This window comes from Pseudomonas sp. OIL-1 (genome assembly GCF_010669185.1).
GTDB lineage: Bacteria > Pseudomonadota > Gammaproteobacteria > Pseudomonadales > Pseudomonadaceae > Halopseudomonas > Halopseudomonas profundi.
This window is the reverse complement of the sequence record NZ_CP048629.1, coordinates 2,408,603-2,466,273: the sequence shown is the minus strand read 5'-3', so window position 1 is coordinate 2,466,273 and position 57,671 is coordinate 2,408,603. Positions and strand designations below refer to the sequence as shown.

Sequence of the window (57,671 nt, the reverse complement as noted above, 5' to 3'; positions counted from 1 at the left end):
ACACATAGCCCTGTTCATCAGCCATCGGATGGTCAGGTTGATAGCGTGGCTGCAGCTCGGCATCGGATTCGACGACGCCACGCACTTCCACCCCGCTTCCCGCTTCGTGCTCGGGGGTAAACAGCGAGCCTCCGCCATTCTGCTGCTGACTGAATACCGTGGCGAATACCGGATTGCGCGCACGGTAGGTTTCGTCGACGCTGCTGGAAACCGTTTCGGCGTTGGCGATATTGCTGGCGACAGTATTGAGCCGCAGTGACTGGGCACTCATGCCGGAACCGGCAATATTGAAGACCTGGCTAAGGGACATGATCAATCTCCGCGCAGGGCTGTCATCAACCCTTTGAATTTGCTGTTGAGGAAGGTGAAGCTGGCCTGGAACTCGATAGCATTCTCGGCGTACTTGGCCTGCTCGACCTGGGTGTCGACCGTGTTGCCATCAATGGATGGCTGCGCCGCGGTGCGGTAACGCAGTCCTGCCGCCTGATCGATAAAGCCGTCCACTGCCATATGCTGGGAATGGGTCTGGCTCGCCTGAAAAGGTTTGCCTGCTCCGGTTTTCTCAGCCTCGAGAACGGCCGCAAAATCCAGATCCCGCGCCTGGTAACCGGGGGTATCGGCATTGGCAATGTTATTGGCAAGCACGGCGGCGCGATCAGCCCTGAAAGCCAGCGCCTTTTCGTGCAATCCAAGTGCTCGGTCGAAACTCAAGCTCATCCCAGCCTCCTCACTCTTTTTTCCGAACTCTTTACTTCTGAGCTCTTTATTTCTGAGCTCTTTATTTCTGAAGCCGGCAAATTGCCGCCGTTTTCGTAGTTGAGAGTGACGAAGCAAATCGCATGCCATAAGTGCAATGCATTAACTTTCAAAGAGATAGGGAACTGGAAGGCAGGAGGCGGCAACGGTTTACCGGCGCCACCACAAGCCAGGCGGCAAGTTTCTGCGCCAGTTAACCAGGCACAACTTTGCTCGATGGACTGACGCCGCGAACCAGAGTTGGCTTGAAACACTGCCGGCTGGGACAGCAGAAGACGCACACAAGAACCAAGCGCGACGCTGCCAACGCCGCGATATCTGTTACCTGGTCTTGTACACGATCCCGGGATTGCACTGCACCATCTGGTACAGCTCGGGCAGGCCGTTCAACGCTTCGGAGGCTCCCAGCATCAGATAGCCGCCGGGCTTCAGGGTGGCGTGGATGCGCCTGAGGATGTCTTTTTTGCGCTCGGCAGAAAAGTAGATGAGTACGTTCCGGCAAAACACAATGTCGAACTTACCCAGGGCCGCATAGCTTTCGAGAAGATTGAGCGCGCGAAACTCGACGCGGCTGCGGATGGGAGCCTTGACCCTCCACCTGCCCGGCAAGGGATTGTCGAAATACCGAACCAATCGATCCTGGGCCAGCCCTCTGCCAATTGACAGACTGTCATACTCGGCGCTTTTGGCTGCCGTCAAAATTCCGCCGGACAGATCAGTCGCAACGATGTTCGCACCTGAGCGCAGCTGGCCCGGATTGCTGCGTTCGAACTCGTCAATCGCCATGCTTAGCGAATAAGGCTCCTGCCCTGAAGAACAGGCAGCTGACCAGATACGCAAGCGCTGACCGGGATTGGACTTGATGAACTCAGGTATCAAACGATTCTTCAGCACTTCGAACGGATAGCTATCACGAAACCACAGGGTTTCGTTGGTCGTCATCGCATCGATGACCGATTCTTTCAAACCCCCGCGGGGCTGGCTCTGAATACGCTGAACCAGCTCCCCCAGATGCTTTATGCCTTGCTGCTCCATCAACCGATTGAGCCGGCTGGCCACCAGGTATTGTTTATTGTCACCCAGAACGATGCCACAGGACTTCTCGAGCAAATCACGAAACTGATGGAAATACTGCTGTTCAGACGTCAAACGATCCGCCCCATCCAGTAATAAGGCGCCCTGTCAGCCAGGTCCGCCGCGCGGCGCGTGCAGCCTGTCGATAACCCGACGGGCAAGCTCGTCCGGTTTGAATTTCGCGAGAAAGTCATCCGCTCCTACCTTTTTTACCATTGCCTGGTTGAATACGCCGGACAAGGATGTGTGCAAAATTATGTGCAAACGTTTGAGACGTGGGTCGTTCCGCACTTCAGCGGTGAGGGTATACCCGTCCATCTCCGGCATTTCAATATCCGATATCATCATCAGCAAGCTCTGCGATACGTCTTCGCCGGAATCAGCTAACGCTTTCAACCAATCCAGCGCCTGACGCCCGTCATTCAGAGCAACGATCTCCACACCTACTTCTTGCAGACAACGGGACACCTGCTTTCGTGCCACTGAGGAGTCATCAACAATCAACACCCTGCGTGAAACTGCGGCAGCCTGAGCCTGCTCATCAATAACGCCAGCGCTGACATTCTCCTGCAAAGGCACCACTTCGGCCAGGATCCGCTCTACATCAATTATCTCGACCAGGCGATCCTCGACCCTGGTTACTGCGGTCAGATAATGGTCACGGCCACTGCCCCGGGGCGGTGGATGGATCTCTGACCAGTTCAGATTGACGATGCGTTCGACGCCGCTGACCAGAAAGCCCTGCACGCGGTAATTGTATTCGGTGATGATGACGAAGGTATTCGCCAGATCAGCCAGACCCGGTCCGCCGATCGCCTTGCGCAGATCAATGATCGGCAAGGTTCCGCCGCGAATATGTGCAACGCCGCGCACCACCGGGTTCAGCCGTGGCAAGACGGTCAGCTTCGGGCACTGCAGTATTTCTTTGACCTTGAAAACGTTGATGCCGTAAAGCTGGTTGCCGGCCAGACGAAACAGCAGCAATTCAAGGCGATTCTCGCCAACCAGCTGGGTACGCTGGTTGACCGAGTCCATTACGCCAGCCATCGGTGACTCCTCACTTTATAGGGTACGGCTTGTCAGGTGCAGCTTTTGGAGCGCGGCACATTTCTTGCTGCAGGGGTGCAAAGCGACATAAACCCGGCGCCATCTCTTCTAAGGTTTCCTGTATGCGTTTCAGTACACACTGCGCCGCGCTGACCATGCTGTTCTCCGCGAGCCTGTCTGCCAGCCCGCTCATAGATCAGCTTATCGGCGCGACCACGGCTTTTCTTGAGCGCGAAATTCAAACGCAGCTGCAGCAGAGCACCCGCCAGGCTCGCTACAGTATTGAGGTCAACCGTCTGGATCCGCGCCTGCGTCTGGCGGTCTGCCCTGACGATGCATTGAAAGCCAGCCTGGAAAGCCCGGCTGTACCGGTGGGACGCGTCACTGTGCGCCTTTCCTGCGAGAGCGATGTACGCTGGCGATTGTTCGTTCCTGCGCAGGTCAGCCTGTTTGAGGATGTTCTGGTCGCGGTGCGTCCGTTAGGCCGCCAGGATGTTATCAGCGCGAGTGATGTCGCCCTGATGGAACGCGACACCGGACTGCTCAACGGCGCTTATCTGACCGACCCACAACAAGCCGTGGGGATGCGTCTGCGCAGGCCGATCGCCGCCGATACCGTTGTCAGCCCAGCGCAACTGGAGCAGGATGAAATTGTTAAACGTGGCGACAAGGTCGTGATCAGCGCCGCCAATACGCAGATATCGGTAAAAATGCCCGGAGAAGCGCTGGAGGGCGGAACGGTAGGCTCGCAGATTCGCGTCAGGAATACGCGCTCCGGCCGCACGGTCAGCGCGAGAGTGGTCGCCCCCGGCCAGGTGTCGGTGGCAATGTGATACCTCTGGCGAACTTGGCTATACTGCGCATTCGGAATGCTAAATGCGAACCAGTCCACATAGTTTTCGCACAATTCACTAAAGGTTTAGCTGCCTCGGCCGTTACAGCTATTAGCGAAGCATTCAGTCTGAGGATAAAGCGATGGTTATCAACTTCAACACTGCCAACGGAGCCAACAGTGCCGGGCGCACAGCCCAGGCCGACGCGGCTGCAGGCAAACGCGACGTGGCTGTGGAAAACAACGCAGCTGACAAGCCGGGCGTGGATAAATCCGCCTCGGGTGAGTCGTCAGTCAAGCTGAGCGATCAGGCCCAGCAAATGAAATCGATCGAAGCACGGCTAAAGGATTTGCCGGAAGTGGACAGCGAACGGGTAGCGCAGCTCAAGCAAGCGATAGCGGACGGCAGTTACAAGCCGGACAGCGGCCGCATTGCCGATAAATTGTTGGGACTCGAAGACTGACGCTTCGGGTCGGTGGAGACGTAGATGACGCTCAAGCAGCTATTTGATCAGGCCGTCAGTGACTGCGAACAGTTCGTCGAACTGCTCGACAGAGAACAGCAGGCGCTGATACAGAACGACATGGTTACGCTTGAGTCGCTGCTCACCAGCAAGGCTCCTCTGGTGTCTGCGCTGAACAGCCATGACCAGCAGATCAACGATCAGGCGCGTCAGCTGGGCAAAATACCCGAGCAAACCATGGAAGCTTTTCTGGAGCCGCTTGGTCAGATGGAGTTGATCGAAAGCTACCAGTCGCTCAGACAGCACCTGACCCGTTGCCGCGATGCCAATCTGCGCAACGCGCGGCTGGTACGCCACAGCCAGCATGCCAACAGCCATCTGCTTGATCTGTTGCGCAACCAGGGCGAATCAAGCCAGGCTGTTTACGACCGCCAGGGCCTCGCTACGCGCAGCCATTCGCAGCGGCCAATAATCAAGGCTTAGGGTCCCGCCACGGCGAGACCAGGTTAGCCAGCAACAAGGCGCATAAGGAGTGGGTAGCCCATAGCCAGCATGCTATACAATGCTTCCCTTGCCATGCCTATTGTCGAGATTCTCCAGTGTCCAGCTTATTAGTGCCAGAAACCGGCCCGCAGCCACCCAGGGAAGTCCGCTCGCCCGTCGAGATCAATGCACTGCTGAAGACTTTGCTGCAATCGCGCGATCAGCTGATCGTCAGCTTTCCCGAACGTAGCCAGAAATTCCAGAGTTTCATCGTTGCAGTCGACCCGGCAAACCATCAACTCTGGATAGATGAACTGGTCCCGAAGGAAGGCGATCGGTACATCACAGAAGGTGAGTCATTTCGGATTGATGCCTGGCATGAAGGCGTTCACCTGCGCTGGCATTGCTCCGCAGCGCAGCGAGTTATTCTGGAAGGGGCACCCGCTTACTGCGCCGCCCTCCCTGGACAGCTTATCTATCACCAGAAGCGTGGCGCATTCCGAGCCATGGTCCAACGGACATTGGAAACAGGTGTGACGCTGGAAAGCGATAAAATTCAACTGAGCGGCCACCTGTTCGATATCTCAGCTACCGGGTGCAAGGCGCTCCTTGCTTCAGACCAGACTCGGACGCTACACCCGGGCGCCGTCATCGAGGCCTGCCAGCTCTATCTGCCTGAGACCGGAACACTGGATATTGCGGTCGAAGTCCGCCACGTGTCGTATGACGAAAACCGGGATGAATCCTATGTCGGTCTCAGATTTCGACAGCCCGGCCCTCAGGCTCAGCGGCAGGTGGACCGCTTCGTCAACTACCTGCAGCGTGAAGCACGCCGCCTGGAAAAGCGCGACGACCTGTTCTGATGTAGCCGAAGGCATCCCACCTCGAGGGTGTGGCGCGCTTGTGCTATGGCACGATTTGCAGGGCCCCTGACCCTGTCGGCGAGCAGGCGCTCACCAACCCCAGGAGTGCGCCTGCGCTACAGTTGATATTTGCAGCGGCATCAGAACCCGTGAACACGCCCGAACGTGCCCGAAGCGCGTGCCAGTTCGGCGCCCCTTGGGGGTGTAGCGCGCCGGCGCTACGCCGATGTCTACGACAGTATCAAACCTCTTCGACACGCCCGAAAAGCATGCCCACCGCAGGACCAGCAGTGCGCCCGGATCAGATCACCCCGGTCGATGGTCTTCCTGGTCGGCATCAAGGTCCGCTGTGCTTGGATAGCTATCAGTCTCGTCCCGCATATGATCCTCGACAAACTGCTCATCAACACGCGGATCAAGCGCTGCGGAAAGTGGCGAGCTCGCCAGGTTACCCGCCGCAGGCATGTAATGACTCGGCTCGGCCTGCAGGTGCTCTCCCGTGACACGGCTCGGGCGTACGTTGATAACGAGAAACATGCTGGATATCGCCATGAACACATAGAGCATTCCCGGGCCGCCGACTTTCATCAGCGCCGAACTGAGCAAGGGGCCGGCGCTGGCGCCGAGCCCGAAGGTGATTAACAGCATCGCCGACAGCAACACCCGTTCTTCCGGCCCGACGTGGTCGTTGGCCAGCGCCACCGCAAGCGGGTACAGGGTGAACGCCAGCATGCCGAACAACCCCGTCAGTATCAGCAATGCATAGCCTGGGACCACTGCCAGCCCCATCACCAGGGTGACGCCAGTAAGGATAATGGCGTTGAGCTGAATCATCTGGCTGCGATCAAGGCGGTCAGACATCCAGCCAACCGGCCACTGCGCCAATAGCCCCGCGCCAATCGCCACAGCCATGAACACACCGACCTGAGACGTCTCCAGCCCAACGCCTGAGGCGTATACCGGCGCCATCCCGTAGAACGAGCCCAGTAACAAACCCGATACGGCAACAGTTGCCAGTGCCAACGGGATGCGACGTAAAAAGAAACCGATGCGCAACGGTGCGGGGTGCAGGGGGGCCGGGTGCAAGCTCTTGGTTACCGCGACTGGCACCAGGCATAGAGAGAAACACATGGCGACGAACAGGATATGGCGAATGTTCAGCTCCGGCATCAGGGTGAACACAAACTGACCGAGCATCAAACCCAGGAAGGTTACCACCATATAACCGGCGAACACCGTTCCGCGCTGGTGGGATTCAGCCTGCTCGTTGAGCCAGCTTTCCAGAACCATGTACTGACACATCATCGCCATGCCGACCAGGACCCGCAGGAACAACCACAACTGAACGCTTTCCGACAGCGCATGCCCCAGCACCGAGGCGGTCACTACGCCAGCGCTGGCCACGAACGCACGTATATGCCCTACCCTCGCAATCAAACGATGGCCCACCGAGGCGCCACCAACCAGGCCCACGTAGTAACAGGTCATCAACGCACCAATCCATATCTCGCTCACTCCGCGCGCAGACAGACTCAAGCCGATATACGTACTCAGCAGGCCGCTGCCCAGGAGCATCAACAAGGTAGCGAAATACAGGGAGGAGAAGGCAGTAAGGGCTTTGGGCATTAATACTCCAGGTACAATCTGATTAACAGGCAGGTGATTCAATTGCTATTGAGGATAGCCTCAATCGCCCGGGAGTTCCCGGACGCATGAGCTATGCCCAATAGCTTTAACAGGTTTGGTTGACGCTGAGGTTGCAGATGCCGAATCTGACGAGTCGCATTCGGGAGCTGACAGGTCGGAAAAACCGCGCAGCTTACTGACAGTACCGCAGTGAAGATAGTCCCCTTTGAGCCTGGGGTACAATTTTCTGACGAAGCCGGTGGCGCCCTGTCCGCCAGCAACCGAAGCCTGGCTGCGCGCATGCCATTTCAGCGGATAGCAATGCGATGAAGGTAGCAGCGACCGGTGCCCTGCCGGCCGCTAACTCTGCGCACAGAGTAATGAATAAGTCGCTTATTTCTTCAGGAACGCCAACACCCTGCGGGTGAACTCATCGCCCATCTGAACATTGGACAAATGCGCCGCGTTGAACTCAACCAGCTCGGCACCTTCGATCGAAGCCTGCATATAGCGTGCGTGCTCTGGGGTGGTGACCTCATCGCCCGTACCGGCAACAATCAGGGTAGGCACCTTGATTGATTCCAGCTGGCCGCGGAAATCGGCGTCCCTGACTGCCGCACAGTTGCCTGCGTAGCCTTCGGGCGACGTCGCAGCCAGCATCTGGGTAATACGCTCAACGGTCTGCGGATTGGACTCAACGTAATTGGGAGTGAACCACCGCGCAACAGAACCATCACGCAGCTCACGCATGGCCTGTTCCCTGCCCTTGAGCACCGTATCGATACGCCCGTTCCATAAGTCGTCATTGGCGATCTTGGCGGCGGTATTGCACAGGATCAGCTTGTCGAGGCGCTGACCGGCGTTGATGCCAAGCCATTGGCCGATCAGGCCGCCCATCGAGAGACCGCAGAACGAGGCGCGCTCGATTTCCAGTGTATCCAGCAGCGCCAGCACGTCCTGTCCAAGCTGCTCGATATTGTAAAAGCCTTCACTGACCACAGACTTGCCGTGGCCGCGGGTGTCGTAGCGCAGCACCTGCAGGTCCTTGGCGAAGGCGGGCATTTGCGTATCCCACATACCCAGGTCGGTTCCCAGGGAATTGCTCAGCACCAGAACCGGCGCACCGGCCGGACCTTCAAGCTGGTAATGCATGGTGCCGTTGGCAGTTTCTACAAAAGACATAGGAGACTCCCTCTACAAGGTGAAAGGATAGTATTCAGACTCTATCAAGCCGCCAGATACAGCAGCCCGAACGTAAAACGCCCCGGACGCTGAACAAGAGGGTCCGGGGCGATAGAGCTTTCGATTCAAATGAGATCAGATGCGTTCAAGCGCAAACGCGGCGCCCTGTCCGACACCCACACACATGGTCGCCAGACCGCGACGGCCGCCTGATTTTTCCAGCTGATGCACTGCCGTCAGCACCAGGCGCGCGCCACTCATGCCCAGAGGATGACCCAGGGCAATGGCGCCGCCATTGGGGTTAACCTGCGGCGCATCGTCAGCCAGGCTCAGATCGCGCAGGACTGCCAACCCCTGACTGGCAAAGGCTTCGTTCAACTCGACCACATCGAAATCGGTTATCTGAAGCTCCAGACGTTGCAGCAGCTTGCGCACGGCGGGTACCGGCCCGTAGCCCATCACACGCGGCGCTACGCCGGCACTGGCCATGCCCAGCACCCGTGCACGCGGCGTCAGGCCATGTTGCTTGACAGCTTCGGCGCTGGCCAAGATCAGCGCGGCCGCGCCGTCGTTCACGCCAGAGGCATTGCCAGCGGTAACCGTCTTGTTCGGACCATTGACCGGTTTGAGTTTGGCCAGCGCTTCGGCCGTAGTCTGCGGACGCAGATGCTCATCCTGCTCAACCACCGTGTCGCCCTTGCGGCCCTTGATGGTGACAGGCACGATTTCGTCGGCAAAAAATCCGGCTTCCTGCGCCGCACCCGCACGTTGCTGGCTACGCAGTGCGAAGGCGTCCTGGTCTTCGCGGGAAATCCCGTAATCCGCAGCGACGTTATCGGCGGTCTGCGGCATGGAATCCACACCGTACTGCTCTTTCATCAACGGGTTGATGAAGCGCCAGCCAATGGTGGTGTCCTCGAGTTTCTGGCCACGGCCAAAGGCCGTATCGGCCTTGCCCATGACATAGGGCGCGCGGGACATCGATTCGACGCCCCCTGCAAAAGCCAGCTCCATCTCACCACTGGCGATCGCGCGGAAGGCAGCGCCCACTGCATCCATCCCCGAAGCGCACAGGCGGTTCAGCGTGATACCGGGAACGCTCTCCGGCAGGCCAGCCAGCAACAGGGCCATGCGCGCGACGTTACGATTATCTTCGCCCGCCTGGTTGGCGCAGCCCATGAACACTTCATCCACCTGAGCAGGGTCCAGCGACAGATTGCGCTCAAGCAGCGCTTTTAACGGCGCAGCGGCCAGGTCATCTGCACGGACGGCAGACAGCCCGCCACCGAAGCGGCCGATGGGTGTGCGTATCGCGTCACAGATAAAAACGTCGCGGCTCATTCTTCACCTCCGGCCTGACCGTGGGCAGCAGCGGTGCGGGCTTCCAGAGCACGCAGCGCTTCCAGCTCTTCGGGCTTGGGCGCTTCAGTCTCGGCAACGTTATCGGCAAAACGAATCTTCCAGCCGGTGTTTTCGACGACTTGCTCGCGAGTAATACCGGGATGCAGCGAAGTGACTACGAATTCCCGGGTGCCCTCCTCGGGCTCCATGATGCACAGATCGGTGATGATCCCCATCGGGCCAGCGCCGGGCAGACCCAGCCGTTTGCGATGATCGCCACCTTCGCCGTGGCCAACCGAGGTGATGAAGGACAACTTGTCGACAAAGGTGCGATGCGACTGTTTGAGGATAATCAGCACTTCTTTAGCGCTGCCGGCAATTTCCGGAGCGCCACCCGCGCCCGGCAGGCGAACCTTGGGCTGGTTGTAGTCCCCGATCACCGTGGTGTTGATGTTGCCAAAGCGATCAACCTGCGCCGCACCGAGAAAGCCAACGTCGATACGCCCACCTTGCAGCCAGTAACGGAAAATTTCGCCGGTGGGCACGACGGTATCAGCCGTTTCTGCCAACTCGCCATCACCGATCGAGAGCGGCAATACGCTGGGCTTGCAGCCAATCGGGCCGGATTCGTAAATCAGCACTACGTCAGGGGAGGTGGTCAACCGCGCCAGGTTGGCGGCTTTGGATGGCAGGCCGATGCCGACAAAACACACGGCGCCATTCTTCAGGCGACGCGAGGCGGCCACGGTCATCATTTCATTGGTGTTGTAGGCAGTCATTATTTGCCCTCCTGCGGTGCGGCAAGCTTGGCCTGAAACTCGCCGAAATCAGCGGTGCCACGGATGTATTCATCAATCCAGGCGGAGAAGGTTTCACGGTCGCGGGCGATCGGATCCCAGCTCTGGTAGAAGCGGTTATCCCGCTCGGTATAACCCAGCGCATAGGATGGGTGCGCGCCGCCGGGTACGTGGCACACAGCGGTCAGCGCCCACTGCGGCAGTACGCAGGCGTTCATTGGTGCTTGCAGGTCGTCGACGATTTCCTCGACGGTGACGATGCAGCGCTTGGCTGCCAGCGCGGCTTCTTTCTGCACGCCAAGGATGCCCCAGAGCAATACGTTGCCCTTGCGGTCAGCCTTCTGCGCATGAATCACAGTGACGTCGGGGCGCACCGAAGGTACTGCAGCCAGCTCTTCGCCGGTGAACGGACAGGTCACGCTCTTGATCAGCGGATTGACCTTGGGCAAATCCGATCCCGCATAGGCGCGCAGAACGGCAAAGGGTAGATTCGAGGCGCCGGCAATGTAGGCGTTGGCCAGATCAGCATGGCTGTGCTCTTCAATTTCCAGCGGCTTGGGCCAGCCCTTCTCGACCGCGTCACGCAGACGATGCAGGGATCCGACGCCCGGGTTGCCGCCCCAGGAGAAAATCAGCTTCTTGGCACAGCCCGCGCCGATCAGCAGGTCGTACACCAGATCGGGCGTCATGCGGATCAGGGTCAGGTCCTGCTTGTTCTGACGGATGATCTCGTGCGACGCAGCGGTCGGAATGAGATGGGTAAAACCTTCGAGGGCGATGCTGTCGCCATCGTTGACGTAGCGGTCAATCGCTTCGGCAAGGGAAATGATCTTGGACATCGGTATAGCTCTCGACTGAATGAGGGGAGCCACCTACAGGGGTGGCGTGAGTTCTACCTTATGCTGATGCAGTCCTGCAAACAATCCGATTATCGGATTAACGTTCGATTATCGAACGCAACAGTTCCCGCGTTGAGAGGCAGCCAAACGGAGATGAGCCCCGACGCGGGAAGCTCGAGTATCACGGGCCGCGATCGGACTCGCCCCCCGGCAGCACCGATAGTGCTGCCCGAAGCAAAACGCAGCGCTGTGGAGGATCAAGTTTCACCTCGACCGGAAGCGTCGTTGAACAGTACGCTGGCCGGGATGGAACCCGGCCCTGCATAGATCAGCGAGCGGGTTCCTGCTCCGCAACGTGCTGGTCCGGTGCAGGCCGGCGCAGGCTCAGCAGCAGGTGAGCCGCTACGCCGAAAATCAGCCCCCAGAACGCGGCGGACAGGCCGAGGAATGACATGCCGGACGCCGTCACCAGAAAGGTGATGAGCGCTGCCTCCCGGTCACTCGGTACAGCCATGGCGCCGGTAAGTGCACCGGCGATGGCGGCAAACAGCGCGAGACCGGCAAGCGCGGCAATCAGCTCAGCTGGAAAAGCAGTGAACAGCGAGACCAGCGTGGCGCCAAACAGCCCGAGCACCAGATAGGTGAGCCCGCCGACCACACCCGCTACGTAACGCCGCTTCGGATCAGGGTGCGCTTCGGGCCCGGTGCAGATCGCGGCAGTAATCGCCGCCAGGGTCAGACCGTGGCAGCCAAACGGCGCCAGCAACAACGAGCCCACAGCACTACTACTGATGATCGGACTCGCGGGGGTCGCATATCCCGAAGCACGCATCACGGCGATACCAGGCACAAACTGCCCGGTCAACGCAACCATCACCAATGGCAGCGCAATGTTCAGTACAGCAGAAAGACTGAATTCAGGCGTAATCCAGACCGGTACCGCCAGTCCGATTACCAGTGCATCCTGGCGCAGATCACCGCTGACCAAGGCAATCAGACAACCGACCACCAGCACAGCCATGACCGCATAGCGTGGCATCAGGCGCTTGCCCATCAGATAGGTGACAAACATTGCCAGCACCAGAACCGGCCGCGACTCCAGCGATACGAATAGCCCTGTGCCAAAGCGAAACAGGATCCCCGCCAGCATTCCCGCAGCAATGGCTGCTGGCAGCTTGCTGATGATCCGGTCGAAGGCGCCGGTTACCCCGACAATGAAAATGATCACCGAAGCGACGATATAGGCGCCCACCGCTTCGTTGAGACTGACCTCAGGCAGCAGCGAAACCAGAAGCGCCGAGCCCGGCGCTGACCAGGCGATGATCACCGGTACCCTGTAACGCAGGCTCAAGCCAATACCGAGCACAGCACTGCCGATGGATATGGCCCAGACCCAGGATGACAGTACGGCATGGGACATTCCTGCGCTTTCCGCTGCCTGGAACACAATAACCAGGGGGCCTGCGTAGGAAATGATGGTGGCGATCAGGCCAGCCACCGCGGCTGACAGAGAAAAATCCTTAACCAGAGCTTTCATGGAATCTCGTCACAGGATCAGGGAGGGAGTAACGCTGGGGTCTGCTGCAGCTGCGTCGCAGGCAGCAGATCCTGACCAGGCTCCGGCCAGAACCTGCGAAGGGTATCGCAGGCTTGTCCGGAGAAAGACGCCAATCTTGTGAATCAGCGCCAGAACACCGAGCGGGCTGATGCCCGGCTCGAATCAGGCATCCTGCAAAGCGCGCGGGCGTGCACTGCGCTGTTCAGCATCGGCCGCTGGCGCGGACTGCAGCTGGAAGTCGAAATCGATGGTTGCAAAGCGACCTTCGACGCCCCGCTCGCTTGCCGCGGCAGCATCTTCAACGAACTGAATATCGGCGATCAGACCTTCACGGGTTGCGTAGGCAAAGTCGTCCCACAGATGTTCATCGCCGGCAAAGTTGAACTGGGTAGTCAGGTGACGATACCCGGGAGCCGAGATGAAGAAGTGCACGTGCGCCGGGCGTTGACCGTGACGACCCAGCTGATCGAGGACTTCCTGAGTCGGACCTTCAGGCGAGCAGCCATATCCGGATGGCACGATGGTGCGGGCGCGGTAGTAGCCTTCGGCATCGGTAATGATCCGGCGGCGCAGGTTGTATTCCGGCTGACTCTTGTCGAAGTAGGAATAGTTGCCCTGCTCGTTGGCATGCCACAGGTCCACGGTGGCGCCGGCAATGGGCTGGCCGTCAATGTCGATCACCCGACCGGAGAGAAACAGCGGCGTGCCCTGCTCTTCGCCTTCGAACATGACAGCTTCGCCCTGGCAGATCGGCGCGCCAGCAACATACAGCGGGCCCTCAATGGTGCGCGGCGTGCCGCCGGTCAGGCCGGCCTGCTCGTCCTTGGCATCCTCCAATAGATCGATGAAATGCTCCACACCCAGACCAGCGACCAGCAATCCGGCTTCGCCACTGGCGCCCAGGCGGTTGACATAATCGACAGCAGTCCAGAATTCGTCCTGGGTTACCTCCAGGTCTTCGATGATCCTGGCGGTGTCCTGCAGGATACGATGCACCAACGCCTTGACGCGCGGGTTGCCCTGCTCGTTACCGAAGCCGCTGGCTTCTTCGAGGAATTTCTGGATTTCAGTGTTCTGTGTGATTGTCACGGACATGGTATTACCTCTTTGTTTTAATGGAAATCAGCGGTCATCGTCACGGATAGATGAGGGGTGACGGCACAATCCGTCGACCTCGATATCCATGTAGGGGTAAAGCGGCAAGCTCATCAGCGTGTCGTGCAGCTCCTCTACACTGGCTACATCGAACACGCTGTAGTTGGCATAGAAACCGGCAATGCGCCACAGGTGACGCCACTTGCCTTCGCGCATCAGTCCTTGGGCCAGGGCCTTTTCGTCGGCCTTGAGCCTTGCGGCTTGCGCCGGGTCCATATCGACCGGAAGGTTGACAGTCATCTTTACGTGAAAAAGCATATTTTTTTCCTCAACAAATTCTTACTTACGGCGGAAGAACGCCAAACGCTCTTCGTCCAGGGTCAGGCCGAGGCCCGGATTACGCGGCACTTCAAGCTGGAACTCGCGGTACACCGGCGCCTCCACGACAATCTCCTCGGTCAGTAGCAGCGGACCGAACAGCTCGGTGTGCCAGGTCAGCTTGTTCAGCGTGACGAATGCATGCGCGGCAGCCATGGTGCCCACCGAGCCTTCCAGCATGGTTCCGCCATACAGCGAGATACCGGCAGCCTCGGCAATCTGTGCCGTGCGCAGCACCGCGCGCGGCCCGCCGTTCTTGGCGATCTTCAGAGCAAAAATACTGGCGGCGCCGTCGGCTGCCAGACTGAAGGCATCCTCAACACTCTCGATGGATTCATCAGCCATGATGGGCGCAGGGCTGCGCTGGTTCAGGCGGATCTGCCCACTGCGGTTGATTCGCGCAATCGGCTGCTCGATCAGATCGATACCGTTATCGCCCAGCACCTGGCAGGCGCGTATCGCCACCGACTCGTCCCAGTACTGGTTGACATCGACCCGCACGCTGGCGCGGTCGCCCAGCGCCTGCTTGATTGCAATCACGTGGCGCAGGTCCTGATTGACCTCGTTGGCACCAATCTTCAGCTTGAAGATGCGATGGCGGCGAATGTCGAGCATCTGCTCGGCTTCGGCGATGTCCTTGGCGGTATCACCACTGGCCAGTGTCCAGGCCACTTCCAGCCCCTCACGTACGCGGCCACCCAGCAGCTCACTGACCGGCAGCCCGAGCCGCTTGCCCTGGGCATCAAGCAAAGCGCTTTCGATACCGGACTTGGCGAAGGTGTTGCCGGTGATGGCCTTGTCCAGACGCAGCATGGCGGCGTTGATATTGGAGGCGTCCTGCCCAACCAGCAGCGGCGCGAAATGGCTGTCGATGTTCTGCTTGATGCTTTCCGGACTTTCATTGCCATAGGCCAAGCCGCCAATCGTGGTGGACTCACCCAGACCTTCAATGCCATCTGAACAGCGCAGGCGGACGATCACCAGCGTCTGGTTCTGCATGGTATGCATCGCCAGCTTGTGCGGGCGGATGGTCGGCAGATCGACGATAACCGTCTCGATACTCTCGATCAGTACTTGGTTCATAGCTTTCCGGTTCTCTTGCTTACTGTTGGTTTCAGGCAACTGCCACCGGCTCGGCACGCGCACCGCGCTCGCTGCTGATGGCGAATGCCATCATTGCGATAGCGGCGATCGCCCCCGGCAGGGCAAAGGCCATGAAGTTGTATTGCAACGGCAAAGCGATACCCATCAGTGCACCACCCAGCAGGGGTCCGACGATCGCGCCGTTGCGGCCGATTCCGGAGGCCCATCCAAGGCCTGTCGAACGGATATTCATGTCATAGAACTGTGCTGCGCAGGCATACAGCAGAATCTGCGAGCCAATGGTGGTCGCCCCGGCAATGGCGATCAGCCCATACAGCACCGGCATCGGGCTGTTGAATCCAAGTAGCGTCAGTGATGCCGCTGCCGCGACGAAGAAGCCAGCCAGCACGCGCGGCAGGTTGAGCCTGTCACCCATGATGCCGCCGCCGACCGCCCCGATGATCGCGCCGATATTCAGTACCAGCAGGAACGACAGACTGGACCCCAGGCTATAACCGGCGCTGGCCATCAACTTGGGCAACCACGAACTGAGCGCGTAAACCATCAACAGGCAGCAGAAGAACGCCACCCACAGGGCCAGGGTGCGCAGCATCCGGCCTTCGGTAAACAGCTGCACCACTGGAGCGCCTGCGGTCTTGATTTCCGAGCCCATCTGCAGTTCACCTACAGCCAGGTCATATTCGGGGTTCACCCGCTTGAGCACCGCCCGTGCTTCCTCATCGCGCCCGTTGCGCAGCATGAAACCGGCCGACTCGGGCAACATCAGCAGCACCAGCGGCAGCAACAACAACGGGATACCCGCCACGAAGAACACCGATGACCAGCCAAACTGTGGGATCAGTACCATGCCCAGCCCGGCCGATAACATGCCGCCCACCGAGTAGCCACTGAACATGATCGCCACCAGCGTGCTGCGGATCTTTTTTGGCGCATATTCATTCATCAGCGCGACGACGTTCGGCATCACCCCGCCAATCCCCAGCCCCGCGATAAAGCGCGCGATGCCGAATTCGGTCGGATTACGCGCGAAGCCGTTCAGCACCGTAAAGCCACTGAACAACACCACGCAGATTGCGATGGCCTTCTTGCGGCCGATGCGATCGGCCAGGGTGCCGAAAATCAACGCACCGAACATCATCCCAAACAACGCATAGCTACCAAGCGCGCCAGCCTGCAACGGGGTCAGGCCCCACTCTTCCATCAGTACTGGCAGCACGACGCCATAAATAACCAGGTCATACCCATCAAAAACAATGATCAGCGCGCACCAGAACAGCAGCATCCAATGGAAGCGATTGAAGCGCGCATTGTCGATCACATCGTGTACATCAATTTTCCGCATGGCTTTGTCTCTCTTGTTTTTATAGTTCGAGGTGACGCTTTTCTGCTATCTATCGCAGCCTGCATTCAGCCGAGATCGCCGCCCGCCACCGGCAGGGTTACACCGGTGATGTAGGTGGCATCATCGGAGGCCAGGAATAGAATCGCGCCAGCCTGCTCGTCGATGGTGCCGTAGCGTTTCATCAGGCTACTGTCGACGGTCTGGTCGACGATCTGCTGATACCAGATCTTTTCCTGCTCGCTCTGCTCGGCGGTGTTGCGCGGAATACGGCGCGGAGGCGCTTCGGTACCGCCCGGCGCGGTGGCGTTCACGCGCACACCGCGGTCAGCTGTTTCCAGCGCAAGGCAAGCGGTCAGCGCATTGACGCCACCCTTGGCCGCGCCATAGGGCACGCGGTTTACGCCACGGGTCGCCACGGACGAAACGTTGACGATGGCACCGCTACCCTGCTCCAGCATTTGCGGTAATGCGGCGTGGCAGCACCAGAGCGTGGGGAACAATGAACGCCGCACTTCGGCTTCGATTTCATGCTCCTGATAGTGCTCGAAGGGCTTGGCCCAGATGGTGCCGCCGACGTTATTGATCAGGATATCCAGACGACCGAAGCGCTCGACGGCAGCCTTCATCACCTGATTGCAGTCAGCAAACTGTTCGAGGTCGGCGGTCAGGGTCAGCACTTCGGCTCCCTGCGCGCCGAGCTCGATGGACAGCTCATGCACCAGCTCCGAACGGTCAACCAGCACCAGCTGGCCTCCTTCTGCAGCCATGCGCTCAGCGACGCGCCGGCCGATGCCCTGCGCCGCACCCGTGATGACTGCGACCTTGTTGCAAAAACGTTGTGTCATGTCAGAGGTCCTGTATGTGAAGGGGCTAGCGCCTGAACTGATCAGGCGCTGGCAGCAAACTTCTCGTAGAAGAAATTCACAGGCTCGAGGCCCTGCTCACGCAGGTGCTGGCTGACGGATTCGACCATTGCCGGCGGACCGCACAGGTAGACGTCCACTTCCCCATCGTTCAGGTGTTTCGGCTCGATATGCTGGGTGACGTAGCCCTTCAGCGGGTGCGCGGTATCCGGGCTGGATACACAGGTGCTGTAGGTAAAATTGGGGATGCGCTCGGCAAAGTCGTCGAGTTTCTCCATTTCCACCAGGTCATGATCCTGCGACACGCCGTAGATCAGATGCAGCGGATGCTCACTGCCCTGGGCAGCAATCTTGTCGAGCATCGCAGTGAAGGGCGCCAGACCGGTACCACCGGCCAGCAACAACAGCGGACGCTTGATGTCGCGCAGATAGAAGCTGCCCAGCGGTCCCGCCAGGCTCAGCGTATCGCCGGCCTTGGCCATGCCTGTGAGGAAGCTGCTCATCAACCCGCCCGGCACGTTGCGAATCAGAAAACTGACCTCGCCCTCGCGCGGCATGGAGCTGAAGGAATAGGCGCGAGTCTGATCGCTGCCCGGGACCTGCAGGTTCACGTACTGGCCCGGCAGGAACGCCAAACGATGCAGCGCTTCACCCTTGAGCGACAGCGCAATGGTGCTTTCGGACAGCTGGCGGATATCACTGATGGCTGCCTCGATGCTGACCTGGGTGGTCTTGCACACCTCGCTGGACGCCGGAACGCTGATGACGCAATCGCTCTCGGCGACCATCTGGCAGGTCAGTACGTAGCCCTGCTCGGCTTCGTCTTCGCTCAGCGCGTCCTCGATGTATTCCTCGCCGAGGTCGTAGCTGCCGGATTCAGCCTTGCACTTGCAGGCACCGCAGGCGCCATCGCGGCAGTCCAGCGGCACGTTGATACCTTGGCGATAGGCTGCGTCGGCAACGGTTTCGCCGGGGTTGGTATCGATGAAGCGGGTGACGCCGTCTTCAAAATTCAATGCGATCATGTGGGTCATGACAATGCCCTCAGAGATGGTAGACGTCGATCATCTGGCGGATGTAATCGTTCTTCAGCACTACTTTCTTGGCCTTGATCAGCGGCTGCTCACCACGCACATCAAGGGTGTAGAAGCTGGTCCCGTAGAAATGATCGACAGTCTTGTAACGGAAACTCAGGGTGTGCCAGTTGAAGCGCAGCTTGCACAGTCCATCAGCCTGCTCGAGCAGCTCGAGATTGTTGATGTTGTGTGAGGTGCGGGTGTCCGGCATCGTGGCGCTGGAGCGATCAGTACGGATACGGAACACGCGGTCTTCAAGTCCGCTGCGATTGCCGTACCAGATCAGCGAAATCTCGGTCTGCGGATTCTCGGTCAGACGGTCCTTATCGTCCCAGGCAGGCATCCAGAAGGTGGCGTCAGAGGCATAGAGCTCAAGCCAGTTATCCCAGTCCTTGTCATCCAGGTAGCGCGCTTCGCGGTACAGGAAGTCACGCGCTGTTTCGTAGGAAATTGTCATCACGCACCCTCCACGTGGATCAGTTGGTCCTGTTCTTTCTCGGCTGCCCGCTTCATCGACTCCTGCCAGAACTTGTGTTGCAGCACGAACAGGCCTTCGTCTTCACTGCGCGCGCCGCTCATGATGGGTTCCAGACCGATCTCAGCCGCGCCTTCGTCCGCGCCGTCGATCCAGTGCTTGGCGCCGCGGGACATGTCGTTCCATTCCGCCGCAGCGCCCTTGTAACCTTCCTGGCACGCGCGGAATTCTTCCAGATCGTCCGGTGTCGCCATGCCGCTGACGTTGAAGAAATCTTCGTACTGGCGGATACGGCGTGAGCGCGCTTCGGCGCTTTCGCCGCGGGGAGCGATGCAGTAGATGGTGACCTCGGTCTTGTCGACCGAAATCGGCCGGGCAACACGCAGTTGCGAACCGAACTGGTCCATCAGATACAGGTTGGGATACAGGCACAGGTTGCGGGAATTCTCGATCATCCAGTCAGTACGGGCCTGGCCGAACTCCTCGATCATTTCTTCCCGGCGGCTGTAGAGCGGACGGTCTTCAGGATTGTCCCAGCGCGTCCAGAGCAGCAGATGGCCGTTCTCGAAGGAATAGAAACCACCGCCCTTCTTGCCCCAGCCACCAGCACTCATGGCACGCACGTCGTCGCCCGCTTCGCGCAGCTTGCGCTGGTTCTGGGTGGCAGCGTAATTCCAGTGCACCGCGCTGACGTGGTAACCATCGGCACCGTTTTCCGCCTGCAACTTCCAGTTGCCTTCGTAGACATAGGTGGACGCACCGCGCAGCACTTCGAGGCCATCAGGCGACTGGTCGACGACCATATCGATGATTTTTTTCGATTCGCCGAGGAATTCGTCCAGCGATGCAACGTCTTCACGCAGGCTGCCAAACAGGAATCCGCGGTAGGATTCAAACCGCGCGACCTTCTTCAGATCATGCGAGCCTTCGCAGTTGAAGCTGTCCGGGTAGCCCGCTTCCTTGGGATCCTTGACCTTCAGCAGCTTGCCGGAGTTATTGAAGGTCCAGCCGTGGAAGGGACAGGTATAGGTCGACTTGTTGCCGCTCTTGTAGCGACACAGCATTGCGCCACGGTGACTGCAAGCGTTGATGAACGCATTCAGCTCGCCGTCCTTGTTCCGTGCGATGAAGATCGGCTGGCGGCCCATATAGGTCGTGTAGTAGTCATTCTTCTCCGGAATCTGGCTCTCATGCGCGAGATACAACCAGTTCCCCTCGAAGATGTGCTTCATCTCCAATTCAAACAGACGAGGATTGGTGAAGATTTCACGTTTGCAGCGAAAAGTGCCCTTTTCGTGATCGTCTTCCAGCAGGCTATCAAAGTATTCGGGTCGCAAGGTCATGGCCAAGGCTCCACATTATTGTTTCAACAAGATGAAGACTATGTGGCAACAGGGCCTGGCAATATCCGCTTTCTGCACTGAAGCTATCCGTTTTCTGCAGACTGCAGAAAGTGGATGAACGGGGCCGCTAGGGGAATGTCGGACACGAAAAAGCGTCTCTCTGTCGCATACATGGACAGAGAGAAACTTTATTAATATCAGTATGTTACGAAGCGATCAGACTCTTAACGGCGGCGCAGCGTCTCAGAGGGAAGCTCGCCAAAAGCGCCTTTGTAATTCTCGGAAAAACGGCCAAGGTGCATGAATCCGTAGTCCAGCGCGACTTCTGTGACGTTGCGCACCCTGGCCGCCGGATCGCACAGGCACTCCCTTACGCGCTCTAGCTTGCGGGCACGAATATAATTCTTCGGCGTTGTACCGGCGTTACGGTCAAACAGCGCATATAACGAACGCGGACTGATGCGCACCGCCTGTGCCAGCTGGTCGATACTGATGTCCTGCTTGAGGTTTTCGTCGATGTACTGGGCAACCCGCTCGAAGGACGGACAGCTTTCGCTCAGCTCTTCCCGGCTGACGTTGTTACTCAGCAACCCCAGCAGCTTCGACGCGACGATGCGCGTGTACTGCTCACGCACCATGGGCATGCTCTGATCGCCCTCGGCTTCGTGACAGATCATCGTCAGCAGATTGATGAAGCCGTCCAGCTGGTTCATGTCGTGCCGGGCAGCGAAACGTATCCCCTCTGCGGGTCGTCGCCAGTTGTTTTCGGTGCAGGCCTTGTCCAGAAACGCCGCAGGGACCTTGATGATGAACTTCTCGCAATCATCAGAATAGGTCAGGTCCACCGGGTCATCGGGGTTGATAAGCAGCAGCTCGCCCGGTCTGAAATGGTGTTGCTCGCTCTTGCCACGCCACAGACAATTACCCTGGAGCAAAATCTGCAGGTGAAACACGGTTTCCAGGGCAGGCGACGTAACGTGCACACCCGCCCCATACCGAATTCGACAGAGATCGAGATTGCCGAACTCACGGTGACTGAGTGCCGCGTTCGGTTGACCGCGCCTGGGCAACTGGATGCTATGCAGACCGACATGCTGGTTTACATAGTCTGAGACGCAATACGGGTCAGCGTTAGCAAACACACGACTCGTTTCACCAAGCAGGCGACTTTCCATAATAAGGTTGCTCTTGTATGTGAAGGCGCTCGACTCGATATCTGGCGAGTCGTCCATTGCTATCCATGGCAATCCAGGCGATCCATCGCATACAGCTCCGGCAGATAGGAAGCGCTGCCGAAGCCGGTTAAGGGCTATGGGAACAAGCTCAAGCGCTCAGCAAGCCCGAACCGATGCCAGATAGTGTGCCTTATACGCCTTACCGTGCATTCAACCAAAGTCGCATATGGCCGATAATCGAACACAATCATTCAATGCCGAACGAGAGACGCCCGTCGGGTTGATTCACATCAATGACACCGTCAGATCGGGCTGAATAGCTGACTGCTCAACTCCTGGCTCGCTGTCAGCATTACCGGAAGAATTCTCCTTTCCAGATCAGCCGCAGGCACTCTTCCGGCATGAGTACTGACGTTCATCGCTGCCAGTACATGACCTGCCGAATCGAAAACCGGCACGGCGATCGAGCGCAGCCCCTGCTCCAACTCCTGATCTACCATGCACCAGCCCTGGCGTCGCACCTGTTGCAGGCACTCCCACAACGCTTCTGGCGTGGCAAGGGTGCGACTGGTCTTGGGCTGCAGCTCGGCATTTGCCAGGTAATCAGTCAGTTCGACGTCATCCATTGCAGCCAGTAACACTCTCCCCATGGACGTACAGTAAGCGGGCAAACGGCTACCCACGCTGAGGTCCACCGAGATCAATCGCTGCGGAATGGCCGAGCGCGCTATATACAGCACCTGATCGCCCTCAAGCGTAGCCAGATTGCATGCCTCGTGAAGCTGCTCGCTGAGGTGGTCCAGATAGGGTTGCGCAGAAACGGCAAGCGGCGTGGACGACAGATAGGCATGACCCAGAGTCAGCACTTTCGGCAGCAGCGAATAGGTTCGCCCGTCGGTCGTGGCGTATCCCAGCTTCATCAATGTATACAGACAGCGACGCACCGCAGCCCTGGGTATCTCGGTGCGGTGGCTTATCTGCGCAATGGTCAGATGCCGCTTGCGTTCCTGGAAAGCATTGATTACAGCCAGCCCCCGCGCCATGGAGGTCATGAAATTCGGATCGCCACTCAGCGCAGCGATGCGTTTGGCAGGCGACACATAGGCCGGGGGCGCAAGGGGTGATCTGGGTGGGAGCGAGTCAGACATCATCAAACCTGGGTGTTTTGTTAGGTAGGCGATTATCGGACGACTGTGCGCTTATCGCAATTCCCGCAACACGATTCTGGTGGTTGCAAACGAATGGAAGGTTGGCAAGGCAGATGCGCAGCGTGAACAGTAATGTTCACAGAAATCAGCATCTTGTTATGGTGCGCGAGCCGGGATTCGAACCCGGGACCTACCGCTTAGGAGGCGGTCGCTCTATCCAGCTGAGCTACAAGCGCAGATTTAAGAGTGCAAAATCGACGGGCATATTAACTGATCAAGCGCAAGCTTGGCCACTTCCCAAAACAAGTTCAGTGCCAGTTTCATCCGCAACGTCTGTAACCCGTCACATCTTGAAGACATTTTTTTGTCGCAAAGGTGGGAAATTTAAAAAAACCCGGTATAAAGGAGCATTGCACCACAATCTGTTGTCTGCATCACATTGGGGGTTCCGCTCCTCCTGAAAAAAAGCCGGCGATCACCCTGACGGAGATTCACGCAGCTCCAGATGCCGCCATCGACCATATCTAGACAAAGCGATTATTCTTGCCTTATGAAAACTGCAATCCAACACTACACCAGCAGGACCGCAGACAAATTCGTCGTACGTTTGCCGCAAGGCATGCGGGACCGTATAGCTGAGGTCGCGAAGCAGCATCACCGCAGCATGAATTCAGAAATTATCGCGCGTCTCGAACACAGCTTGCTGGATCTGCCAACGCTTCCAGAACAGCCATCACGGCAAGCCCTGAACGATCAACAGCTCGAGTCGCTGAGCCATCCCGAACAGGAACTGCTGCTACGCTTCCGCGAAATGAGCCGTCGCCAGCAAAACGCCCTGCTTGCACTATTGGTAAGCGAAGCGTCCTGATCGTCAGGCAAAAAAAACCCGCTCAATGAGCGGGTTTTTTTATGGCTGGAGCAATCAGCCTACGAACGTAAGCAACACACCTGCTGCAACGGCCGAACCAATCACGCCCGCAACGTTCGGACCCATGGCATGCATGAGTAGAAAGTTGTGGGGATTGGATTCCAGCCCAACGCGGTTGGAAACCCGTGCGGCCATCGGCACAGCGGAAACGCCCGCCGACCCGATCAAAGGATTGATGGGCGTCTTGCTGACCGCGTTCATCAACTTGGCCATCAATACCCCAGTGGCAGTACCGACGCAGAAAGCGACCATACCCAGTACCAGGATGCCCAGGGTCGTCATTTGCAAGAAGGCTTCCGATGATAACTTCGAACCGACCGACAGACCGAGACCGATGGTCACGATGTTGATCAAGGCGTTGCGACTGGTATCAGCCAGGCGCTCAACGACACCGGATTCACGCATCAGGTTGCCCAGGCAGAACATACCCACCAGCGGCGCCGCATCTGGCAGCAATAAGCCGACCAGCATCACCAACGCCAGCGGAAAGATGATCTTCTCGGCCTTGCTGACAACGCGCAGCTGAGTCATGACGATGGACCGCTCCTTTTCCGTGGTCAGCGCGCGCATGATCGGCGGCTGCAACAGCGGCACCAGCGCCATGTAAGAGTACGCGGCAACGGCAATCGGTCCCAGCAGTTCAGGCGCCAACTTGGAGGTCACAAAGATCGAAGTCGGCCCATCGGCCCCGCCGATAATGGCAATGGACGCGGCCTGCTTCAGGGTAAACTCAAAGCCAGGAATGCCCCAGGCAGTCAAAGCCAGAGCGCCCAGCAGAGTACCGAAGATACCGAACTGAGCCGCAGCACCAAGCAACAGCGTACGCGGGTTGGCCAGCATAGGTCCGAAGTCAGTCATCGCCCCGACACCCATGAAAATGAGCAGCGGAAAAACACTGGTCGGAATACCCACTTCATAGATCAGCTTGAGGATACCCATACCCTCGGCCATGTTGGCGACCGGGATATTGGCCAGCATACCGCCGAAGCCGATCGGGATCAGCAGCAGCGGCTCGAAGCCTTTCTTAATCGCCAGGTAAATCAGACCGAAGCAAATGAAGATCATGAACAGCTGACCCGGCTGTATGTGATACAGGCCGGTGGAGTGCCAAAGAATCTGAAGCTTATCCATTCAAGGCTCTCCTTAACCGATCGTCAGCAAAGTGTCGCCGACGTTGACCGCGTCGCCCACTTTGACATTGACCGTACCGACAGTCCCCGATCTGCGTGCGCAGACTTCGGTTTCCATCTTCATGGCTTCGAGAATCATCACCACCTCACCGTCTTCTACCGCGTCGCCCGGGCTGACCAGTACCTTGAAGATATTGCCCGCCAACGGCGCGGGTTGCGGTTCGCCAGCGCCAGCTGCCGGAGCAGGTGCTGTGCCCGACGTTGCGGCTGCAGGTGCGTTGCCATCGACCGGCTTGATACCCGTGATATCGCCCCCATCAGCGACCTGAACGACGAACTCCTTACCGTTCACGGTAACCGTATAGACTTCCGGCTCGCCTGGCTTGGTGGTTTTGGCAACCATTTCCTGACCAGTCGGCACCGGCTCGAAAGCGTCCGGGTTACCACGGTTTTCCAGGAATTTCAGGCCAATCTGTGGGAACAATGCATAGGTCAATACATCGTCGATTTCGTTGTCGGCGAGCTTGATACCTTTCTCTTGAGCGATACCCCTGAGTTCGGCAGTCAGCTTATCCATTTCCGGCTCGAGCAGGTCTGCTGGGCGGCAAGTGATGGCTTCAGCACCGTCCAATACGCGCTGCTGCAGCTCAACATTGAAGGGCGCCGGTGCCGCGCCGTATTCGCCCTTGAGAATGCCCGAGGTTTCTTTGGTGATCGACTTGTAACGCTCACCGGTAAGGACGTTGATGACGGCCTGGGTGCCAACGATCTGCGAGGTAGGGGTCACCAGAGGGATGAAGCCAAGGTCTTCACGCACGCGGGGGATTTCTGCCAGTACTTCATCGAATTTGTCGCCGGCACCCTGCTCCTTCAACTGGCTTTCCATATTGGTGAGCATGCCGCCAGGAACCTGGGCAACCAGAATGCGCGAATCGACGCCTTTCAGGTTCCCCTCGAATTTGGCGTATTTTTTCCGTACTTCACGGAAATAGGCCGCAACTTCCTCAAGCAGCAGCAGATCCAGCCCTGTGTCGTGCTCGGTATTCTGGAAAATCGCCACCACGGATTCGGTCGGTGAGTGGCCATAGGTCATCGACATCGAAGAAATAGCAGTGTCGACATTATCAATACCCGCCTCGACTGCCTTGAGAATAGCGGCAGTGGACAGACCAGCGGTCGCATGGCATTGCATGTGCACCGGGATGCTCAGCGAAGCTTTCAGGCGTGAAACCAGATCGAAACCCACGTACGGGTTAAGGATACCGGCCATGTCCTTGATCGCGATGGAATCGGCGCCCATGTCTTCAATGGTTTTGGCCAGGTCGACCCACATTTCAACAGTATGTACCGGACTGGTGGTGTAGGAAATCGTGCCCTGGGCGTGCTTACCCTGTGCCTTGACGGCTTTAAGCGCCGTTTCGAGGTTACGCGGATCGTTCATCGCATCGAATACGCGGAACACGTCGACGCCATTAACGGCGGCACGCTCAACAAACCGCTCCACTACGTCATCTGCGTAATGACGATAACCAAGCAGATTCTGTCCACGCAGCAACATTTGCTGGCGTGTATTGGGCATTGCTTTTTTCAGTTCGCGGATGCGTTCCCACGGATCTTCACCCAGATACCGGATACAGGAGTCGAAAGTTGCTCCGCCCCAGGATTCAACTGACCAGAAGCCTACCTGGTCCAGCTTGCCGGCAATCGGCAGCATGTCCTCGAGGCGCATGCGCGTGGCCAGGATGGATTGGTGGGCGTCTCGCAAAATGACATCAGTAATGCCCAAGGGCTTCTTGGTATCGGTCATAGTTGTATGGCCTTTTTGATTTTTAGGATGAAGTTTTCGTCAAGGTATTCAGGAAGCGCGTGAACGATGCTGTCGTATGGCAGTACTGATCACGGCGATGAGTTCGGGATCGACTGCGTCTGGAGCAGGCTTTGGTCGAGACGGTGCCTTTGGCGCCGGAATGGCATCAGGGAAATATTTCCCCAGCAGCTTGGACATCAGCGTAACAATAACCACCAACGAAACGAGGAAGGCAAAGACCGCACCCATCCCCATGATCATCAGATCGACGCCTTCCATCAGCATTTCTGTTGAATTCATTCTTGTCTCCCGCCCTCGCACGCTCGCGAAGCGAGCTGTTGAAAATTCGGTTTTATTGTTCAGAAAAAGCGACACCGGTCATTCGTTTCGACCGGTTCTGCTCGCGCAAAACCGGTGTAATGTATCCTGATGTGACATTCTTGGCAATCCAGGCGACATCATAAGCCGCGCATAAGAGGCGGCCAGCTGGTGATTCGTAGACGGCTCGTCGCGAGCCGCAGGCCGCTTTTCCCCGCTGCTGTCCGGCGGGACGAGAGCAGGCGAAAGCGTCTAGACCAAGACTCTAGAGCAGAAAAATTGTAGCCAGCCCGAGGAAGATAAAGAACCCGCCACTGTCGGTTATTGCGGTAATCATCACACTCGCACCCAGTGCCGGGTCGCTTCCCATGCGCATTCTTGCCAACGGGATAACCACACCCATGATCGAAGCCAGCAGCATGTTCAAGGTCATGGCTGCGAGCAGCACGACAGCCAGCGCTACGCTTGCATAGAGCCAATAGGCAATAATGGACAGTACCACCCCCCAGAACACGCCATTGATCATTGCCACAGACGCCTCCTTACGGATCAGGCGCCGGCCATGGGCGACCTGAACCTGGCCGGTGGCAATGCCGCGCACGATCATGGTGATGGTCTGGTTTCCGGAATTACCGCCTATCCCGGCAACAATCGGCATCAAGGCCGCTAGCGCGACCAACTGCTCGATCGCATGCTCGAACAGGCCAATCACCCGGGAGGCTATCAGGGCAGTACACAGATTCACCGCCAACCAGGCCCAACGGTTGCGTACCGACTTCCACACGGAGGCGAAAATATCTTCCTCCTCGCGCAGACCAGCCGCATTGAGCGCCTCGGTTTCGCTCTCTTCACGGATATAGTCGACCATTACACCAATGGTCAGGCGACCCTGCAGCGCGCCCTGAGCATCCACCACCGGTGCTGAGACCAGGTCGTAACGCTCGAATGCCTGAGCAGCCTCGCCTGCATCATCCAACGGACCAAAAACGACCGGCTCGACGGCCATCGCGTCGCGCACCAGCTCATCGGGCGAGCCAACCAACAAGCGCTTGATCGGCAGCACACCTTTAAGCACGCCGTCCACGTCCACCACGAAGAGCTTGTCGGTATGGTCAGGTAGCACATCGAAACGGCGCAGATAACGGATCACCACTTCCAGCGACACATCATCCCTGATGGTGACCATGTCGAAGTCCATCAGCGCCCCGACCTGATCGGCATCATAGGATAATGCCGAGCGCAACCGCCCGCGCTGTTGTGCATCAAGCGTATCCATCAGCTCGCGCACTACGTCACGGGGAAGATCCGGCGCCAGGTCTGCGAGCTCGTCCGCATCCAGCGTGTTGGCCGCAGCAATGATTTCGTGATCATCCATGTCCGCGATGAGCGTCTCACGCACCGCATCGGACACTTCGAGGAGAATCTCACCGTCCCGCTCGGACCGCACCCGTCGCCAGACCGCCAAACGCTCTTCAAACGGGAGGGATTCCAGGATATAGGCGATATCGGCCGGGTGAAGCTCGTCCAGCAGAGCCTGTAAGTCGACGAGGGACTGGCGATAGGTCGCGCTATCCTCAACCTGCACGGAACCGCGATGATCGCCGATACCGAGCTGCTCAAGCAGTACCACGACCTGATCGAGTCGATCCTGAAGGCTGTCCGGCAAGTTGAGGCTGGGATCTGACATGGATACTTCCCGATAGTCTGGCGATGCGTCAGCAAGATGAGCCAAGCGAGGCGGCGTTTGGCAAACCTGATTTCAGCCTAGCAGGAGCCTGGCCGCTTGTGCGTCTGGCCAAGACTTGGCCAAGCAAATGAGGAGCAAAAAAAAACCCACCGGCATTAACCAGTTGGTTTTTCGTTTGGTGCACTCGGAAGGATTCGAACCTTCGACCGCTCGGTTCGTAGCCGAGTACTCTATCCAGCTGAGCTACGAGTGCATTGTGGGGCGTATTATAGGGCGTTAATTTCAACTGTCAAACATTTTTTTCTTTAAAATTCAGAAGCTAACGTCTGACCACCACTACAACCACAAAGTGGCGGAGAGGGCGGGATTCGAACCCGCGATACCCTTTTGAGATATACTCCCTTAGCAGGGGAGCGCCTTCAGCCACTCGGCCACCTCTCCGTAACGCGCTGAATATTACCGATGCGCTCCGCCCAATGCAATAAAAAACTTTAAGAAATTTAAACGCTTGGCTCTTCACCTTTCTCTTTTTGAATACGCTGATAAATTTCTTCACGATGAACCGCCACTTCTTTGGGCGCATTCACCCCGATGCGAACCTGGTTGCCCTTCACACCCAGCACGGTCACCGTTACTTCGTCACCTACCATCAGGGTTTCACCAACCCGACGAGTCAAAATTAGCATTCCTTTCTCCTTGATTTTGATCAGCACACAGCAGTCTGCAAAAACCGGCTAGTTGCCTGTCGGCCGCCTTGCTGGCATGGATGTTGACCACACGATGCATCAGGGGTTCGATACATATGCGGGTTAACTCATGCTGGGAAGCCAAGAGGGGCACGTCAGCCAAAGGGACGCGCCCTCGCAAGCGTCGCAGGGACGCTTGCGGTCAGTTTGATAAAAACAAAATCTCAGAGCCGATCAGCACCCGACGCTTCAGTATCCAGATCAAAGGCTGAGTGAAGCGAACGCACCGCCAGTTCGAGATATTTTTCGTCAATGACTACGGAAATCTTGATCTCGGAAGTCGATATCATCTGGATATTGATTCCCTCGCGCGACAGGGCCTCGAACATTCTGCTCGCTACCCCGGCGTGCGAGCGCATACCGACGCCAACAATCGACACTTTCGCGATTTTGCTGTCGCCAGCTACTTCGCGCGCGCCGATTTCGGTGGCGATCCTGCGCAAGATATCTTCGGTCTTGCGCAGATCGTTACGATTGATAGTGAATGTAAAATCAGTCGTATTATCCTTCGACACGTTCTGCACGATCATGTCGATCTCGATATTGGCCGCGCTTACCGGCCCGAGGATCTTGAATGCCACGCCGGGGGTGTCGGGCACGCCACGAATAGTCAGCTTGGCTTCGTCACGATTGAACGCGATGCCGGAAATGACAGGTTGTTCCATGGATGAGGCTTCCTCAAGGGTGATTAGCGTTCCGGGACCTTCTTTGAAACTGTGCAGCACCCGTAGCGGGACGCTGTATTTGCCGGCGAATTCCACCGCGCGAATCTGCAGCACCTTCGAGCCCAGGCTGGCCATTTCGAGCATTTCCTCGAAGGTGATCTTATCCAGCCGGCGAGCGCTTTCGACAACGCGCGGATCAGTGGTATAGACGCCGTCGACGTCAGTATAGATCTGGCATTCGTCTGCCTTGAGCGCCGCCGCCAGGGCGACCCCCGTGGTATCGGAACCGCCGCGGCCCAGCGTGGTGATGTTGCCCTGCTCGTCGACGCCCTGGAAACCCGCGACGATCACTACCCTGCCGGCATCCAGGTCAGCCCGCACCCTGGCTTCGTCGATGTGCTGAATACGCGCTTTATTGAAAGCGTTATCGGTCACGATGCGGACCTGGGATCCCGTGTAGGAAACCGCCGGCACATCAATCTCTTTCAATGCCATGGCTAACAGGCCGATAGTGACCTGCTCGCCAGTCGACAGGATGACATCCAGCTCCCGTGAGTCCGGATCGGCCTGGATCTGGCGCGCCAGATCAATCAGGCGGTTGGTCTCGCCGCTCATGGCCGATACCACTACCACGAGATCATCCCCACGCGCCCTGAAACCTTTGATCTTCTCGGCTACCTGGCAAATGCGCTCGACACTGCCAACCGAGGTACCGCCAAACTTCTGGACAATAAGCGCCATCGTGTTGCACCAATCCCCATAGCGAAATCGGATATCCCGATCATCCTCCAGACATCAACGATGCCTGGGCCCTTAATACTGTTACTGCGCCAGCAAGTCGTTCAGCGTTTCAGCCAGCGCCCCATCCAACGCAGCGACATCGGTACCACCACCCTGCGCCATGTCCGGACGTCCGCCGCCCTTGCCGCCTACCCGAGCCGCTGTGTTGCGGATCAGATCGCCAGCTTTGACACGACCAGTGAGGTCCTTGGTCACACCCGCGACCAGAACGACCTTGCCGTCCAGCTCTCCGCCCAGCAGTACAACTGCCGAACCGAGCTTATTCTTCAGCTGATCGATCAACGCCAGCAGCGCTTTTCCGTCCTGACCGTCGACTCGCTTGACCAGTACCCGCATGTCGCCGACCTGTTGAGCCTCAGCAGCCATATCGGCGCCCGCCGCGCTGGCAGCCTTGGCCTTGAGCTGCTCAAGGTCCTTCTCCAGCTGGCGGTTGCGCTCGATCAACCCGGTCAGCTTGTCGAGCAGGTTATCGCGGCTGCCTTTCACAAGCTGAGCGGCCTGCTGAAGCTGTTGTTCTGCTTCGGTCATAAGTGCCAAAGCCGCCTTGCCGGTCACTGCCTCGATCCGGCGAATACCCGCTGCGATACCACTTTCGTTGGTAATGCGCAGCAAGCCGATATCGCCAGTGCGATTCACGTGGGTACCGCCGCAGAGCTCCACCGAAAAGCCGTCGCCCATCGTCAGCACCCGGACTTCATCGCCGTACTTCTCGCCGAACAGCGCCATGGCGCCCTTGCGCTTGGCCGTCTCGACATCAGTCAGCTCGATCCTGACCTCTGTGTTCAGACGGATTTGCTCGTTGACGATGTCTTCCAGTTGCTGCAGCTGCTCAGGCGTGATTGCTTCGAAGTGACTGAAGTCGAAGCGCAGACGCTGGCTATCCACCAATGAGCCTTTCTGCTGCACATGCTCACCCAGGACCTGACGCAGTGCGGCGTGCAGCAAATGCGTGGCGGAGTGGTTGAGCTTGGTGGCCTGACGCACGCCCTCCTCGACGATCGCCTTGATTGACGCGCCGACATTCAGACTGCCGCTGGCCACAATACCGTGGTGCAAATGCGCGCTACCGGCCTTGGTGGTATCGCGGACATCGAATCGTACACCCGCGCTTTCCAGATAACCGGTATCGCCAATCTGTCCGCCGGACTCTGCATAGAAAGGGGTCTGATCGAGTACCACTACGCCCTTCTCACCCTCGGCCAGGCTGTCGACCGACTGGCCGTCACGGTACAACGCCAGAATCTTGCCGGCGCCGGTAGTCCCTTCGTAACCCTGGAAGCGGGTTTCGGCACTGACCTTCACCAGGTTGCTGTAATCCATACCGAATTGGCTGGCAGAGCGGGCACGTTGACGCTGTGCGTCCATGGCGGCTTCAAAACCGGCTTCATCCAGCGTCAAACCGCGCTCCCGCGCGATATCACCGGTCAGGTCCATGGGGAAGCCGTACGTGTCGTATAGCTTGAACACTACCTCGCCAGGAATTTCGTTGCCCTGGAGGCCGGCCAGATCCTGCTCGAGAATCCGCAAGCCCTGTTCCAGCGTCTTGGCAAATTGCTCTTCCTCAGCCTTCAGCACACGCTCGATATGCGCCTGCTGAGCCTTAAGCTCGGGAAAGGCTTCGCCCATCTCGGCAACCAGACCCGCAACGATCTTATAGAAGAAAGCGCCCGACGCCCCCAGCTTGTTCCCGTGGCGGCATGCGCGGCGGATGATCCGACGCAATACGTATCCGCGTCCTTCGTTCGAAGGCAGCACACCATCGGCAATGAGAAAGCTGCAGGAACGGATGTGATCGGCTACGACTTTCAGCGAGGCAGCATTATCCTGCTCACAGCCAATGGCAGCAGCCGCAGCGGTCAGCAGGTTCTGGAACAGATCAATATCGTAGTTGGTATGGACCTTCTGCATGACCGCGCTCACACGCTCAAGTCCCATACCGGTATCCACACTGGGGGCTGGCAGCGGATGCATCACGCCATCAACAGTCCGGTTGAACTGCATGAATACCAGGTTCCAGATTTCGATGTAGCGATCGCCGTCCTCTTCAGGGCTACCCGGCGGGCCGCCCCAGATATGCTCGCCGTGATCAAAGAATATTTCAGTGCAGGGACCGCACGGACCGGTATCGCCCATTGCCCAGAAGTTATCCGAAGCATAGGGAGCCCCCTTGTTGTCGCCGATACGCACCATACGCTCGACCGGCACGCCGATCTCCCTGGTCCAGATATCATAGGCTTCGTCATCATCAGCATAGACCGTGACCCAGAGCTTTTCAGACGGCAGATTCAGCCACTGCTCGGACGTCAGGAAATCCCAGGCGTAGACGATCGCATCGCGCTTGAAGTAATCGCCAAAGCTGAAATTGCCCAGCATTTCGAAGAAGGTGTGATGCCGCGCGGTATAGCCGACATTTTCCAGATCATTATGCTTGCCGCCAGCGCGTACGCATTTCTGGCTGCTGGTGGCGCGGGTATAGGCACGCTTGTCCAGCCCCAGGAAACAGTCCTTGAACTGGTTCATGCCGGCATTGGTGAACAGCAATGTCGGGTCGTCCGCTGGCACCAGCGAACTCGAGGCGACACGGGTGTGTCCCTGGCCTTCAAAGAAGCGAAGGAAGGCTTCACGAATTTGTGCGCTTTTCATAATCCCCTTACCGAAACAGGTCAGCCGGACAGTGAAGACCCTGAGGCCTTTTCACCAGGACAAAGCGCGCATTATATAGGTATCCGCGCCGGGCTTGCATTAGCGGCACACTTGATAATAGCTATGGCGCTGATAGCGCGTTACCCGGCCATGTGGCGACCAAGCCATCGCACAGCGCCCCGTCAGGGTGAGCGGGCGTACAGCGATACCGCCCGCACAGGCGTACCTGCGCGCACACCCAGGCGGGCAGCCGTTTCGGGCGCAACCACCAGGGTCCCTGCCGCCACGCGTGCGGGCGCACAGGTGATGCGGCAGTCCTCGCGCCCACGGTTATGGATAAGAAAAGGCTCGGCGCTCTCACCGGGAGTGCCGGTGGCGAGTACCAGAACCCGGCTCTCGTGGATAGCCCGAATCTGCTCGAGGGGCGATTCGAGTGTTGCACCGCCATCAAAGATATCGATATAGCCCTGATAGCTCATGCCCTCTTCCTGGGCCATTTCCAGATTCGATTCCGATTCGGGGTGCACCTTGCCCATTGCATTTCGGGCTTCCTCACTGAGAAAGCACGCGTACAGCGGAAACTTCGGCATCATCTCGGCGATAAATGCCTTGCTGCCGATGCCCGTAAGATAGTTTGCGCGGGAAAATTCCATCCGGAAGAAGTGCCGTCCGAGACTCTCCCAAAAAGGTGAACGGTCCTGCTCGTCGGAGATGCCGCGCATTTCAACGATCACCCGCGAGGAGAACGACTGCGGGAATTCAGCCATGAACATGAAACGCGCCTTGGACAGCAGCCTGCCGACCATACCCTCGCGGAACTGCGGCTCGAGGTACAGTGAGCACAGCGCTGTCGCCCCGGTCAGATCGTTGACCAGAAACAGCGTCGGGTGCTGGCGATAGACTTGCAGCTCGCGACTGGCCGTGACAGTGAGCCCGAGGCGATAGCTGTACCAGGGGTCGCGCAGACCCGCAGCGGCGAGCATGCCAGTGGTGCCAATGATATTGCCGCCCTCATCCTCAAGCACCAGCAGGTAGTCGGCGTCGGCCTTGTCGACTTCGCCACGGAAGCTCGCTTCAACATTGCGCAAACGCCGCTCAAGGTCCTCCTCGCTGGCGGGCAGTGTAGTCAGTACCGCGCCTGCAGTAACCGCCAACTGGGTCAAGCTCGCCAGATCATTGACGCTTGCAGCACGAACCAGCATATCAAGCCTCCCTGACCAGTCTGAGGGTATCGCCCGCTTCCACCTTGAGCAAGTCCGCTTGCTCGGGGGAAAGCACCAGGGGTTCATCGGCACCGCAGGCCAGGCGCAGCGCGCAGGCGCGATAGTCCGCCACCCTGGTATTGGCAGCCAACCACAAGCCGTCGGCTGGCTCAGGTACGCCAATCTCCACCTTTACCGTCTGACTTTCGCCGACCGTACGCAGCGTAGCCGTACGGGCCTGGACAACGGGTCCGCCATCGAAAATATCCACGTAGTTGTCCGTTTCGAAACCTTCACGCATCAGAATATCGAAAACCGCCTGAGCCGATGGATGTACCTGCCCGATCACCTCCTGGGCTTCGTCCGATAGCATTGGCACGTAGATGGGATAACCCGGCATCAGCTCTGCCAGAAAATTGCGGCCCCGGCTGCTGCCCATTTGCTCGGCTTCGCTGTAACTCACCGCGAAGAAATGCCGGCCTACCGCATCCCAGAAGGGCGCGTTGCCCTGCTCATCGCTGATCCCGACAATCTCGGCAGCAGTGGACTCTGCGAAGCGCTGCGGGTGATTTGCCATGAACAACAAACGCCCCAGGGCATTCAGCTCGCGGGCAGTGGATTGCGCCCTGGCCGCGGGTTCCAGATGAAAGCCCGTCAGCAAGCTATGCCCGGTCAGATCATGGCAGAGCGACAGAACGTGGATCCGGTTATGCAAGCCCAGCTCGCCCGACGCATGCACAAATGTTTCGTTACGGAAGGTATAGAACGGCTGGCTGAAGCCGGCCGCCGCGATAACGCTGCTGCACCCTGCCAGGCGGCCGGACGCCTTGTCTTCCAGCACAAACAGGTAACGCTCTTCACCACTGAAGACGACTTCCTCGGCCATCGAAGCCTCAGACGCCTCGATGATTTCCACCAGGCGTTGGCGCTCGGCCGGCAGCGCGGTAACGCCAACCGGACTGGCGCTGGCAAGCCGCTCTATTTCAGGCAGGTCAGCCATGGTGCATAAACGTTGAACGAGCATTGGCGGCGCCCCAGCTTAGCCAACCAGACCGGTTAACGCATTGCGCAACCGCTCCAGCGCTTCCTCTATATCCTGCTGCGGGATGATCAGGCTCGGCGCGATCCGCATCACGTCGGGGCCCGCCTGCAACACCAGCAGCCCCTCCCGCTGCGCTGCTTCCTGTATCTGCCTGGCCTGGCCTTTCCACGAAGGGGACAGCACAGCCCCGATCAACAACCCCGTGCCACGTACCGATTCGAATACATCCAGATCGGCAGCGATGGCCATCAACCCATCCACCAGCAACTTGTTGCGTTCAGCCACGCCATCCAGCACTTCACGGGTATTGACGATATCCAGCACCCGCTCGGCAACCGCACATCCCAGGGGGTTACCGCCGTAGGTACTGCCGTGCGTACCGACGCCGAAATGCCGGGCGACGCGGTCGGTGGTCAACATCGCAGCGATCGGGAACCCACCGCCCAGACTCTTGGCACTGGTGAGAATGTCCGGCTGCACAGCGCTGTGCATATAGGCAAACAATTTGCCGGTACGCCCCATGCCGGTCTGGACCTCGTCGAAGATCAACAGCGCGTCGTGCTCATCACATAACTGCCGCGCAGCCTTGAGATATTCCTCGCTAGCACCGATCACCCCACCCTCACCCTGGATGGGTTCGATGACGACCGCACAGGTACGCTCTGAGATCTGCGCACGCAGCGCATCGATGTCGTTGTAGGGGACGTGGCTGATTCCCTCGATGGCGGGACCAAAGCCCTCTGAATATTTCGGCTGACCACCAACACTGACGGTGAACAGGGTACGGCCATGAAAACTGTTGGTGCAGGCGATGATTTCGTGCTTCTGCGGGCCCGCAGTCTCATGCGCACGCCGCCGCGCCAGCTTGAACGCAGCCTCGTTGGCCTCGGCACCGGAGTTGGCGAAGAACACCTTTTCCGCAAACGTCGCTGCGATCAGCTTGGATGCAAGACGCAGCGCAGGCTCATTGGTCAGCACATTGGACACGTGCCACAGCTTGGCGGCCTGTTCGGTCAGCGCCTCAACCAGGCCAGGGTGCGCGTGGCCCAGCGCGTTGACAGCAATACCGCCCGCCAGGTCGACGTATTCTCGGCCCTGCTGATCCCAAACGCGGGAACCCGCCCCACGTACCGGGATCATGTCCACCGGAGAATAATTTGGCACCATGACCCGATCGAAATCGGACCGGCTGACCTGCGTCGACTCTGTCATTCCGTTCTCTCCTGCTGCCGTTAGGTACGGCGTGAACACGTAGGTGATGAATCCGCCACCACACCGGGCGGCGGTCAAGATTTACTTGGCAGCCGCGTCGGCCGCCTGCTGTGCCCGGCGCTGATTGCGGTCTTCCCGGGGCGTGACACCAAAACAATTACGGTAGGCGCTTGAGAAATGCGGACCGGAAGAGAAACCGCAGGACAAACCAACCTGGATAATCGACTTACTGGTCTGCAACAGCATCTGCCGCGCCCGGTTCAAGCGCAGCTCCAGATAATACTGGGACGGTACGCTATTGAGATATTGCTTGAAGATGCGCTCCAGCTGACGCCGCGATACGCAAACATGCCGGGCGATCTCGTCGGTCGTGAGCGGCTCCTCGATATTCGACTCCATCAGGATCACAGCCTGCGTCAGCTTCGGATGCGTGCTCCCTAACCGGTTACGGAGCGGCACGCGTTGGCGCTCACTGCCATCACGGATGCGCTCGACTACCAGATCCTCGGCAACCAGCGCGGCCAGCTCAGCGCCGTGGTCCTCGGCGACCAGTGTCAGGAACAGGTCAGCAGTAGCCTGCCCCCCGCTACTGGTGAGCCGGCCACTGTCCTGCTCGAACAGCTGAGTGGTCGCCTGTACCGCCGGGAACCGTTCGCGAAACTCATCGATAACCCGCCAATGCACAGCGCATCGGTGCTCGTCCATCAATCCGGCCAAAGCCAGCGGAAACACCCCGCCTTCTATCCCGCCAAGCACCACGCCTTCGCGAATCATCTCGCGCCAGCGCAAAATCATGGAGGGAGCCAGGGATTCCGGCGGAACAAACAGGTCGGCGACGATCCAGAAGCGATCAAACACCATATCTTCGGACCAGGGCGCCGCGGGCAGCTGCCAGCCTTCTTCGCTGACAATCGGCTCTTCATTCAGCGTCAGGCATTGCGCGGTATAGCACTCGAATCCGGCCATCCTGTTTGCGGACCGCAAAACCGAGAGACCAGCCATCATCGCCGCAGGGTGGCTACCCGGCCACATCAGAAAGGCGATTTTCCGCTGCTCAGATGACATCAGCCGACCTGCGCGCACTCGTCAACACGAATAAACTCCGCTCGAATCTCAAGCAACGCATTGTGCCACAAGCGCTTGAAACTGGCACAGCGCAGGCAACGAAAAAAGGCGTACCCCACCGAGTACGCCTTTGGCTGCCCCCCTGTGCGAAACGCTCAAGACGGGGTTGCTAACCGCTTTTCCATCAACCGGGTCATCTCAGCGTAAACAGCGTCCGGATTGGCTTGCTTCAGCGCCCAGGCCTGTCGGCCGCTCTCGTGCGGCAGGATCATGAACTGCCCCGCTTCGCTCTGGGTGTAGATGCTGTCCGCCACCTCTGCCGCTGAGATCGGCGAACTCTGCAACAGTTTGGCGATCTGCTCCCTGGATGCCTGGTCCGGGCCGCGGTAAGAGTCCAGCAGATTGGTCTGAAAAAAGGAGGGACACGCCACACTCACTTCAACACCCAAGGGCTTGAGCTCCGCCAGTAAGCTTTCCGATAGCGCTACCACGCCTGCTTTCGCCACGTTGTAGTTGCTCATCCCCGGCGACTGCATCAACGCAGCCATCGATGCGATATTGATAATGCGCCCGCTGCGTTGCCTGGTCAGCATCGGAACGAACGCCTTGCACCCCTTCACTACGCCCATCAGATTGATGCTTATCTGCCACTCCCAGTCCTCAAGCGTGAGTTCCCAGAACAATCCACCGGACGCCACGCCTGCATTATTGATGAGGACATCAATACCCTCCATACGCTCCTGACAGCTCTGCGCCAACGCCGCCAGCTGGCTGAAATCACGCACGTCACAACGCTGTGTGAACGCCCAGCCCCCTGCCTCACGTACCATTGCGAGTGTCTCAGCCAGGCCTTCGTCGTGAATATCTGCAAGCGCCAGCTGCGCCCCTTCCCGCGCGTAACGTAGCGCCAACTCGCGCCCCAGACCGCTACCCGCCCCTGTGATGACTATCCGTTGCCCCGAATTCTGCATAATCGCTCCCGGTTCCGTGCGGCGCTGCGCCAGAACGCTCCGTTGACCCGCTGTTGTTATGTCATGCCCGCTCAGTTTAGCGGCATGGGGAGCGGGAACTCCTGCAGAGCGACCCAAAATAAACGCGGCGAATAGGCGGCACGCCATCCAGGGTTAGCTTAGGGTTAGCTGGGTCGGTAATTTCGATGGAAGCGCTCTTCGCCCATCGCTTTGATCTGGCCGTCGATCAATGCCTCAAACGGAGTAAGTAACGCGCTGAAGTCAGTATCGGGCTCAATAATATTCAGCGCTGCCACGGCTGCCTCGACAGTGGATAATGCGCCCTCCATCGGCGCCTTGCGTACGCGATAGCGGCTATGCAGCCCGACCGGCAAGGCCACCCGCGGCAGATGCTGCAATACTGGATTGACGTGCAGAATCTTGCGCGCCTTGCGCCAGGTTCCATCCAGCAACACCAGCCGATGTGGCCGCGTGTCGGCTGATGCAGCCAGGAGCAACGCCGACTCGGCACCGGGGAATAACAATTCGGTGCGCCAGGCAGGATCCTGCAATTGCTGATACCAATCGCTTTGCCCGGATAGTTGCTCAGCGATCAACAGCCGCGCATTCTTCAAGCCACGCACCAGCAGCCGCGCTGTGTTGAGCGGGTGGCGCTGCTCGCTGGGATGCTGGATGACCAACAAATGGGTGTTCGAGTCCAGGTCCGGTATCAGACTGCACAAACAATGGCTGGCCGGCCGTTCACAGGCACGACACCAGGGTCTTCGATCGGATTCGCTGCGTGTCATTGGTGTAACTGGCGTCATGAGGATTGTTTAATGGTAACGCGCCTGACGCTATAGCAGATCCATTTGTGAACCGGGCGGCGCAAACAGACTGCAATCCAGATCCTTATTCAATTCAGGGCGATTCAGCCCCAGTCGCCTGATCGCCAGGGCGAATCGCTGCGACAGCAGCGTGGCGAACACGCCTTCACCCCTGAACCGCTTGCCAAAGCTTGCGTCATATAACTCGCCACCTCGGCACTGGCGGATCAGGCTGAGCACATGCTCCGCCCGTAACGGCATATGCGTTTCCAGCCATTCCTCAAACAGCGGACCGACCTCGCGGGGCAACCGCAACAATATATAGGCAGCACTGCTTGCTCCGGCATCGCTGGCTGCCTCAAGCAGCCGCTCGAGCTCGACATCATTAACCATCGGGATAATAGGCGCGCAGAGCACGCCCACCGGAATGCCCCGGGCCGATAAGGCGCGGATGACCTTGAGTCGGGCAGCCGGCGCGGCAGCACGGGGCTCAAGCGTGCACTTCAGTTCATTATCCAGTGTCGTCAGACTGACCATGACCCGCACCAGCCGATGGCGAGCCAACTCTTCGAGCAGATCGAGGTCGCGGAGAATCAGGGCTCCCTTGGTGACCAGCGTCACCGGATGCCGGAAACGCAATAGCACCTCCAGACACTCCCGGGTCAGCTGGTACTCCCGTTCGACCGGTTGGTAGGGATCGGTATTGGCGCCGATATTGATTGGCGCGCACTGGTAGCCCGCTTTACTCAGCTCCCGCTCGAGCAGCCTGGCTGCGTTGACCCGGGCGATCAGGCGGGTTTCGAAGTCCAGTCCTGGGGACATATCCCAATAGGCGTGGCTGGGCCGGGCATAGCAATACACACAGCCATGTTCACAACCGCGATATGGATTGATCGAGCGGTCGAACGGAAGATCCGGCGACTGATTCCGGGTGATGATGCTTTTCGATTGCTCGATACGCACTTCGGTCGCAGCGGTAAGCGGCGCATCGTCAGTCCAGCCGTCGTGCTCCGCCTCACTGACTGTACTGGCGAACCGATTGACGGGGTTGGATGCGGTGCCACGGCCGCGCAGAATTCGTACGGGAATAAGACTGGCTTCTTTACTGTTCATGCATACAGTATATCCGCCCGAAACGACCTCGGTGAACCACCGGTCAGGCAAAAAAAAGCGATCAGTCCGAAGAAAGATCGCTCAAAGGCCTTGCGAGCCATGCCCTTGCCGGGTCGAGCGTATCGACCCACATTCAGATATCGTCCGGTTACAGCGCTTCAGGGACGCTTGATCGCGCGCGCTGGCTTGCGGCTGTCACGCCAGATAAACAAACCCACTCCGCCCAGAAACACGACCATCAATCCAACAGTCAATATTCCAGCGATTACGGCTTCGTCGATAAACATGAGAGGTGCTCCTGAACCTGATCCAGACTCAAGAATACACAGGGGCAGCGGGTGAACTATTGACCCGGATCAAGATTGAGCGGTTTATTTGAGCGAGGTAGGCGAAGTGCCGGTCAACGAGTGGACATCAACGTTTGGGCTTTTTCTTGCGGGATTTTTTCGACTTCGATTTGCCAGGTCCGGAAGCCAATGGCAGCGCCTGCTCGAACCGGGCCCGCATGGTCTTGAGCCGCGCCTCATATAGGTCGTGCCGACGACGCTGGCGCGCCTCGACAAGATCTATCACAGGAGCTGATTCTGATTCGTCTGGCATAGGCGGAGAGTATCAGATTTCGATATCTATCAGCAGCCCCTTGGCGGGCAGCTCGGGGGACATTTCAGCTACGCCCTCCGCCGAGTATTCAGTCTGCGCGGCGAAGCTTGCGCGTTTACGGCCGCGGCGGCGATCAGGCACACGCTTTTTATTGCGCCGGCGGCGCTCCACCGGCTCGGCCAGTGTTTCATGCACCACTGGTGTTTTTTCAGTGGGCGTCACGCCGCGCTTCGGTCTGGTTACTTCTGGTTGTGCGCCAAGTGGCGGGAGCCCTGGGATAAGCATGCTGTGCCTCACGTGACCCTGGTTCAGGGTTAGCCATGTCCATATTGAAGCTATTGACCACCAAATACCGCAGCTGATTCCCTAACCTGAGAAATCGTTCACGCTCAAGTTATACGCCGCATCGCTTCTGTTCGCACGCATGCGCATTAAACATGCCTGCTGGAAAGAACCCTTGGCACCATCTGGCAGACCCGAAGGCAGCCATCCAAGCCGATACCGGGCGAAACCGACCCGGCGAAAGGCCTGCTCGCCCCGATTTCACCCTGGCTTGGCAAGCGGAGCCGTTTTTGCCGACTGCTTAAGGTTTGTGAGGGCTGCTGCATCAGTTAATATAGCGGCCTTTTCAGCACGGCAGGAGTAAGGCATGACGGTATTCACCCCAGGACAACGCTGGGTCAGCGATAGCGAATCAGAACTCGGCCTGGGTACGGTGCTGTCGCAGGACGACAGGCTGGTCATCATCCTGTTCCCTGCTAGCGGCGAAACGCGCCACTACGCTCTGCGCAACGCACCTCTCACCCGGGTGCGCTTCACTCCCGGCGACAACATCAGTCATCACGAGGGCTGGGTACTCACCGTTAGCGACGTGGCGGAAGAGAACGGGTTACTGCAGTATCGCGGCCTGCGAGAGGACGGCACCCCTGCCGAATTCTCCGAAACCATGCTGGATAACTTCATTCAGTTCCGTCTGGCCAGCGATCGTCTGTTTGCCAGCCAGATTGATCCGCTACCCTGGTTCGGCCTGCGCTATGAAAGTCTGCGCCATTATTGCCGCATCCAGCGCTCTCCCCTGCTCGGCCTGGGCGGTGTGAGGACGCAACCGATTCCCCATCAGCTACATATCGCCCGTGACGTGGCCGACCGCATCGCTCCCCGCGTACTGCTGGCTGACGAAGTAGGCCTGGGCAAGACCATCGAAGCGGGCCTGGTCATCCATCGGCAGATTCGTACTGGCCGGGTACGCCGCGTGCTGATTGTGGTGCCGGAGAACCTGCAACACCAGTGGCTGGTCGAGATGCGCCGCCGCTTCAATCTGCGCTTTGCGCTGTTCAATCAGGAACGCTGCGCCGGTGCGGAGGACAACCCCTTCGAAGAAGAACAACTGGCGCTGGTCTCCCTGGAAATACTGCTGGAAGACGAGAAGGTCCGCGACTATATGCTTGCCTCCGATTGGGACATGCTGGTGGTCGATGAAGCGCACCACCTTGTCTGGCAAGAAGGCGCTCCCAGCCCGGAGTACGCACTGGTTGAGCAGCTCGCAGCCCAGATACCCGCGGTACTCTTGCTGACAGCCACGCCGGAGCAACTCGGACAAGCCAGCCATTTCGCCCGCTTGCGTCTGCTTGATCCTGACCGCTTCCATGATCTGCAGGCCTTCCGCGAAGAAACAGCGCGCTATCAGCCGGTCGCCGAAGCGGTGCAACAACTGATGGAAGGTGGCGCGCTGGCCCAGGCTGACCGGCAGGCAATCAGCGATTGGCTGGGCGGTAGTGCAGAGCAGCTACTCGATGCACTCGAACAGCCCGGCGCACAAGCCGAGCAAGCGCGGTCCAGCCTGATTCGCCAGTTGCTGGACCGCCACGGGACCGGCCGCGTGTTGTATCGCAATACCCGCGCCGCGATTGCCGGCTTTCCCGAGCGCGAGTTGCATGCTCATCCCCTGCCCTGCCCCGAGATTTATGCGGACCTGGAAGGTCGCACTGCACTGTATCCCGAAGTGGGGCTGCAGGACGAATTCGAACCAGTCGAAACGGCCTGGTGGCAGGACGACCCGCGCGTCGACTGGCTGATCGACACCCTGAAGCTGCTCAAGCGCAGCAAGGTGCTGGTGATTTGCGCGCATGCCGAGACGGCGCTGGATCTGGATGACGCCCTGCGTGTCCGCAGCGGCATCCCGGCGACGGTATTCCATGAGGGCATGAGCATTGTCGAACGGGACCGCGCAGCAGCCTTCTTCGCCGATGAAGAATTTGGCGCCCAGGTGATGATCTGTTCCGAGATTGGTAGCGAGGGCCGCAATTTCCAGTTTGCCCATCACCTGGTGATGTTCGATCTGCCAACTCATCCCGATCTGCTTGAACAGCGCATCGGGCGCCTCGATCGTATCGGTCAACGCGAAGTCATCCAGCTGCACATTCCTTATCTGGAAGGCACGGCCCAGGAAGGACTGTTCCATTGGTATCACGATGCCCTCAATGCTTTTCAGGCTACCTCGCCGACGGGCAGTGCGATCCAGCATGAATTCGGCTCCCAGCTGCTGCACCTGCTGGATCATCCTGACGACGCCGCCTGGTCACGTCTGATCGAACAGGCACTGGCCCGTCGCACAGCATTGGAAGAAGAGATGCACAAGGGGCGCGATCGCCTGCTGGAGTTGCATTCACGCGGTCACGGCGACGCTGAAGAGATGCTCGAAGCCATTGAGCAGCAGGACAACGATTTCCAGCTGCCTATTTATATGGAGCGGTTGTTCGATGTATTCGGCGTCGACAGCGAGGATCATTCGGATAATGCGCTGGTCCTGCGCCCCGGCGAGCGCATGCTGGATGCCGGCTTCCCGCTGGGCGACGACGAAGGCGTCACCATCACCTATGATCGCGAAACCGCGCTGACCCGCGAGGACATGCAGTTCATCACCTGGGAGCATCCAATGCTCGAAGGCGGAATGGATCTGGTGTTGTCAGGCAGCATGGGCAACAGTTCAGTCGCGTTGCTGAAAAACAAGGCGCTGAAGCCAGGCACCATGCTGCTGGAATGTCTGTTTGTCAGCGAGGCTATTGCACCGCGCGCGCTGCAGATGCAACGGTACCTGCCGCCAACACCGATTCGCTGTTTGCTCGATATCAACGGCACCGATCTCGGCGCCAAGGTGGCCTTCGAGACGCTGGAGGCGCAGGTGGAAAATCTGCCCAAGCACCTAGCCAGCAAGATCGCCAAAAGCCAGCGCGACGTCGTCGAACGACTGCTGGACCGCGCCGAAGCACTGGCCGACGTACAGCATGCCGAACTGGTGGAACAGGCCAGCCAGCGTTTTGCTTCCGATCTGGATGAAGAGATCAATCGACTCAAGGCGCTACAGCAGGTCAATCCGTTGGTACGCGACAGCGAGATCGAAACCCTGGAGAAGCACAAATCCGAAGGTAGTATCTCGCTGCAACATGCCAAGGTACGCCTGGATGCCCTGCGCATGCTGGTGGCGGGGTAAACAGGAATATTGACGCTTGGTCGCTGCTACGAAGCGTCAATCATTCTGAATCGGGCAAAACCAAGCCAAGAAACCGTTGCAACTCGTCACGCTTGGCCAGCGCATCGCGCCGGCCGAGGGCGATCAGCTCGTTGCAATACTCCGCTTCGAATAGCAAATAGCTGACGACGCTGCCACCCGAGGCACGCGTGGCGCCGCTACCGCGCAGAAACATCCTCAAACCCGCGGGTAACGCCTTGCGGTGTCGACTTGCAATAATATCCAGCGGCTCGCTCGGAGAAATCGTCAACACGTCAACCGGGCGGAGTGCCTTGCCGGATAGTCCTGAGGCGTGGGGCATCAGCGCTGCCAAACGGTTCATGCGCTCGATCTGCTCCATATCTGCCTCGAGGTTGTCGACAAAGGTGCTATTGAGCAAATGCCCGCCAATCTGCGCCAGACTGGGCGGCGGCGGGTTTCGCCGACGTCCGGGCCTGCTGGTAACCGGCTCATTGACCGGATTGTCCGACACGCCGATGACCAATACCCGGTTCGCGCCAAGATGCAACGCCGGGCTGATCGGAGTCCGCTGACGCACTGCTCCGTCGCCGTACCAGTTGCGGTCTAACAGAACCGGCTCGAATAACAGCGGTATCGCCGCGGAAGCAACGAGATGATCAAGCTTCAATGGCGTCTGGATGCCGATACGACGGTGACGATTCCATGGCTCAATGCGTTGATGACCCTGATAGAAACAGACCGACTCGGCTGTCTGGTAATTGAATGCACTCACCGATACCGCGCGCAGCTGGCCCATCATCAAGGCTTCATCAATCTTGCCGAACTGCATGATACTCCCCAGCAGGTGGCGCAGGGGGCGGCTATCGAGCAGCGATGTCGGCTGCGCTCCGCCCAGCCCCAGCAGGTTGACCCGGGTCCAGCGCCAAGCCTGGGCAACCAGACCAGGCCAGTCGGTTCGGTAGACCTGGTTACAACGAAACCCGCCCCAGACTGCGCGCATACGCTCGACCCCGACATTGAAATCGGCAGCGTTCGACGCCAGCGCCACTGCATTGATCGCACCGGCCGAGGTACCGCAAATAATGGGGAATGGATTCTGCGAGTGATCCGGCAGCAACTCGGCAATGGCACTCAGCACACCGACCTGATAAGCCGCCCTCGCTCCGCCGCCTGAAAGGATCAGGGCGGTGCAATCGGTTGGCCTGGTCCATGGCTGAGCGGTCATCCCTTAGTCCGGGCAGCGTGGCGGCGTTTACGGCGCTGCCGTTTCGGATACGGCCGCTCCTCCCCTTCCGGACGCGTCTTGAAACGGCGATGGACCCACATATATTGCTCGGGCTGCTTGAGGATCGCCTGCTCCACCCACTGATTGATGCGTAAAGCATCGGCCTCTTCGTCGCCCACCGGAAAGCCTTCCAGCGGGGGGTGGATCGTCAGACGGTAACCCTGGGCGTCAGGTAAGCGGGTCTGGGTAAAAGGCACGACCTTCGCTTTACCCAAACGCGCAAAGGTGGCGGTCGCGGTAACGGTGGCGGCCGGCACGCCAAAAAAAGGCACAAACACGCTCGCCTTGCGGCCATAATCCTGGTCCGGTGCATACCAGATGGCGCGGCCTGATCGCATCGACTTGAGCATGCTGCGCACGTCTTCACGCTCCACAGCCAGCGCATCGGCATTATGTCGCTCACGCCCGCGGCGCTGAATGAAATCAAAGGTGGGATTGGCATGCTCACGGTACATCCCGTCAATCGTTGCCTGCTGACCGAGCAGCGCTGCACCGATTTCCAGCGTGGTGAAGTGCATCGACATAAGCAAGACACCCTTGCCCTCTGCGGCAGCATTCTGCAGATGTTCCAGCCCTTCGATGGTAGCGAGTTTCGCCAGCCTGCGCGGCGGCCACCACCAGGCCATGGCCATTTCAAACAGCGCTATGCCGTTTGAAGCAAAGTTTTCCCGCAGTACCTGTTCGCGTCGCTCGTTGGACCAGTCGGGGAAACACAGCTCAAGATTGGTCGCGGCAATCAGCCGGCGCTCGGGCATCAGGTGATACATGGCTCGACCTACCAGCCGCCCAACTGAGAGAATGGTCCGATAGGGAAGTTGAACCAGCAGCCATAACAGGCCCATGCCCATCCATAGCAACCAGTAACGGGGGTGCAGCATGGCGCTGCTGAAACCAGGACGTTGCATACACCAACCATAACGGTAAAAACCGCATTCTACCGAAGCCGGGCGCGGCTTGCGATCAACGCAGCCAATCTATATAAGTGTGCCCACTAAACTGTGCTCCTGGATCCTACATGACTGCTGAAACTCACTCCGACAAGCTCGATAATGATCTCGCGTTCAATCTGAAGGGCGGCATGCTGACCATGACCGTGATTGAACTCATACGGCAGGAGCCTGAACGTTTTGCCCGTCAACTGGCGGAAAAGGTCAGGCAGGCGCCGAATTTCTTCAAGGACACCCCTGTCGTCTTCAGTCTGGACAAGCTGGGCGACAAGCTGGACGCCACCACACTTGCCGAACTACTGCAGATCTGCCGCGACAGTGGTATGCAGCCCATGGCCCTGCGCGGAAACGAATCCTTCCGATCGCTGGCACAACATTGCGGGCTTGTACTGATGCTGCCGGGCCGCGTACGCGACAAGAGCGGTGAAGGTGAGCGGCGAGCGTCGCCACCACCGAAAAAACCAGAGCCGGCCAGACGCGAGGCACCCGCAGCAGCTGCCGCCGAGAGCATGCCCAGCAAGGTAATTACCCAACCGGTTCGCTCCGGCCAGCAGGTTTACGCGCGCGGTGGCGACTTGGTGGTGCTGGCTTCGGTAAGCCCCGGGTCGGAACTTCTTGCCGATGGCAACATCCATGTTTATGGCCCGTTACGTGGTCGTGCCTTGGCAGGTGTAAGGGGGAATACCGAGGCACGTATCTTCTGCCAGTCGCTGGAAGCGGAACTGGTGTCGATTGCTGGACAGTACAAGGTTGCGGAGGATCTGCGTCGCCATCTTTGGAAAGAGTCCACACAAATCAGCCTTGACGGGGATAGCTTGAAGATAGTCCCCCTTTAACCGATACTGTTCAACCATCCGAGGAAGCCCGATTTTCGTGGTCTATGGCCATTTCAGGCTCCTCAATAATTAGGTCTCGAATACGCCGGAATTCACTCCCGGAGTGTTCTTTTTTACTCATTCGCGCTCCGACGGGAAGGTCATCTTGGCAAAGATCATAGTCATCACATCAGGCAAAGGCGGCGTTGGCAAGACAACTACCAGCGCTGCCATCGGTACCGGGCTCGCTCTGCGTGGGTTCAAAACAGTGATCGTCGACTTTGACGTCGGCCTGCGAAATCTTGATCTGATCATGGGCTGCGAACGCCGTGTGGTTTACGACTTCGTGAACCTTATCAACGGTGATTCGAACCTCAATCAGACCCTGATCAAAGACAAGCGCTCTGACAACTTGTACATCCTTCCCGCCTCCCAGACCCGGGACAAGGATGCACTCACCCAGGAAGGCGTGGAAAAGGTACTGGAAGAGCTGAAGCAGACTTTTGACTACATCGTGTGCGACTCACCGGCCGGTATCGAGAAAGGCGCTCACCTGGCAATGTATTTTGCCGACGAAGCAGTCGTCGTGACCAACCCTGAAGTGTCTTCGGTTCGAGACTCCGACCGCATCCTGGGGTTGCTCTCAAGCAAGTCCCGTCGTGCGGAAAGCGGCGAACGTATCAAGGAGCACCTGCTGCTGACACGGTACAACCCCGCTCGGGCAGAGCTGGGCGAAATGCTCACCGTCAGCGATGTGGAGGATATCCTCTCAATTCCGCTACTGGGCGTCATTCCTGAATCGCAGGCCGTGCTCAAGGCTTCCAACCAGGGCGTACCTGTGATCATGGATGAAATCAGTGACGCGGGTCAGGCCTATGGCGACGCCGTAGATCGCCTGCTTGGTGAAACCAAACCGCACCGTTTCCTCGAAGCCCAGAAGAAATCACTGCTGCAGCGACTGTTCGGAGGTCGATAATGAGCCTGTTCGACTATTTCCGAGACCGGAAAAAGCCCGCCAAAACGGCATCGGTCGCGAAAGAGCGTCTACAGATCATCGTCGCCCATGAACGCGGCCAACGCTCCCAGCCCGATTACCTGCCGCAATTGCAGCAGGAAATCATCGATGTGATCAGCAAGTACGTCCAGATCGACCGGGACCAAGTGCATGTCGCGCTGGATAACCAGAACGATTGCTCCATCCTTGAACTGAACGTCACGCTGCCCGAACGTCCCTGACCTGATCGGCGCCCCTGTCCCGGGGGGCGCCATGGAACCCGAATGCCACTTACCGACATCGGCATCCTTCATGAGGATCCGACCTTTCTAATCGTCAACAAGCCCAGCCTGTTGCTTTCCGTCCCTGGCCGCGCGGAGGACAACAAGGATTGCCTGATCACCCGTCTCCAGGATAATGGCTACCCGGAAGCCCGCATCGTGCACCGTCTCGACTGGGAAACCTCGGGATTGCTGGTAATCGCCCGAAATCCGGACAGCCACCGCGAGCTGTCGCGGCAGTTTCATGACCGGGAAACCGAAAAGACTTACATCGCCCTGTGCTGGGAGCAACCTGAAACTGACTCGGGGCATATCGATCTGCCTCTGCGTTATGATCCCCCGAACAAACCGCGACATATCGTCGATCATGAACTGGGGAAATCAGCGCAGACTTTCTGGCGCGTGCTTGAACGCCTGGGCGATTATTGCCGTGTTGAGCTGACGCCCATTACGGGTCGGTCGCACCAATTGCGGGTGCACATGCTCGCCATCGGCCATCCCCTGCTTGGCGACAGGCTCTACGCCCAGGCCGACGCGCTTGCAGCCTGTCCACGGCTGGCACTGCATGCGGCCCGTTTGGGATTGAAACATCCAGAGAGCGGCGAGCGCATGGTGTTCGACAGCCCAGCACCCTTCTGACCGCCGCAGCCTAAGCAGCAGGATTCTTTACAGGAGTTTTTCATGCCTCAACCTTCAGTCAATCAAGCCCTTGCAGATTTTATTCAGGCTTCGCCAACTCCCTTCCATGCTACCGAGAACCTGACTCAGCGCTTGCTTGCGCACGGATACGAGCAGCTGGACGAACGCGATGAATGGGCCCTACAGCCCGCTGGCAAGTACCTGGTCACCCGCAACGGCTCTTCTCTGATTGCATTCCACATGGGCGCCAGCGGCGCAGTTGATGAAGGCATACGGATGGTCGGTGCCCATACCGACAGCCCTTGCCTGCGCGTCAAACCGCAACCTGAGTTGAACCAGCAAGGGCTCTGGCAACTGGCGATTGAAGTGTATGGAGGCGCCCTGTTGGCGCCCTGGTTTGACCGTGATCTATCCATTGCCGGAAGAGTTACCTTCCGCACCCGCGAAGGCAAACTCGACAGCCGTCTGATCAATTTTGAACGCCCTATAGCAGTGATACCAAGCCTGGCGATCCACCTCAATCGCGGCGTTAATGATGGCCTGGCCATCAATGCGCAGACCGATCTGCCGCCGATCCTTGCGATGGCGCTGGAGCCACAGCGCGACTTTCGTGCGCTGCTCGGTGCCCAGCTGGCTCAGGAGTACCCCGACTGCCAGGCGGATCAGGTACTTGATTACGAGCTGTGCTTCTTTGATACGCAAGCTCCCTCCACCATCGGCCTGGAAGACGACTTTTTCGCCTCGGCGCGTCTGGACAACCTGCTGTCCTGCCACGCTGGGCTGCAGGCGTTGCTGGCCAGCAGTGGCCAGCAGCCTTCGCTCCTGATATGTACCGACCATGAAGAAGTAGGCTCGACCTCGGCCTGCGGCGCTGACGGTCCCTTCCTGGAAGATGTGCTGAGCCGGGTAATACCCGATGCGAGCAAACGCATCCAGGTGATCCAGCGATCGGTTATGGTCTCGGCAGACAACGCCCACGCAGTGCATCCGAACTTCGCTGACCGTCACGATACCAACCATGGCCCCAGACTCAATGCCGGACCGGTAATCAAGATCAACAGCAACCAGCGCTACGCTACCAGCAGCGAGACCGCTGCGTTTTTCCGCAATCTGTGTAACGAGGCCGAGGTGCCGGTGCAGAGCTTTGTGGTGCGTAGCGATATGGGTTGCGGGAGCACTATCGGCCCGATTACCGCCAGCCGGCTCGGCGTACGGACGGTGGATGTGGGCGTCCCCACGTTCGCCATGCATTCCGTTCGCGAGCTGGCCGGCAGCCGGGATGCGGCTTATCTGACAACAGTGCTGACCCGCTTCTATGATAGCGAACAGCTGATCTAGAGCACCCAACGGGACCAAGGCCCGATCAAGGATCGGGCCGATTGCTTACTCGTTAACCAGAATGACCTTACCGATTACCTTATCGGATGCCAGTTCGGCGAAGGCCGCTTCCGCTTCCTCAAAGCTGAACGTTTTCGCCACCAAAGGCTTGAGCTCACCCTTGGCAAACAACGGCCACAGGCGCTGCTCCATACGATTCAACAGCCCGGCCTTGAAGTCAGCATCTCTGCTACGCAGGGTCGAGCCAATCAGCTTGATGCGCTTGGCCAGCACTTTCGCCAGATCCAGCGTTGCCTCGCGGCCGCCCATAAGTCCGATCAGCACCCAACGCCCATCCACTGCCAGCAGATCGAGATGATCCTTGGCGTAGTTTGCGCCAACCGGATCCAGTGCCACATTGAACGGCCCGTTCTCCTTGAGGCTGTTGATCCCGTTCTGACGCAACGCGCCACCGCTTGCACCGAGCTCCTGACACGCCTTCAGCTTTTCCTCGCTACCAAGCGTAACCCAGCAGGGATTACCCATGGCCTTGCACAACTGGATCGCTGCAGTGCCAACCCCACTGGCACCGGCGTGAATCAGAACCTTCTCGCCTGGCTGAGCGGCGCCCAGCTCGAAGACGTTTAACCAGGCAGTGCTGAATACCTCCGGTATCGCTGCAGCCTGAGCCCAATCGAACCCGTCAGGCACCGGCAACGCGTGCCGGCCATCAACAATCGCCTCATCAGCCATGCCGCCCCCGGCCAGCAGCGCACAGACCCGGTCGCCTGCTTTCCAGCGACTTTCGCCCTTTACTTCGACCACTTCGCCCGCGCATTCCAGCCCAAGAATGTCAGTCACACCCGGTGGCGGCGGGTACATCCCGGCCTTCTGCAACAAATCGGCACGATTCAGTCCGGCGGCCTTGACGCGGATCCGTATCTGACCATCCGACAGCTCTGCAACGGGCTGTTCACCCCAGGTTAGGGACTTCGCCCCGGCTTGCAATCCTCTCATAGTGACTCCATAGTGCATTTGTCAACCGTTGAAAAGGGAACCCATGATCCCTTATAAGACCTAACAGCATACTTCCTATCTATCTCTCCGGACACGATACCTACATGAGACTCCCTCCATCCCTGCGCAATACCTGCCTGGTTGCACTGCTGACCCTCGGCGGCGGTGTATACGCGGCCGAGAAACTCCCGGTTCTTGACGTGGAGAGCCTGCAATCCACACGCGAGCAACGCATCGCCAGCCTGAACACGGTCGAGCTGCTCCGTCGCCATCATTACAACAAGATCGAGATTGATGATGCACTGTCCAGCGAAATATTCGACACCTATCTGAAGCAGCTTGATCCGCAACGCAGCCTGTTTACTGCGAAGGATATTCAGGAGTTCGAAAAGCATCGACTGAATCTCGACGACCTCCTCCTCAGCGGTGATCTGAGCGTTGGCTTTGATATCCACCGTACGCAAATCCAGCGCGCCAACGAGCGCGTGATTTACGCTTTGAGCCTGCTACACCAAGGACTTGAAGACATGGATTTCGAGAGCGACCAGCAGATCCGTCTGGACCGCGAGGATGCCGATTGGGTCGCTGACCGGGATGCGCTCGAGGAGCTCTGGTACCGCCAGCTCAAGGATGAAGTTCTTCGACTGAAACTCGCAGGACGCGACACCGACGCTATCGCAGAGCTGCTCGAAAAGCGCTACAAGAGTCAGCAGACCCGGCTGTCTCAAACCCGTAGCGAAGATATCTTCCAGAATTACATCAACGCATTCGCCCAGGTGTTCGATCCGCACACGCAGTACATGTCGCCCGAGAATGCCGAAAACTTCGATATCAATATGAGTCTGTCACTGGAAGGGATCGGTGCTGTTCTGCAAAGTGATGACGAATTCACCAAGATCGTTCGGCTGGTGCCGGCCGGCCCTGCCGAGAAGAGCAAACAGCTTGCACCTGCCGACCGGATCGTCGGCGTCGCCCAAGAAAAAGGCGAAATGATCGATGTGGTGGGATGGCGTCTGGACGAGGTAGTCAAACTGATCCGTGGACCGAAAGGCTCCAGCATCACGCTTGAAGTGATACCGGCAAGTAATCCGACCACCGATCTCACCAGTCGCCAGGTCAAGCTAACCCGCGAAGCCGTGAAGCTGGAAGACCAGGCAGCCAATGCGGAGGTGCTGGACGTTCGTGAAGGCAGCAAGGACTACCGCATCGGTGTCATCGAAGTCCCCGGCTTCTATATCGATTTCAAAGCCTACCGCCGTGGCGATCCGGATTACCGCAGCACCACCCGGGACGTCCGCAGACTGCTGGGCGAGCTCGAGGAACAAAAGGTCGATGGCATCGTGCTGGATCTTCGCAACAATGGCGGTGGGTCCCTGCAGGAGGCCACCGAACTGACCGGGCTGTTTATTGATCAGGGACCGACCGTGCTGGTGCGCGATGCGCAGGGACAGGTACAGGTTCTGGATGACCCGGAAACCGGCTCGACCTATACCGGCCCACTAGCGGTGATGGTTAACCGGTTGTCTGCATCAGCTTCCGAAATTTTTGCAGGTGCCATGCAGGATTACGGTCGTGCCGTGGTGATCGGTGAACCGACCTTTGGCAAGGGCACGGTGCAATCCATTCAGCCGCTTAATCACGGCGAACTAAAGCTTACGCTCGCCAAGTTCTATCGTGTTTCGGGTCAGAGTACACAAAACCGCGGTGTCGTCCCTGATATCCAGTTTCCCTCGCTGATGGAAACCACGGAGATTGGCGAAAGCAACCTGCCCCGCGCACTGCCCTGGGATACCATCCCCCCGGCTCGCTACCGTATGGCTGGTCAACTTACGCCACTGCTTGAACCCTTGAACGAGCAACATCAGAAGCGTGCGGCAAAAGATCCCGATTTCGCCTACACCATGGCGCGTGTCGAGCTGAATCGCACGATGAAGGAACAGCAGTTCCTGCCCCTGAATGAAACCAAGCGACGCGAGCAGAAGGACAAGTTCGAGAAACAACTGCTTGAGCTGGAAAACAAACGGCGGGCGGCGCGTGGAGAAGAATTGATCACCTCTCTCGAAGAAGATGATCCGCTGCTTGAACAGGGTATTTCTGCGCTGACCGCAGAGCAGGACGAAGAAGACGATGAGACCGACCCTTTCCTCGCCGAAACAGGTCACATTCTGATCGACTTGCTACGTCTTCGCGAACAGGTCGCAGCCGCGAGCTGATATAACAACTGCAACACACGCAACCTGACCGCCAGCGACTCTCCAGGGTCGCTGGCGGTTTTGCATTAGCTGTCAGATACCTTGCAACCCTTCGTTGGGCTTATACGCCAGAGGCAGCTGCCGCAAGCTGTCAGGGTGGAGCAAGTATTAAAAAACAGGAATGTTTTCGCCAAGCCCCCATGGATGGGTTCACGGCGTATTGCGTAAGACTGGCAGGCGGTGGGCGAGGTGCACCGCCTCCAGGTCAAAACCCATTCCAATTTCTGTGGAAGTCCGCGGTCAGCTGCCGCGAGCCGGCAGGGCCGCGCCGACACGCTGCAAGTACGTCCCTGTAACCTCGTCGATAACATCCCTGTCATCGCACGGTCGGCTCAACCCTGTCGCCTCGCTCCGCATGAACATTGGATTTGCCTGAAAGGAAGACCCGAAAGCGAAAGCGGTTCTGATCTCCATCTCACACCGATGTACATTCAAGCCCGCCGGCTGTCAGGGTGGAGCAAGTGTTGAAAACAGGGATGTCACCAAGCCCCAGGGACGGGTTCACGGCGTCTTGCGTAAGCCTGGCAGGCGGTGGGCGATCTACTCCGACCATCTGAAACAGGACGCGACCTGACCGACTACTGATTAGATTGAATCCAGGTTTGACTGAGCTCGAGCCCCTGTGTCTTAGCGTTCAACCCGTCTCCGATTTCATATGAATACCTGGCGTTTCGGCCCACAGATATAGCTGATCCCTCCACCCCTCGATTCAGGGTTATGAGAAACGTGACGGGTTACCCACATATTCTGTGGATAAGTCTGTGAACAAGGTATGGGAAACTGTGGCAAACGCCCGTTTAAACTAGGCTCAGGTCGAAATGAGTGAATTTTGATCAAACAAAAAGCTTTATAAATCAGTAATTTACAGTTCGTCTGGAAACAGGAGATTGGGAGGGAAACGTGCTTGAGTGTTACGGAGGAATGTGCATAACGGTAACAACCCAAGCCCCGATACGTCTGCGCCGGGGCTTGGAAGTGTTACTTTGATATTACTCGGCGGGAGCCGTTTCGTTGGCTTGAGTTTCGCCGTCGGATTCCGCACCGGCTTCGTCAATGCCCAGCAGTTCCATCTCGAACACCAGAATCGAGTTCGGAGGAATGACCGGGCTCGGGCTACGCTCGCCATATGCCAGATCGCTCGGAATGGTCACACGCCATTTATCACCCACGCGCATCATCTGCAGCGCTTCCACCCAACCAGGAATCACACCGCTCACAGGCAGATCGACTGGTTCGCCACGGCTGATGGAGCTATCGAATACCGTGCCATCGAGTAATTTGCCTTCGTAGTGCACCGATACCGTATCGGTTGCGTCAGGCTGAGGGGCATCCTCCGGACCAGACTCGAGAACCTCGTATTGCAGGCCAGACTCGGTAGTAGTGACCTCGTCCTTTTCAGCGTTCTCGGCAAGATACTCTTCGTTGGCTTCGCGCGTTTCGGAAACCAGGGCGGTAGCCCGCTCTTCAGCGCGGCTCTGCAGCTCCGTGAAAGCGGCCCGAAGTTCTTCTTCGCCAACGCGAGGTGGTTGTTTGGAGAGAGCGTCCTGCATACCCAGGGCAAGCGCATTGGGATCAATGTCGTCGAGACCGTCCTGCAACAGGCTCTCGCCCATGTTCAGGCCGATACCATAGGACGCTTGCTGAATTGGGGTACTGATGTCGACTTCCGTTTCCTTGTCGCCGCCACAACCAACAAGAGTGAGAATACTCAGGGCAACACCTGCTGCCAGCAGATTACGCTTCATGCTTACCTCAATTGACAAGCCCCATAGGGCGGAAATAAAGCAGGAAGCTTAACAGGGGAATACAACCCAATCTACCAGCTGGCTGGCAAAGTTTGAGCAAAGAGGAAGGTAATATTGAACGGATATAACAAGGGGGAGGTAAAAAATGGCGCAGCGGACGGGACTCGAACCCGCGACCCCCGGCGTGACAGGCCGGTATTCTAACCAACTGAACTACCGCTGCGCGTAACCTCGAGTGGTGGGTGATGACGGGATCGAACCGCCGACCCTCTGCTTGTAAGGCAGATGCTCTCCCAGCTGAGCTAATCACCCGTTTGCTCTCGAAGTGGGGCGCATTCTAGGCAGGTTTTTATCTTCTGGCAACACCTTTTTCGAAAATAAATTCACTCTTTTTCAATATCTTACTCGCAGCCCCCCGAGAAGACTGGTCGCCAGCCGCGCTGTCAGGCAATATTGCCCGGCTTCGTGCCCCGGTGCGATGAACAATATGCCCCGTCGGCCAAACGTACAGGTAATCAAGGACTGCATAATGTGGTTTCGTAATCTTCTTCTCTACCGCCTCAGCCAGAATATTCCCTTTGGCGAAGCCGAATTACTGACGGCGCTTGAACAGCGCCCCGCTCGTCCCTGCGCCAGTCAGGAGACGCACACGCTAGGTTGGACCACTCCCTTCGGCAGACACTCCGAGAACCTTCTACAAGTCGCAGAGGGCTACTGGTTGATCGCCATGCGCAAGGAAGAGCGCATTTTGCCAGGCAGCGTCGTCAAGGATGCGCTGGCAGAGAAGGTTGAGGAGATCGAAGCACGAGACGCGCGCAAAATCTACAAGAAGGAGCGCGACACGCTGAAGGACGAGATTGTCATGTCGTTGCTTCCCCGCGCCTTCACCCGTACCCAGACTACGCTTGCCTGCATTGCGCCTGCCGAGGGCTGGATTGCAGTCGATAGTTCGAGTAGCAAGCGCGCCGAGGACCTGCTCAGTCTGCTGCGTGAGTGCACCGGAAGCCTTCCCGTACGACCCATGAACGTGAAGATGGCCCCTGCCGCGGCCATGACCGACTGGGTGAAGAACGGCGAAGCGCCTGAAGGGTTGGTAGTACTTGATGAATGCGAGCTGCGCGACACCGGCGAAGACGGTGGCGTGATTCGCTGCAAGCGCCAGGATCTGGCTAGCGACGAAATTCAACAGCACCTCACCGTTGGCAAGCAAGTCAGCCAGCTGACCATGGCCTGGCATGACAAGCTCGTCCTGACGCTTGATGACAAGCTGACGGTGAAACGCCTGCGTTTCG

The 57,671-nt window shown here is 58.3% G+C and carries 53 protein-coding genes and 5 tRNA genes (2 of these 58 running past the window's edge); 13 read left to right on the top strand and 45 right to left on the bottom strand.

The window, feature by feature from the left end; translation table 11 throughout:
- The 4 genes from flgC to G3M63_RS11505 all read right to left on the bottom strand — a co-directional run.
- Window positions 1-310: the 5' portion of a flagellar basal body rod protein FlgC gene (flgC, locus tag G3M63_RS11520; protein ID WP_150300392.1), read on the bottom strand. The gene continues 131 nt to the left of window position 1, outside the view; the window shows 310 of its 441 coding nt (coding positions 1-310); its start codon is at window positions 308-310; its stop codon lies off the left edge, out of view.
- Window positions 311-312: 2 nt separating this feature from the next.
- A complete protein-coding gene (flgB, locus tag G3M63_RS11515; RefSeq protein WP_163983199.1) occupies window positions 313-717 on the bottom strand; it encodes a flagellar basal body rod protein FlgB in 405 nt (134 codons plus the stop codon).
- Window positions 718-1,077: 360 nt separating this feature from the next.
- Window positions 1,078-1,905, bottom strand: coding sequence for a protein-glutamate O-methyltransferase CheR (locus G3M63_RS11510; RefSeq protein WP_163983197.1), 828 nt, complete (start codon window positions 1,903-1,905; stop codon window positions 1,078-1,080).
- Between the two features lie 33 nt (window positions 1,906-1,938).
- Entirely contained in the window at window positions 1,939-2,877 is a 939-nt protein-coding gene (locus tag G3M63_RS11505) for a chemotaxis protein CheV (protein ID WP_150300396.1), read from the bottom strand.
- A gap of 122 nt (window positions 2,878-2,999) precedes the next feature.
- Here G3M63_RS11505 and flgA point away from each other — a divergent pair, with 122 nt between their 5' ends.
- The 4 genes from flgA to G3M63_RS11485 all read left to right on the top strand — a co-directional run bounded on the left by flgA (window position 3,000) and on the right by G3M63_RS11485 (window position 5,519).
- Window positions 3,000-3,710, top strand: a complete 711-nt coding sequence (gene flgA, locus G3M63_RS11500) for a flagellar basal body P-ring formation chaperone FlgA (protein ID WP_163983195.1) — start codon at window positions 3,000-3,002, stop codon at window positions 3,708-3,710.
- Between the two features lie 142 nt (window positions 3,711-3,852).
- Window positions 3,853-4,173, top strand: a complete 321-nt coding sequence (flgM, locus tag G3M63_RS11495) for a flagellar biosynthesis anti-sigma factor FlgM (RefSeq protein ID WP_163983193.1) — start codon at window positions 3,853-3,855, stop codon at window positions 4,171-4,173.
- Between the two features lie 24 nt (window positions 4,174-4,197).
- Entirely contained in the window at window positions 4,198-4,656 is a 459-nt protein-coding gene (locus G3M63_RS11490; protein ID WP_163983191.1) for a flagella synthesis protein FlgN, read from the top strand.
- Window positions 4,657-4,772: 116 nt separating this feature from the next.
- Window positions 4,773-5,519, top strand: a complete 747-nt coding sequence (locus G3M63_RS11485) for a flagellar brake protein (RefSeq protein ID WP_163983189.1) — start codon at window positions 4,773-4,775, stop codon at window positions 5,517-5,519.
- A 306-nt stretch (window positions 5,520-5,825) separates the two neighbouring features.
- Here the strand turns inward: G3M63_RS11485 and G3M63_RS11480 are convergent, their stop codons facing one another.
- The 17 genes from G3M63_RS11480 to G3M63_RS11400 all read right to left on the bottom strand — a co-directional run bounded on the left by G3M63_RS11480 (window position 5,826) and on the right by G3M63_RS11400 (window position 23,097).
- Entirely contained in the window at window positions 5,826-7,145 is a 1,320-nt protein-coding gene (locus tag G3M63_RS11480) for an MFS transporter (RefSeq protein WP_150300401.1), read from the bottom strand.
- Between the two features lie 393 nt (window positions 7,146-7,538).
- Window positions 7,539-8,327: a 3-oxoadipate enol-lactonase gene (pcaD, locus tag G3M63_RS11475; RefSeq protein WP_163983187.1), complete on the bottom strand. Its 789-nt coding sequence runs from the start codon at window positions 8,325-8,327 to the stop codon at window positions 7,539-7,541.
- A gap of 135 nt (window positions 8,328-8,462) precedes the next feature.
- Window positions 8,463-9,668, bottom strand: a complete 1,206-nt coding sequence (gene pcaF, locus G3M63_RS11470) for a 3-oxoadipyl-CoA thiolase (protein WP_163983185.1) — start codon at window positions 9,666-9,668, stop codon at window positions 8,463-8,465.
- Window positions 9,665-10,447 (bottom strand): CoA-transferase subunit beta, encoded by a 783-nt coding sequence (locus G3M63_RS11465; RefSeq protein WP_163983183.1) that lies wholly within the window; start codon window positions 10,445-10,447, stop codon window positions 9,665-9,667. Before G3M63_RS11465 ends, pcaF begins: the two co-directional genes overlap by 4 nt.
- Window positions 10,447-11,304, bottom strand: a complete 858-nt coding sequence (locus tag G3M63_RS11460; protein ID WP_163983181.1) for a CoA transferase subunit A — start codon at window positions 11,302-11,304, stop codon at window positions 10,447-10,449. The genes G3M63_RS11465 and G3M63_RS11460 overlap by 1 nt, the downstream gene beginning before the upstream one ends.
- A gap of 328 nt (window positions 11,305-11,632) precedes the next feature.
- Window positions 11,633-12,841 (bottom strand): benzoate/H(+) symporter BenE family transporter, encoded by a 1,209-nt coding sequence (locus G3M63_RS11455; RefSeq protein WP_163983179.1) that lies wholly within the window; start codon window positions 12,839-12,841, stop codon window positions 11,633-11,635.
- A 183-nt stretch (window positions 12,842-13,024) separates the two neighbouring features.
- On the bottom strand, window positions 13,025-13,957 hold the full coding sequence (gene catA / locus G3M63_RS11450) for a catechol 1,2-dioxygenase (RefSeq protein WP_163983177.1): 933 nt from the start codon (window positions 13,955-13,957) through the stop codon (window positions 13,025-13,027).
- Between the two features lie 27 nt (window positions 13,958-13,984).
- Window positions 13,985-14,275, bottom strand: coding sequence for a muconolactone Delta-isomerase (gene catC / locus G3M63_RS11445; RefSeq protein WP_163983175.1), 291 nt, complete (start codon window positions 14,273-14,275; stop codon window positions 13,985-13,987).
- A 21-nt stretch (window positions 14,276-14,296) separates the two neighbouring features.
- Complete coding sequence (locus G3M63_RS11440) at window positions 14,297-15,418, bottom strand: muconate cycloisomerase family protein (protein ID WP_163983173.1); 1,122 nt, start codon at window positions 15,416-15,418, stop codon at window positions 14,297-14,299.
- A 31-nt stretch (window positions 15,419-15,449) separates the two neighbouring features.
- Entirely contained in the window at window positions 15,450-16,781 is a 1,332-nt protein-coding gene (locus G3M63_RS11435; RefSeq protein WP_163983171.1) for an aromatic acid/H+ symport family MFS transporter, read from the bottom strand.
- Between the two features lie 65 nt (window positions 16,782-16,846).
- A complete protein-coding gene (locus G3M63_RS11430; protein ID WP_163983169.1) occupies window positions 16,847-17,626 on the bottom strand; it encodes a 1,6-dihydroxycyclohexa-2,4-diene-1-carboxylate dehydrogenase in 780 nt (259 codons plus the stop codon).
- A 41-nt stretch (window positions 17,627-17,667) separates the two neighbouring features.
- Window positions 17,668-18,678 (bottom strand): benzoate 1,2-dioxygenase electron transfer component BenC, encoded by a 1,011-nt coding sequence (gene benC / locus G3M63_RS11425; RefSeq protein ID WP_163983167.1) that lies wholly within the window; start codon window positions 18,676-18,678, stop codon window positions 17,668-17,670.
- Window positions 18,679-18,688: 10 nt separating this feature from the next.
- Complete coding sequence (benB, locus tag G3M63_RS11420) at window positions 18,689-19,177, bottom strand: benzoate 1,2-dioxygenase small subunit (protein WP_163983165.1); 489 nt, start codon at window positions 19,175-19,177, stop codon at window positions 18,689-18,691.
- On the bottom strand, window positions 19,177-20,538 hold the full coding sequence (gene benA, locus G3M63_RS11415; protein ID WP_163983164.1) for a benzoate 1,2-dioxygenase large subunit: 1,362 nt from the start codon (window positions 20,536-20,538) through the stop codon (window positions 19,177-19,179). Before benA ends, benB begins: the two co-directional genes overlap by 1 nt.
- A 224-nt stretch (window positions 20,539-20,762) precedes the next feature.
- Window positions 20,763-21,713, bottom strand: a complete 951-nt coding sequence (locus G3M63_RS11410) for an AraC family transcriptional regulator (RefSeq protein ID WP_163984250.1) — start codon at window positions 21,711-21,713, stop codon at window positions 20,763-20,765.
- Between the two features lie 302 nt (window positions 21,714-22,015).
- The gene (locus G3M63_RS11405) at window positions 22,016-22,861 is read right to left on the bottom strand and encodes an IclR family transcriptional regulator (RefSeq protein WP_163983162.1); all 846 of its coding nucleotides are present in this window, start codon (window positions 22,859-22,861) and stop codon (window positions 22,016-22,018) included.
- A 159-nt stretch (window positions 22,862-23,020) separates the two neighbouring features.
- Window positions 23,021-23,097: transfer RNA gene (locus tag G3M63_RS11400), tRNA-Arg, on the bottom strand.
- Between the two features lie 314 nt (window positions 23,098-23,411).
- Between G3M63_RS11400 and G3M63_RS11395 the strand changes: the two genes are divergently transcribed.
- Window positions 23,412-23,729, top strand: a complete 318-nt coding sequence (locus tag G3M63_RS11395; protein WP_150300416.1) for an Arc family DNA-binding protein — start codon at window positions 23,412-23,414, stop codon at window positions 23,727-23,729.
- 54 nt (window positions 23,730-23,783) lie between these two features.
- Here G3M63_RS11395 and G3M63_RS11390 read toward each other — a convergent pair whose 3' ends face one another.
- The 18 genes from G3M63_RS11390 to G3M63_RS11310 all read right to left on the bottom strand — a co-directional run bounded on the left by G3M63_RS11390 (window position 23,784) and on the right by G3M63_RS11310 (window position 41,819).
- Window positions 23,784-24,920, bottom strand: coding sequence for a sodium ion-translocating decarboxylase subunit beta (locus tag G3M63_RS11390; RefSeq protein ID WP_150300417.1), 1,137 nt, complete (start codon window positions 24,918-24,920; stop codon window positions 23,784-23,786).
- Between the two features lie 12 nt (window positions 24,921-24,932).
- On the bottom strand, window positions 24,933-26,726 hold the full coding sequence (oadA, locus tag G3M63_RS11385) for a sodium-extruding oxaloacetate decarboxylase subunit alpha (protein ID WP_163983160.1): 1,794 nt from the start codon (window positions 26,724-26,726) through the stop codon (window positions 24,933-24,935).
- 48 nt (window positions 26,727-26,774) lie between these two features.
- Window positions 26,775-27,026: an OadG family protein gene (locus G3M63_RS11380; RefSeq protein WP_150300419.1), complete on the bottom strand. Its 252-nt coding sequence runs from the start codon at window positions 27,024-27,026 to the stop codon at window positions 26,775-26,777.
- A gap of 283 nt (window positions 27,027-27,309) precedes the next feature.
- The gene (mgtE, locus tag G3M63_RS11375; protein ID WP_163983158.1) at window positions 27,310-28,731 is read right to left on the bottom strand and encodes a magnesium transporter; all 1,422 of its coding nucleotides are present in this window, start codon (window positions 28,729-28,731) and stop codon (window positions 27,310-27,312) included.
- Window positions 28,732-28,907: 176 nt separating this feature from the next.
- Window positions 28,908-28,984, bottom strand: a tRNA-Arg gene (locus tag G3M63_RS11370).
- A 97-nt stretch (window positions 28,985-29,081) separates the two neighbouring features.
- Window positions 29,082-29,172 (bottom strand) — tRNA-Ser (locus G3M63_RS11365).
- Window positions 29,173-29,231: 59 nt separating this feature from the next.
- Complete coding sequence (gene csrA / locus G3M63_RS11360) at window positions 29,232-29,417, bottom strand: carbon storage regulator CsrA (RefSeq protein WP_150300421.1); 186 nt, start codon at window positions 29,415-29,417, stop codon at window positions 29,232-29,234.
- 224 nt (window positions 29,418-29,641) lie between these two features.
- Entirely contained in the window at window positions 29,642-30,883 is a 1,242-nt protein-coding gene (locus G3M63_RS11355; RefSeq protein ID WP_150300422.1) for an aspartate kinase, read from the bottom strand.
- An 81-nt stretch (window positions 30,884-30,964) separates the two neighbouring features.
- The gene (gene alaS / locus G3M63_RS11350; RefSeq protein ID WP_163983156.1) at window positions 30,965-33,586 is read right to left on the bottom strand and encodes an alanine--tRNA ligase; all 2,622 of its coding nucleotides are present in this window, start codon (window positions 33,584-33,586) and stop codon (window positions 30,965-30,967) included.
- Between the two features lie 182 nt (window positions 33,587-33,768).
- The gene (astA, locus tag G3M63_RS11345) at window positions 33,769-34,788 is read right to left on the bottom strand and encodes an arginine N-succinyltransferase (RefSeq protein ID WP_163983155.1); all 1,020 of its coding nucleotides are present in this window, start codon (window positions 34,786-34,788) and stop codon (window positions 33,769-33,771) included.
- Between the two features lies 1 nt (window position 34,789).
- On the bottom strand, window positions 34,790-35,812 hold the full coding sequence (locus G3M63_RS11340; protein ID WP_163983153.1) for an arginine N-succinyltransferase: 1,023 nt from the start codon (window positions 35,810-35,812) through the stop codon (window positions 34,790-34,792).
- Between the two features lie 15 nt (window positions 35,813-35,827).
- Entirely contained in the window at window positions 35,828-37,042 is a 1,215-nt protein-coding gene (locus G3M63_RS11335; RefSeq protein WP_163983151.1) for an aspartate aminotransferase family protein, read from the bottom strand.
- Window positions 37,043-37,123: 81 nt separating this feature from the next.
- Window positions 37,124-38,107, bottom strand: a complete 984-nt coding sequence (locus tag G3M63_RS11330) for a GlxA family transcriptional regulator (protein ID WP_163983149.1) — start codon at window positions 38,105-38,107, stop codon at window positions 37,124-37,126.
- A 155-nt stretch (window positions 38,108-38,262) separates the two neighbouring features.
- On the bottom strand, window positions 38,263-39,078 hold the full coding sequence (locus G3M63_RS11325) for an SDR family oxidoreductase (RefSeq protein ID WP_150300427.1): 816 nt from the start codon (window positions 39,076-39,078) through the stop codon (window positions 38,263-38,265).
- A gap of 164 nt (window positions 39,079-39,242) precedes the next feature.
- Window positions 39,243-39,866, bottom strand: coding sequence for a tRNA-uridine aminocarboxypropyltransferase (locus G3M63_RS11320; protein WP_150300428.1), 624 nt, complete (start codon window positions 39,864-39,866; stop codon window positions 39,243-39,245).
- A 48-nt stretch (window positions 39,867-39,914) separates the two neighbouring features.
- A complete protein-coding gene (locus tag G3M63_RS11315; RefSeq protein ID WP_150300429.1) occupies window positions 39,915-40,997 on the bottom strand; it encodes a PA0069 family radical SAM protein in 1,083 nt (360 codons plus the stop codon).
- Between the two features lie 158 nt (window positions 40,998-41,155).
- On the bottom strand, window positions 41,156-41,284 hold the full coding sequence (gene ccoM / locus G3M63_RS19550) for a cytochrome c oxidase subunit CcoM (RefSeq protein WP_256669792.1): 129 nt from the start codon (window positions 41,282-41,284) through the stop codon (window positions 41,156-41,158).
- Between the two features lie 325 nt (window positions 41,285-41,609).
- On the bottom strand, window positions 41,610-41,819 hold the full coding sequence (locus G3M63_RS11310) for a hypothetical protein (protein WP_150300431.1): 210 nt from the start codon (window positions 41,817-41,819) through the stop codon (window positions 41,610-41,612).
- A gap of 427 nt (window positions 41,820-42,246) precedes the next feature.
- Between G3M63_RS11310 and rapA the strand changes: the two genes are divergently transcribed.
- Window positions 42,247-45,087, top strand: coding sequence for an RNA polymerase-associated protein RapA (gene rapA, locus G3M63_RS11305; RefSeq protein WP_150300432.1), 2,841 nt, complete (start codon window positions 42,247-42,249; stop codon window positions 45,085-45,087).
- 40 nt (window positions 45,088-45,127) lie between these two features.
- Here the strand turns inward: rapA and G3M63_RS11300 are convergent, their stop codons facing one another.
- Together G3M63_RS11300 and G3M63_RS11295 are read right to left on the bottom strand one after the other, a co-directional pair.
- A complete protein-coding gene (locus tag G3M63_RS11300) occupies window positions 45,128-46,312 on the bottom strand; it encodes a patatin-like phospholipase family protein (protein WP_150300433.1) in 1,185 nt (394 codons plus the stop codon).
- Window positions 46,309-47,277 carry a lipid A biosynthesis lauroyl acyltransferase gene (locus G3M63_RS11295; RefSeq protein ID WP_150300434.1) on the bottom strand — a complete coding sequence of 323 codons (969 nt, stop codon included), beginning with the start codon at window positions 47,275-47,277 and terminating at the stop codon, window positions 46,309-46,311. The genes G3M63_RS11300 and G3M63_RS11295 overlap by 4 nt, the downstream gene beginning before the upstream one ends.
- Window positions 47,278-47,387: 110 nt before the next feature.
- Between G3M63_RS11295 and minC the strand changes: the two genes are divergently transcribed.
- From minC to G3M63_RS11270, 5 genes are all read left to right on the top strand, one after another.
- Complete coding sequence (minC, locus tag G3M63_RS11290) at window positions 47,388-48,155, top strand: septum site-determining protein MinC (RefSeq protein ID WP_150300435.1); 768 nt, start codon at window positions 47,388-47,390, stop codon at window positions 48,153-48,155.
- A 145-nt stretch (window positions 48,156-48,300) separates the two neighbouring features.
- Window positions 48,301-49,110: a septum site-determining protein MinD gene (gene minD, locus G3M63_RS11285; protein ID WP_150300436.1), complete on the top strand. Its 810-nt coding sequence runs from the start codon at window positions 48,301-48,303 to the stop codon at window positions 49,108-49,110.
- The gene (minE, locus tag G3M63_RS11280; protein WP_150300437.1) at window positions 49,110-49,370 is read left to right on the top strand and encodes a cell division topological specificity factor MinE; all 261 of its coding nucleotides are present in this window, start codon (window positions 49,110-49,112) and stop codon (window positions 49,368-49,370) included. The genes minD and minE overlap by 1 nt, the downstream gene beginning before the upstream one ends.
- Window positions 49,371-49,412: 42 nt before the next feature.
- Complete coding sequence (locus tag G3M63_RS11275) at window positions 49,413-50,048, top strand: RluA family pseudouridine synthase (protein ID WP_163983147.1); 636 nt, start codon at window positions 49,413-49,415, stop codon at window positions 50,046-50,048.
- Window positions 50,049-50,090: 42 nt separating this feature from the next.
- Window positions 50,091-51,386, top strand: a complete 1,296-nt coding sequence (locus G3M63_RS11270; protein WP_163983145.1) for a M18 family aminopeptidase — start codon at window positions 50,091-50,093, stop codon at window positions 51,384-51,386.
- Between the two features lie 45 nt (window positions 51,387-51,431).
- Here the strand turns inward: G3M63_RS11270 and G3M63_RS11265 are convergent, their stop codons facing one another.
- Window positions 51,432-52,382: an NAD(P)H-quinone oxidoreductase gene (locus tag G3M63_RS11265; RefSeq protein WP_163983143.1), complete on the bottom strand. Its 951-nt coding sequence runs from the start codon at window positions 52,380-52,382 to the stop codon at window positions 51,432-51,434.
- A gap of 104 nt (window positions 52,383-52,486) precedes the next feature.
- Between G3M63_RS11265 and G3M63_RS11260 the strand changes: the two genes are divergently transcribed.
- The gene (locus G3M63_RS11260) at window positions 52,487-54,595 is read left to right on the top strand and encodes a carboxy terminal-processing peptidase (RefSeq protein ID WP_163983141.1); all 2,109 of its coding nucleotides are present in this window, start codon (window positions 52,487-52,489) and stop codon (window positions 54,593-54,595) included.
- 1,028 nt (window positions 54,596-55,623) lie between these two features.
- Here G3M63_RS11260 and G3M63_RS11255 read toward each other — a convergent pair.
- From G3M63_RS11255 to G3M63_RS11245, 3 genes are all read right to left on the bottom strand, one after another.
- Entirely contained in the window at window positions 55,624-56,379 is a 756-nt protein-coding gene (locus G3M63_RS11255; protein WP_150300442.1) for an FKBP-type peptidyl-prolyl cis-trans isomerase, read from the bottom strand.
- A 146-nt stretch (window positions 56,380-56,525) separates the two neighbouring features.
- Window positions 56,526-56,602, bottom strand: a tRNA-Asp gene (locus G3M63_RS11250).
- 13 nt (window positions 56,603-56,615) lie between these two features.
- Window positions 56,616-56,691: transfer RNA gene (locus G3M63_RS11245), tRNA-Val, on the bottom strand.
- Window positions 56,692-56,908: 217 nt separating this feature from the next.
- Between G3M63_RS11245 and rdgC the strand changes: the two genes are divergently transcribed.
- Window positions 56,909-57,671, top strand: the 5' portion of a protein-coding gene (gene rdgC / locus G3M63_RS11240) for a recombination-associated protein RdgC (RefSeq protein WP_163983139.1). The gene runs 155 nt beyond the window's last position; the window shows 763 of its 918 coding nt (coding positions 1-763); it begins with the start codon at window positions 56,909-56,911; the stop codon falls past the right edge of the window.

Coding starts and splice junctions, on each gene's coding strand:
- G3M63_RS11355 (WP_150300422.1), bottom strand. CDS start 30,883: ATGGCGCTTATTGTCCAGAAGTTTGGCGGTACCTCGGTTGGCAGTGTC.
- G3M63_RS11505 (WP_150300396.1), bottom strand. CDS start 2,877: ATGGCTGGCGTAATGGACTCGGTCAACCAGCGTACCCAGCTGGTTGGC.
- csrA (WP_150300421.1), bottom strand. CDS start 29,417: ATGCTAATTTTGACTCGTCGGGTTGGTGAAACCCTGATGGTAGGTGAC.
- mgtE (WP_163983158.1), bottom strand. CDS start 28,731: ATGTCAGATCCCAGCCTCAACTTGCCGGACAGCCTTCAGGATCGACTC.
- alaS (WP_163983156.1), bottom strand. CDS start 33,586: ATGAAAAGCGCACAAATTCGTGAAGCCTTCCTTCGCTTCTTTGAAGGC.
- catA (WP_163983177.1), bottom strand. CDS start 13,957: ATGTCCGTGACAATCACACAGAACACTGAAATCCAGAAATTCCTCGAA.
- G3M63_RS11405 (WP_163983162.1), bottom strand. CDS start 22,861: ATGTCTGACTCGCTCCCACCCAGATCACCCCTTGCGCCCCCGGCCTAT.
- benB (WP_163983165.1), bottom strand. CDS start 19,177: ATGACAATTTCCTACGAAACAGCGCGTGACTTCCTGTACCGCGAAGCG.
- G3M63_RS11395 (WP_150300416.1), top strand. CDS start 23,412: ATGAAAACTGCAATCCAACACTACACCAGCAGGACCGCAGACAAATTC.
- G3M63_RS11330 (WP_163983149.1), bottom strand. CDS start 38,107: ATGTCATCTGAGCAGCGGAAAATCGCCTTTCTGATGTGGCCGGGTAGC.
- G3M63_RS11455 (WP_163983179.1), bottom strand. CDS start 12,841: ATGAAAGCTCTGGTTAAGGATTTTTCTCTGTCAGCCGCGGTGGCTGGC.
- G3M63_RS11320 (WP_150300428.1), bottom strand. CDS start 39,866: ATGACACGCAGCGAATCCGATCGAAGACCCTGGTGTCGTGCCTGTGAA.
- G3M63_RS11460 (WP_163983181.1), bottom strand. CDS start 11,304: ATGTCCAAGATCATTTCCCTTGCCGAAGCGATTGACCGCTACGTCAAC.
- G3M63_RS11390 (WP_150300417.1), bottom strand. CDS start 24,920: ATGGATAAGCTTCAGATTCTTTGGCACTCCACCGGCCTGTATCACATA.
- G3M63_RS11335 (WP_163983151.1), bottom strand. CDS start 37,042: ATGACAGAGTCGACGCAGGTCAGCCGGTCCGATTTCGATCGGGTCATG.
- astA (WP_163983155.1), bottom strand. CDS start 34,788: ATGCTGGTTCGTGCTGCAAGCGTCAATGATCTGGCGAGCTTGACCCAG.
- G3M63_RS11270 (WP_163983145.1), top strand. CDS start 50,091: ATGCCTCAACCTTCAGTCAATCAAGCCCTTGCAGATTTTATTCAGGCT.
- minC (WP_150300435.1), top strand. CDS start 47,388: ATGACTGCTGAAACTCACTCCGACAAGCTCGATAATGATCTCGCGTTC.
- G3M63_RS11315 (WP_150300429.1), bottom strand. CDS start 40,997: ATGAACAGTAAAGAAGCCAGTCTTATTCCCGTACGAATTCTGCGCGGC.
- G3M63_RS11255 (WP_150300442.1), bottom strand. CDS start 56,379: ATGAAGCGTAATCTGCTGGCAGCAGGTGTTGCCCTGAGTATTCTCACT.
- catC (WP_163983175.1), bottom strand. CDS start 14,275: ATGCTTTTTCACGTAAAGATGACTGTCAACCTTCCGGTCGATATGGAC.
- G3M63_RS11380 (WP_150300419.1), bottom strand. CDS start 27,026: ATGAATTCAACAGAAATGCTGATGGAAGGCGTCGATCTGATGATCATG.
- G3M63_RS11260 (WP_163983141.1), top strand. CDS start 52,487: ATGAGACTCCCTCCATCCCTGCGCAATACCTGCCTGGTTGCACTGCTG.
- flgB (WP_163983199.1), bottom strand. CDS start 717: ATGAGCTTGAGTTTCGACCGAGCACTTGGATTGCACGAAAAGGCGCTG.
- G3M63_RS11340 (WP_163983153.1), bottom strand. CDS start 35,812: ATGCTCGTTCAACGTTTATGCACCATGGCTGACCTGCCTGAAATAGAG.
- G3M63_RS11440 (WP_163983173.1), bottom strand. CDS start 15,418: ATGAACCAAGTACTGATCGAGAGTATCGAGACGGTTATCGTCGATCTG.
- G3M63_RS11490 (WP_163983191.1), top strand. CDS start 4,198: ATGACGCTCAAGCAGCTATTTGATCAGGCCGTCAGTGACTGCGAACAG.
- flgM (WP_163983193.1), top strand. CDS start 3,853: ATGGTTATCAACTTCAACACTGCCAACGGAGCCAACAGTGCCGGGCGC.
- oadA (WP_163983160.1), bottom strand. CDS start 26,726: ATGACCGATACCAAGAAGCCCTTGGGCATTACTGATGTCATTTTGCGA.
- G3M63_RS11265 (WP_163983143.1), bottom strand. CDS start 52,382: ATGAGAGGATTGCAAGCCGGGGCGAAGTCCCTAACCTGGGGTGAACAG.
- pcaD (WP_163983187.1), bottom strand. CDS start 8,327: ATGTCTTTTGTAGAAACTGCCAACGGCACCATGCATTACCAGCTTGAA.
- G3M63_RS11295 (WP_150300434.1), bottom strand. CDS start 47,277: ATGCAACGTCCTGGTTTCAGCAGCGCCATGCTGCACCCCCGTTACTGG.
- flgA (WP_163983195.1), top strand. CDS start 3,000: ATGCGTTTCAGTACACACTGCGCCGCGCTGACCATGCTGTTCTCCGCG.
- rapA (WP_150300432.1), top strand. CDS start 42,247: ATGACGGTATTCACCCCAGGACAACGCTGGGTCAGCGATAGCGAATCA.
- G3M63_RS11325 (WP_150300427.1), bottom strand. CDS start 39,078: ATGCAGAATTCGGGGCAACGGATAGTCATCACAGGGGCGGGTAGCGGT.
- G3M63_RS11275 (WP_163983147.1), top strand. CDS start 49,413: ATGCCACTTACCGACATCGGCATCCTTCATGAGGATCCGACCTTTCTA.
- G3M63_RS11410 (WP_163984250.1), bottom strand. CDS start 21,713: ATGGAAAGTCGCCTGCTTGGTGAAACGAGTCGTGTGTTTGCTAACGCT.
- minE (WP_150300437.1), top strand. CDS start 49,110: ATGAGCCTGTTCGACTATTTCCGAGACCGGAAAAAGCCCGCCAAAACG.
- benC (WP_163983167.1), bottom strand. CDS start 18,678: ATGACCCACATGATCGCATTGAATTTTGAAGACGGCGTCACCCGCTTC.
- G3M63_RS11465 (WP_163983183.1), bottom strand. CDS start 10,447: ATGACTGCCTACAACACCAATGAAATGATGACCGTGGCCGCCTCGCGT.
- G3M63_RS11435 (WP_163983171.1), bottom strand. CDS start 16,781: ATGCGGAAAATTGATGTACACGATGTGATCGACAATGCGCGCTTCAAT.
- G3M63_RS11430 (WP_163983169.1), bottom strand. CDS start 17,626: ATGACACAACGTTTTTGCAACAAGGTCGCAGTCATCACGGGTGCGGCG.
- G3M63_RS11300 (WP_150300433.1), bottom strand. CDS start 46,312: ATGACCGCTCAGCCATGGACCAGGCCAACCGATTGCACCGCCCTGATC.
- benA (WP_163983164.1), bottom strand. CDS start 20,538: ATGACCTTGCGACCCGAATACTTTGATAGCCTGCTGGAAGACGATCAC.
- pcaF (WP_163983185.1), bottom strand. CDS start 9,668: ATGAGCCGCGACGTTTTTATCTGTGACGCGATACGCACACCCATCGGC.
- G3M63_RS11480 (WP_150300401.1), bottom strand. CDS start 7,145: ATGCCCAAAGCCCTTACTGCCTTCTCCTCCCTGTATTTCGCTACCTTG.
- ccoM (WP_256669792.1), bottom strand. CDS start 41,284: ATGTTTATCGACGAAGCCGTAATCGCTGGAATATTGACTGTTGGATTG.